This window comes from Enterococcus sp. RIT-PI-f, from assembly GCF_001297065.1.
GTDB lineage: Bacteria > Bacillota > Bacilli > Lactobacillales > Enterococcaceae > Enterococcus_D.
Map to the genome: position 1 here is coordinate 173014 of NZ_LHOX01000012.1, position 57671 is coordinate 230684.

Below are 57671 nucleotides of genomic sequence, written 5' to 3' on the forward strand. Positions count from 1 at the left end.
ATAATTCGTGTTTGTTTACACCTTCAAATACATTAATTTCCAAACTGGACACGTCCTTTCACAGTCTACTCCTAATCATACAAAATTGTTGATCAAATTGCAATTTTTTCTTTTAGAATTTATGATCCTTTATGCTGTAAATTCAAGAGCCAGTTTATAGGCACCAATTTTATCCGTTGCCATGAACAAATCATACTCAATATCGACTTTGCCAGAATAAGGACGATCTTTCAGACTGACATGCATATGATTGGTAAAGGTATGAAACATCATGCTGCCGTATGGGGTTTGATAACTTGTTTCCAACCGCTCCTTATAGGCAAATTTCAAACGCATCCGCATTTCACCCGAGCGGATCAACTGGATCACGCCATCTGGCATGATTTTCATGGTAACAGGAATCTCTTCCCCGTCTGGTTGGATTTCTTTGTATCTTATGTATAAGGTATCGCCAATCTTCACCGCTTGTCCTTGTAAATCAAAGAGAAAATCTTCTGTCTGATCGCCTTGACGAACATTCGTGGTCAAATGGATCGAAATCGGTACACCTTGTGACAATTCTTGCATTCTTTATTGCCTCCTTCACAGATTTCACTCTCATTCTTGCTTTTTTTCACACATTTGTCAATCATTTCAACTAGTCCATTTTTGATCGACAGCATGAAAATAAGTTGAATCATTTCATTCTTTTACTTAATTGTCGCATAATCGTATATAATAAAGACATAGACTGATAGATAAAGGAGTTTGAACGCGTCTTGACGATTTATTCAATTGACCAAATACTACCCAATGCCCCTTCCGCTTTCTTGCCTTTTGCCTTGACTGATGTCCTGACGGCCTATGCCGGCAGTGAGCGTCAAGCCTTTTGTCATTTTTGGCAATTGCCTGATACCTTGATCCTTGGCATGAAAGATACGCGAATCCCCCATTTAAAAGCGGCATTATCTGAAGTGGAAAAAGCCGCTTTTCGTCCTGTGATCAGAAATTCAGGGGGACTTGGCGTGATCAATGATCGTGGCATATTGAACGTATCGCTCATCTTTCCGAAAGATTTGGCAGCGACAACGGATGCTGCCTATGAAGAAATGCAGGCACTCTTGCAGCTTGCTTTTCCTGAACAGCAGATCGCGGCCTACGAAATCACGCATTCTTATTGCCCCGGCACCTTTGATCTGAGTATCGGCGGCAAAAAAATTGCCGGTACCGCCCAACGCAGAATCAAAGAAGGGGTTGCTGTCATGATGTACTTGAGTGTCAATGGCGATCAGCACGCACGTGGCGAGCTGGTTCGCCGGTTTTATCAAGCCGGCTTAAGATCGGCATTCGGTACAAATGGCTATCCCGCGGTCGATCCTGAAACGATGACGACATTGTCAGAAGTCTTTGGACGCGACTTTACGATTGAAGAAGTCTGTGAACGTTTGAAGCATGCGTTACACGTGTTGAACAACGAACCTGTATTGCCCCTTGATTTAGACGAATGGCTCACTGCAAAAGAACAATCAGAAGCACTCGCTGTCCGTCTGACAAGTATGGCACAGAGAAACGAATCTTTAAAGGAGGTCACCGATGCCAATCCCTTATAAATACCAAACCTTAGCTATCGAAAAAGTCTTTCGCGATCCTGTGCATAATTATGTGCACGTCCAACACCAAGTGATCCTTGATTTGATCAATTCCAAAGAAGTACAGCGCTTGAGACGGATCAAGCAGTTAGGGACTGCTTCTTTTACCTTTCATGGTGCAGAGCACAGCCGTTTTTCCCACTCTTTAGGCGTCTATGAAATTAGTCGGCGGATTTGCGATATTTTCCAGCGAAATTATTCAGTCGATAAAGTTGGCCCGACTGGCTGGGACGACAAGGAACGGTTGGTGACTTTGTGTGCAGCACTGTTGCATGATGTCGGTCATGGTCCTTATTCTCATACGTTTGAGCATATTTTCCATACCGATCATGAAGCCATCACCGTAGCCATCATCACATCGCCAGAAACCGAAGTCCATCAGATCTTGAATCGCGTAGCGGAAGGATTTCCTGAAAAAGTCGCCAGTGTCATCACCAAAACCTATCCCAATCCGCAAGTAGTCCAAATGATTTCCAGCCAAATCGATGCCGATCGGATGGATTACCTATTGCGAGATGCGTATTTCACAGGGACAGAGTATGGCACATTTGATTTAACGAGAATCTTACGCGTCATTCGCCCTTACGAAGGCGGAATCGCCTTTTCAATGAGTGGCATGCACGCAGTAGAAGACTATATCGTCAGCCGCTATCAAATGTATGTACAAGTATATTTTCATGCCAGCTCAAGAGGGATGGAAGTGGTTTTGGCCCACCTCTTGAACCGGGCAGCTGAATGTTACGCTGACAATGAGGAAACTTTTCAACAGCATTCACAGTTGCTGCTGCCCTTTCTTAGACAAGATTTTTCTCTAGAAGCGTACTTGAAACTAGATGACGGTGTGTTAAATACCTACTTTACCCAATGGACGTCAGAATCAGATTTGATCCTGAGTGATCTGGCGAAACGTTTCTTAAACCGCAAACCCCTCAAATCGGTTCGCTTTAAAGACGATTCGCAACTGCCATTGATCGAAGACTTAAAGAAATTGGTTGAGAAAGTCGGCTTTAACCCAACATATTATACGGCAATCAATTCAAGTTTTGATCTGCCTTATGATTTTTATCGTCCGACATCTGGGATGCACCGCACCCAAATCGAATTACAAGAAAAAGATGGCACATTGACCGAGTTATCCAAAGCCAGTCAGCTTGTAGCAGCATTGGCTGGTCAGACCCAAGGGGATCGGCGCTTTTATTTTCCAAAAGAAATGATTGACCCCAACTTGCAAAATCACTATGATTTATTTGAGGAAACCTATCAAGCGTTCGCGGCTTATATTCGCAATGGCGCTTTGATCAAACCCAGCAACCTTTAGGAGGAAATTATGAGTATCAAACTAATCGCTATCGATATCGATGGCACATTGCTAAATGACGACCGGAAAATCACACCAGCAGTGTATCAAGCATTGAAAGCAGCAGAAGCACAAGGTGTACGGATCGTCTTATGTACCGGTCGCCCATTAACAGGTGTCCAAGATTTATTGACTGAGTTGGACTTATTTACCGACAACGACTTTGTGATCACCTATAATGGTTCATTGGTACAAAAAACCAAAGACCAAGCAATCATTTCTGAATTTGGTTTATCCCATGAAGATTATGCCTTTGTTGAAATGACTGCCCGTCAATTAGGTGTCCACTTGCATGTTGAAACGCAAGATACCATGTTCACAGCCAATCGCGACATTAGTCCCTATACGGTCTATGAAGCTTTCTTAGTCAACATGCCGTTGAAATATCGCACACCAGAAGAAATGACGCCTGATTTGAATATTATCAAGATGATGATGATCGATGAACCAGCATTATTAGATAGTGTCATTCCTCAGTTGCCTGCAGCTTTGACAGAACAATACAATGTTGTCAAAAGTGCCCCTTTCTTCTTAGAAGTCTTAAATAAAAAAGCCCATAAAGGCGCTGCAGTCAAAAAATTAGCTGAACATCTAGGCATCGACCAATCAGAAGTAATGGCAATTGGTGACAATGAAAATGATTTGACAATGGTTGAATACGCTGGAATCGGCGTCGCAATGGCAAACGCAACCGAAAATGTCCGTAACATGGCAGATGTCATCACAGCTTCCAACGAAGAAGACGGTGTGGCAAAAGTGATCAACGAATACGTTTTGCAAACAAAAGAGGGCTAATTTCAGCCCAGCAAAAAAAGCAAGCCAGGTTTTTATTCCTGCTTGCTTTTTTGCTGTAACCATTGTTTGACAGCCCATTGATGGCTGCCGCGTTTCAACAGTTGGATCGCTTTTTCTGGTGTTTGCCAGGACAGTTGATTGTTGTCTTCCGTCGGGGCACATACTTTCTGCCAATTGGTCATCAAAAAAAAGTATCCCGGATGATAATAGTACGTATCTCGGTGACGAGAATAAAAATATTCCACCGCTTCACCAAAATAGGTCTCGATTTCGCCTTTAAAGCCTAATTCTTCGATCAATTCCCGTGCGATCGCCGTTTCTTTCGTTTCCCCTGCTTCTATTTCGCCCCCCGGCAAAAAATAAGCGCCGTTTGGTGCTTGCACCAAGATAATCTTGCCTTCTTTATTAGGGATGACGACATAGGCACCAAACCTAGGCTGATATACTTGCTGTTCATCTTTGACCCCAAACACAATGTCATTTTCCGACATAATACCCTCCAACAAGTTTTCTTTTCATTTTACCCTATGATATTGCGGTGGACAAGCGAGAAATGTCTTTCGAAACATTTTCTTCCCGTGAAAAAACGGATTATGTTATCATGAAGGTAATATAAAGGAAAGGATGAATGAATTTTATGAAAATGGCACACACTTGTGTAAGGGTCAAAGATTTAACGGCCTCATTAGATTTTTATCAAACAGCGTTTGGTTTTGAAGAATCTCGCCGCCGTGATTTCCCAGAAAACAAATTTACTTTGGTCTACTTAACTTTACCTGGAGATGCGTATGAATTGGAATTGACCTACAATTATGACCATCCAGGGTATGATTTAGGCGATGGCTACGGCCACATTGCCATCAGCAGCGCGGACTTAGAAGCCTTACATGACAAACACAAAGCGGCTGGTTTTGATGTCACTGATCTGAAAGGATTGCCTGGCACACAACCTTCTTACTACTTTGTCAAAGATCCCGACGGTTACAAAATCGAAGTGATTCGTGAGAAATAGGTCTATTGAAAAGGACATTGCGTCCTTTTTTATTTTTTCTCATCCTGTGATATGAAAGGAAAGAAGCTATGAAACCAATCATCGGTATTGCAGCCAATGAACGATCCATGATCGAAGAAAGTGAACATTGGCTAACCTACACCCCCAAAAATTTCGTCACCCATATCCAAGAAGCTGGCGGTCTTCCTCTTTTGCTGCCGATGGGTGCCTTAGAAGACGCGAAAGCTTATGTCCAACAGATCGATAAACTATTACTGGCAGGAGGTCACGATGTTTCTCCTAGTTACTATGGAGAAACCCTTCATCCATTGATTCAAAGCACACATCCAGAACGTGATGCTTTTGAATTGGCTTTGATCAAAGAAGCAGTTGCCCAAAAGAAACCCATTTTCGGTGTTTGTCGCGGGATGCAGCTGATCAACGTCGCTTTTGGCGGTAGCTTGTATCAAGATCTCTCACTGATGGAGAAGCCAACTTTGAAACATGTCCAGTTGCCTACTCCATTTCGTTTTGCGACCCATGATGTGACCATCAATTCTGACAGTCAGTTAGGTCAACTTTTGGGCAGCCGCTATCAGGTCAATTCATTTCATCATCAAGCAGTGAAGGATGTCGCAAAAGACTTTCAAATTATCGCAACTGCGACCGATGGTGTTGTAGAGGCAATTGAATCGCAGGCTTTTGCTGCCCCAGTTTTAGGCATCCAATGGCATCCAGAACTTGCAGCGCAATCACGTCCTTCTGAACAAGCAATTTTTGAATTTTTTGTCCACACGCTATGAGCGCTCAAAATACAAAAAAGCCAGCTGTACAAGCTGGCTTTTTTGTGTTTATTTTTCGTTTTTCATCAGGACAAAGGACTGTTTCAATGAAGCAATCAGTCCATTGTCGTTGTAGATCAACACGTTCGATTTATACATTTTAGCAGACACCAGCATCAAGGCAATCGTCGATATCAAAAGGATCCCACTTGAAATCAATGCGCCTACGACACCCACTGTATCATTTGCCAATCGAACCGGCATAATGAAAGAAGACAAGAATGGGATGTAAGATGTGACCCGCATAATGATATTGTTCGGATCCGCTGCACCTAATACCAATCCTAACATATAACCTGCCAACGAGAGATAGGTCACTGGAATGATGGCTTTTGCCGTGTCTTCCGCTTTATTGACGAGAGACCCACATAAGGCTGAAAGAACTGCATAAATCAAGATGCCTAAAAAGACAAAGATGAGGGAGAAAACAAGGAAGGAACCAAAAATTCCATCTAACGAGAAGTTGGCGATAAAGCCGCTGATCATCGGGATATCTTTGATCCAGAAGTAACTGCCGCCAAAAATAGCAGCGTACGCCAACAATTGTGTGGCTGCTACCATGATCACACCTGCCAACTTGGCATAATAATGGGTTTGCGCCCGTGTACTAGATAAAATCACTTCCATGATTCTCGTACCTTTTTCTGATGCGATTTCTTGGGCAATGATTTGCGCATAAGTCAAAATAAAGAAGAACAAGATGATCGTTGCCACGTAACTGACGATATATTGCATGTCACTATGGTCTTCTCCGAATGACATGGTGCCGTCCTCATCAAAAGAGACCTTTTGTTTGCTGAATGTTGCTGGCTCAGCCAGTTGCCCCACTTCTTCACTTGTCAGACCAAATGTATCTGCTCTTAATGAAGATTGGATTCCACTCAATAGCTGTTGGATCGTTAATTCAGCAGTTTGTCCCAGTGTAGACTCACTAAGAAGTTCCCCACTCAATTGGTCACCGGAAGCATCGATAACGAGTAGGCCATCTACCTCTTCATCCGCTAATTTCTTCTCCCCATCCGCTTGACTCTCAACGATTTCAAATGCGTAATCATCCGTACTTTGTGCTTTGAAGGTTTCGGCAATGGCCGAGTCATTGGCGTAAACAGCAATGGTATCTGCACTGTTCATCCCATCGGCAAACAAACCAATCACATAAAAGATGCCGACAGCAATAAATGGCACCAAAATCATGATCAAAAAAGAAATGGATTTGATATTTTTCTTATAAACATCCGATGCAATTACCCAAAATTTATTCATGTTCGTGCCCCGCTTTCCATTTGAAAATCTCTTCTAAGGTAGGCGGTTGTTGATTGAACATTGGAATATAGCCATCCGCCGTTGCTAAATCAAAAATACGTCGGCCAACTTGCGGCTCACTGATGGTGATATCAAAACTGCCATCCTCTCTGACATGCAATTCTTTCACACCATCAATTGCGCTGACCACTTCTTTCGTCAAATGAGATTCAAGAAAGACTTTGGTGCGTCCAAATGATTCTCTGATTTCATGGACACGCCCATTCAAGACAGTGGAACCGTCCCGCAACATGATCAAATGGTCACAAATTTTCTCCACATTGTCCATATTATGACTAGAAAAAATAACGCAGGAACCTTTTTCTTTCAATTCGATAATACCGTTTTTCAACAGTTCAGCATTCACTGGATCTAATCCACTGAAGGGTTCATCCAAAATCACAAGTTTTGGCTCATGGATCAATGTTGCGATCAATTGAACTTTTTGCTGATTTCCTTTCGATAAAGACTTCACTTTATCGGTTTTTTTGCCTTTGACTTGAAATTTCTCCATCCAATAATCGATTTGCGGCACGATTTCTGCCTTCGATTTCCCTCTTAAGCGGGCAAAATAAATCAATTGATCTTCAATGGTTACTTTAGGGTATAAGCCTCGTTCTTCTGGCAAGTAGCCGATGATATTATATTCTTTCTCACTGATTTGATGTCCGTTCCACAAGACCTCCCCTTGATCTGCTTTTAGGAAATCTAAAATCAACCGAAAAGTTGTTGTTTTTCCGGCACCATTTTGTCCGATCAATCCCATGATTTGTCCATCATTGATCGTAAATGAGAGATGATCCACAGCGGTATATTCTCCAAATGTTTTCACTAATTGTTTTGCTTCTAACACATTTTCACCTTCCTCTTTTTGCTTTTATCAAAATATATAGCCGATAATGCCACCTACAATAGCGCCTGCCAACGCCATGAGCAAGAGATCTCGCACCACCTTTTGGCGGTTGGCGATTTTCTCAGGTTCTTTGTAATAGGTGGCACGATCTTTGTATAATTTTCCCATCAGATAAGACACGATTGCGACCGCAACGGGTACAAACAACAAGCCGGTACACATACCAAAAACGAAAGACCAAACAGCATTGTCTTGCCAAGCCCAGATCGTTTTGATACTGTATAACACCGCCAGCAATAGTGCGCCAATTGCTGTAACAAGAAAAGCGCGCTTCATCAGGTATCGTTGCTCTGCATTGATCCGTTCTTGGTAACTGTCTTGGTCACTAAAGATCGGTGGCGCATCTAAATTCCCTTCAAAATAATAATAGCGTTTTTGATAATGACTGATATAGTGCCAACCGCTTGCTTCGTATAACGCAATATAGTCAGATTCTTCTGATAGTTCACCTTCAAAAAAATCGACTGCAAATTTCTTTGCCATCGGCGGTTGTTTCTCAAATGTCAAAAATCCCCATCGGTTCATGCCCACAAACTGCCAGCCTAACATGGCTTGCTTTTGCAAGCGGAGCATTTCTTTTTCTGGGTAATAGGCAACCCCCAGAGAATACAAATATTTCCTACGCTTTTTCATGTTCACTCCCTCCTATTTGCTGAACAAAACCAGCCCCGATCTCATAAAAAAGTTTCCGTCGTTGAATGTCCTTTTCTAAAACTGAGCGTCCGAGATCGGTCATGCGATAAATCTTTTTGCGCTCTGCGGTTTCATCTAAGATGATCCATTCTCTTTTGGTCAATTTTTTCAAAATCGTATACATGGTCGCTGGACCAATCTCAAAGGAACCTTGACTGATTTCATGTACTTGCTTCATGATCGCATAGCCGTGCTGCGGCTTGAGCAATGCCAATAAAATCAAATAGGTTGCGTCGGTCAACCCTTCCTCCATTTGTTTCCTCCATCCCGCAAACTATATCACTTAATGATATAGTAGCGAATCTGCCCCACGATGTCAAACCCTTTCAAAAAAAATCCGCTGCTTCCAGAAGAAAAGCAGCGGCTATCTTTAATTCACGATTTTGACTGGTGTATTGTAAGGCATGTTGTAATAGAACCATTTGGCATCAGGAACCGCCAAACGGATACAGCCATGAGAGGCCCGTGTGCCTAATTTACGTCCCTCCACAGCACTGAAAGTATTGGTTGACCAGGCGATGCTGGTTGGGATCGTGTGGAACAAATAGATCCCGTGGTCTTTAAACGAGCGATAATACGCTGCCCCTGAGAAGGCCAATCCTTTTTCTGCTTGTATGCGGAAGCTGCCTAATGGGGTTGGTGTGCCCACTGCTCCAGTGGAACAAAGCATGGTATAAATCACTTTATCGCCAGATTTGATGTAGACTCTTTGCTTGCTGATAGACACTTGGATATTCAAGTTTTTCACATCTAATGATGGATATTTGCCACCTGTGGTATACATCCAAAAATTACTGTTGACACTATAGGTCTGACTTTCTTTGATCCAACCAATCTTGCCGGCTGGTGATACCAGATACAAATAATTCCCGTCACTGGTTTTCGCTAATTTAGTCGCTTGTGCCATATAACCTTTGTAGGTACTTTTGGCACCTAGTTTGGTACTGTTTGGGTCTGCTTTATCAAAGAAATTCCCACTATTATTGTTGACGATCACGTAACGGCTAATGGTACTTTGTGAATAGATCGTATGGGCTGATTTCACACCTGTTGCGTTGATATACCCGAGCCATTTGTTATTTTTATCGTATAAGGAGTAATAGGTCGCGCCATTGTAATGCTGGTATTTACCCGTTACTTTGATCGTTTGATTCAAATAACTGCCACTACTAGCCTTTTGCTTAAAAAAGTTAAGGTCTTGCCATAGTGTATAGTTGCTGTTTTTGACTTGAACACTCAATTTTTCGCTTTGCCAAATGCCGCCTTGATTAGTGGCAACTGTGGCTGCACCTGCATTCACATAACCGATCCATTTGCCGCTCTTGTCATACAATGATAAGTATAGCGCGCCATTGGCATGACTATATTTCCCTTTGGCAAGATAGGTTTTACCTGCTAAGGCAGTCGTATTGTTTTTCTTGCTTGTCCAGCTAAAATTGCCCCAGATCGTATAGTTTTTCTTCGTCAATGTGACATATTTGCCGTAATTTTGATAAGCACCTTGGGCGTTGCTGGACAATTTGACACCTGTCGCATTGATATAGCCGAGCCATTTGTTGTTTTTGTCATATAGGGAATAATACGTGGAGCCATTAAAATGACTGTATTTTCCTGTCACTTTGACCGTCTGTCCATTGATATCTGCAGTCGTGCCTTTTTTGGCTGTCCAATTGAAATTCTGCCATAACGTATAATTGCTGCTGGTGATGGTCGCATAGCTGTTTTCTTTTTGCCAAACACCGCCTGCGTTGGCTGCGGTTTTGGTACCAGCTCCGTTGACCCAACCAATGAAAGTTTGTGTGTTGTCATATAGTGCGTAATACGTAGCTTTGTTGCTGTTTTTATAAAAACTTTCTTTCACTAAATAGGTTTTTTGATTGTAATTTGCTGTGGTGGTCAATTGTTTGTCTAAAAAGACAGATTGCCACAGTGGATAGTTATTTTTTTGGATCGTGACGTACTTGTTCTCTGTTTTTAGCGTACCAGAAGCAATCGATACGGCACCAGACTCAACGATGCCTCCTTGACCTTGGTCATTTTGCAAGAGGAGATACGCTTGGTTGGTCGTGGAATCTTTGTATTGCTTAACAGCCTTCAATACTTGCCCAGCAAATCCTTGGTTTGAGCCATTTTCAGATAAAGTTCCCTCTGTCAGTTGGTAGAAGAGACTGCTTGTTGGCACATTTTCTGTATCGCTGATAGCAATGGTTTTCAGCTTCACATATTGGGTTGCATAGCCCTGTACTTCTTGTACTGCGATCTTCGCTGCTGTGTCTTCTGATGGTGAAGTATCAGTCTCCGATTCCTCGCTAGTTGAGCTGGACGGTCCCGTTTCAGTTTTCACTTCTTTTCCTGTTGCTTCCGACGACCCATCATCTATGCTTTCCTCTGATGAAGAAGTTTCTGGTGTATCGGAGTCCGAGCTGCTTGGTGAAGTGGACGTGTCCCCAGTTGTATTGTTGTCTTCATTGTTGCTGGTGCTATTTTCTTGACTGGTGCTTTGATCGGAATCATTTGTGGTACTTTCTGTTGTGGCAGCAGTATTTGTTGCTGCAGCAAAAACCTCAATCCCTGTGCCTAAAACCGGTGTTGCGAGTAATAGAAAAGCAAAAGCCCCATTTAACACCCGTCGTTTCACTTTTTTCATCCTAACTCCCCCTCGTTGTTATGCTACTTTTTCATTGTGCTCATTTATGAATAAACCCTACATATTTAGTATACCACTGACCGTAAAAAAACATAAAAAAAAGAGAGCGACGACCTTAGTCGATGCTCTCTCATATAAAAATAGGTTTAGCTATGTTCAGCGATCAATGCTTTCAATTGATCTTTTGTGTGAACGCCGATCGCTTTGTCTACCACTTGACCGTCTTTTTTCAACAGCAGTGTAGGAATCGACATAATGCCGAACGAAGCCGGTGTTTCAGGATTTTCATCCACATCCATTTTCACGATTTTTAATTCATCTTCATCATATTCACTTGCTAATTGTTCTAAGATTGGCGCTTGCATGCGGCAAGGACCACACCATGTTGCCCAAAAATCAATCAGGACTAAACCTTTATCGGTTTCTTCTGCAAAAGTTTTATCGGTAATTTCTAATGCCATTGTACTTCCCCTCCATTTGTGTGACTAAAAAAAGTATAACATGGATCAATCAATTTTTAAAACCGTCTGCTTACAAAAGGTAAGAATAATGAAGAATTACTTAAATTTTACGATGGTTGCCCCATTTCCCCCTTGATTGCTCGGCGCAAACTCATAACTTTTGACAGATCGATGATTTTTTAAATACTCAGTGATGCCTTGACGCAAGGCACCTGTTCCTTTACCGTGGACGATCGTGACTTGCGGATACCCAGCTAAGATAGCGGCATCTAAATACTGATCGACTTCTGCTAAAGCCTCTTCATACCGTTTTCCCCTTAGATCCAATTGATTGATGACAGGGCTGTTGTCTGCGGAACGGATAGTGTTGACGATACGCTGCACAGGTTCTTTGACCGGTGCGGCCGGTTGCAAATCAGCTTCAGGCAACGTCATTTTTAAAATACCGATTTGTACTTGCCATTGATTTTTGCCGACATTTTTCAGCAGTACGCCACGCTGACCATAGGACGTCACCAGCACTTCATCGCCGACTTTCAACGTTTTGGCCGCTTTGGCTTTTTGCAACACTTTGTTTTTCTGTAATTTTTCTTCTTGCTGTAACCCGGATAATTTCGTTCTTGCGTCGATCAACTCATGTTCTTTGACTTTTGTTTGACCGCCAGCTAATTGCATTTTGCGAATATCAGCAATGATTTTTTCTGATGATTCTTTGGCTTCTTCGACGATTTGATTGGCCTGTTTGCGGGCTTTAGCCAATTCTTTTTCTCGTTCTTCAAAGAAGTAACCATAGGCGTTTTGCAGCTCTTTATGCAGATCTTGGGCTTCTTTGACATAATGACGAATCTCAAGGTATTCTGTTTCCGTCATTTTGCGGCGGTTCTCAAGATCAGCGATCATTTCATTCAAATCTTGGCTTTCACCATCCATGATTTGCTTGGCCTGATCAATGATACCTGTTGACAAGCCTAATCGCTTAGATATTTCAAACGCATTGCTTCGTCCTGGTACGCCAATCAATAAACGATAGGTTGGACTTAACGTATCCACATCAAATTCCATCGAGGCATTGATGGTATTGGCACGGTTATAGCCATACACTTTCAGTTCGGGATAATGGGTCGTCGCCATGACATACGCTGATTTGGCACCTAAATCATCTAAAATCGCAATCGCCAAAGCGGCACCCTCTTGGGGATCCGTTCCGGCGCCTAATTCATCAAATAGGACCAAACTTTGGTCATTGACTTTATCCAGAACATCCACGATTGTCGTCATATGAGAAGAAAATGTGGAGAGGCTTTGCTCAATAGATTGCTCATCGCCAATATCCGCGAAAATCTCCGTAAAGATCCCCATTTGACTCTCTTCTTCGGCCAAAATAGGCAAACCTGCTTGCCCCATGATCTGCAATAGGCCCAAGGTCTTCAACGTGATCGTCTTCCCACCGGTATTAGGTCCCGTGATGACTATCGCTTGATAATCTTGACCGATTTGAATATCATTCGGTACGACTTTTTCTTGATCGATCAGAGGATGACGCGCTTGTTTGAACACGACATGGTTCTCGCGGTTGATTTGCGGTACGATGGCGTTCATTTCTTTACCGAAACGTGCTTTGGCATTCATGAAATCGAACTGGCCGATCACATAGGCATTGTGCAAAATTTCTTTCTGGTACGGTACCAACTCTGCAGACAGTTCTGCTAAAATCCGTGTGATTTCATCTCGTTCTGCAATTTGATGTTGCCGCAAACGATTGTTTTGCTCGACCACTTGTTTCGGCTCGATAAACAACGTTTGTCCAGAAGAACTTTGATCATGGACGACCCCGCCAAAGACACCGCGATATTCCTGTTTGACAGGAATCACGTAGCGATCGTTACGCATGGTGACGATCGTATCGCTTAAATACTTCGCGTTGCCGCCTCGAACGATATTATCTAACGTTTCACGAATCGTTTGCTCTGCACGGCGAATCGATTGGCGAATCCCTCTCAATGCCGGCGAAGCCTCATCCGTGACGCGGCCATCTTCATCAATGGCTTCTTTTAAGCGGCGGTTGAGTGTCGGCAATGAAACCAGCTGTTCTTCCCAATGATACAAACGGCCAAATTCGATCTCGCTATCCGTTAAATCATCGAAAAAGCGTTTGAGTTCTTGTGTAGTAGACAGGACTCTAGCGACTTGTGCCAATTCAATGCCATTTAGATCCGCACCAATTTCGATTCGTTTCATTTGCGGACGGATGTTTTCGATTTTCGGCACAGGAATCCCACCCCGCAACCGTTGCACCTTCAACGCATCTTGTGTTTCAGAAAGCCATGCAATGATCACTTGTTCCTCGCTTGAAGGCGCTAGTTTTTCAAGTGCTTCTTTCCCTTGCGCTGTGACGATATACTGAGCAATTTTTTGTTTGACCTGATCAAATGCCAATACGCCTAATATTTTTTTATTCATCTATTTTCACCTGCTTTGCTATTGTTTGCTGTAAAAAAGGCAGTCTGGCTTTCCAACCATCTGCCTAGAGATCTTAACCAATCACATCTGTGATCCAAATTCGATAGAAATAATCTGAAATGATCGGTGAATGATTGACGATAAAATCGATCGTACTGCTTTTATCAAATAGATTTTGTACCGTTGCAAAAGGGATCATAGACAAAATCATGAAGAAGATATACAAATTGATATACATGAGTACCACATTCAAGACACCGGCCAAGACCCAATCGTAGCCGTACAAAAAACGCAGCCGTTTATACCGCAGACTATCTGCGAAAATCGCTATCAATTTGGTAATCAGCCACCCAGCGAACAACACCATGACAAAGGCGACAGCTGCATAATAAGCCTTATCTAAATCTAGTGCCATTTCCAAATCATAATATTTGAGTGTAGAATCTGCTGTGACTGACATATAAGGAACATATAATTCAATTTTTTTAGCAATCTCCTGATATTTCGCTACAGCGACCATGAAAGAGATGATATACCCTAAAACGGAAACCAATTGTAAACTGGTTCCCCGACGCGCCCCGCTATAAAAGGCAGCTAAAAGCAGCATCGCAACCACTAATCCAATCATTTAGGTATCCTTTCTACGCCACACTAGCCATGGGCTGTTTTTTCTTGAATATTGCGTTTTCTTTGTTCATTTAAAATTTGTTGTGCTTCCACATGATTATGGATTTCCACATCGCTGCGTCCAGTTTCATCAAGTACCTGACGTGCTTCCGACTCGATAGCTTCGATGCGCTTGATCCGGTTTTCCAACTCAGTAGCCTTGATGGCTTGACTGCGCAATTCATCGACTTTCTTTTGTAGCCCCAATACCTGTTCTTGTTTTTTTAATTGATCAGAAATAGCATTGATCGCTAGCAAGATCGACGCTTGCTCTTTGTCCGTTTGTGGGGACAATTGCATGATCTCTACCAATTGTTCATTGACCAGTTTGGTCACCATGTCCATATGTTCTTTGCTCTCGCGGCCAATGATTGTGTAATTTTGATTCGCAATCACTGCTTTGTAGCGTTTTTTTTGCTCCGTCATAGGAAAACTTCCTCCCACTGCTTACATTCTGTATTATTGTATCACTTCAAGCACCGTTGCCGCAAACTCCTCACTATTATACGTGATTTTCATCTGAATTTCCATGCCCCTAGCCTCTAATCCACTTGCAAGCCAAAAAAACTTCAGAAAATATGGTAAAATCTTAACGTATCCTTTGTTTTTGTCTGCAAAAACAATGATTGAGGAGGAAAAACATGTCTGCGTCTGTCATCAAAGTTTCCGCAAGCGAAATGAAAAAAATACAACTATATTATCAATCTGACCGTTTAGCAAAAACGGCCCCCTACACGTTATTCACTGCTAAGAAAAATCAAACCACCATCACAGCCTATCAATCTGGAAAGGTGATGTTCCAAGGAGCCAATGCAGAGAAAGAAGCGGCACTTTGGGCCAGTTCAGGGACAACCCCGACGGCAAAAAAGGCCGCTTCTGGTGGCGACCCATTGCCAGCCGGTTTTAGTGAAAGAAATGCTATCGGCAGCGATGAGGTTGGGAATGGCAGTTACTTCGGCCCGTTGGTCGTTTGTGCGGTCTATGCTGAGAGGACGCATTTGCCTCGCCTAAAAGAAATCGGCGTCAAAGATTCCAAAATGTTGACTGATCCGCAAATTCGCGCAATGGCGCCAAAAATCAAAGCCTTAGTTCCTTTTCAATTACTGACAGTCACACCAGAAAAATACAATCAGATCCAACCAGCCTATAATACAGTTCGAATGAAAGTTGCCTTGCACAATCAAGCCATCCGCTTATTATTGGAAAAAATCGCTCCACAAAAACCGGAAGCGATTTTGATTGATCAATTTACCTCAGAAAAAAATTACCGCACCTATCTACAATCAGAAAAAAATGCCGTTACCTCACCTTTATATTTTGCGACAAAGGGAGAACAATATCACCTGTCCGTCGCTGCGGCATCGATTCTCTGCCGAACCGTATTCCTTGAGGAATTAGACAAAGCCTCAAAAGAACTTGGTTTTCGTGTACCTTCTGGTGCCGGCAACCCTTCAGATCTTGTTGCTGCCAAAATACTGCAACTCGGCGGTGAAGATTTACTGGGCAAGTATGCAAAGCTGCATTTTGCCAATACCGAGAAGGCAAAAAAAATCGCGTCGCGTAACTAAACATCTACGGACTGTCAGTTCATGCAACTGACAGTTTTTTTGTCAGATTTATTTGTCCGTCTGACGCTGTCCCATTTGACCATGATGCATCACATGACCGTCTGAGGTGCATCACGGCCAATCTGGATCAGTCCTGTCAAACAAGCTTGACTAAAATCAGTTTTAACCGTGATCTCAGGTACAATGAACGCACCTGACGCAGCAGCTAGATAAGATGTGATGGTTCGCGGCGATATCAGTTCTGACCATGTCCTTGGGATAAATACGACAATCTTGTGGGGATCATACATCGCAATCATGGCTTGCACCGATGCAGCGACATGTTTTGACACATCTGACAGTGTCAAAGGAAAGGACACTGTGTCAAAATGTGGCAAGTATTTGATTTCCCCGCTCATTTGATTGGCTCCGGTAAATAAATGGTCACCAATGACAAGTGCTGCCCCCGGTGGAAACAATTCTGGGAAATAAATTGCTGCAACAATTGCTGCGTCTTGCCGATAGGTCATCACAGCCGCATTCACATCATTTTCAATGATGATCTCGTCACTGATTTCTGCCGCAATGATCGACCTGAGTGCAACACCTTTAAACGCGGCCGCATCCATCAGCTCAAGCTTGCCCTTCACTTCCACGCCAGGGATGCCAACAACCGTCTTATAGATAGATGGGTAGGTTTGTTTGATGTTTTTTAAGGATTGTTGAAAGGCTTTGCTATCAGTAACAGCCTCTTTAATCGTTGAAATCACTGCGCCGTTTAAATCTGTGATGAAAAAACTGACACGAATCTTCTGATGCGCTTCAACAAATTGAATCACCAGCACCAGCGCTCTCATGGCATTGAATTGATAGGCTAACGCGCGTCTGCCACCGGTCTTTTGCGGGATATCTAACGGTATGATCCATTGATTGTCGACCATTTCCGGCAACAATTTATTGACAGTCACAACACTTAAATCCGCCGCTTCTGCCAATTGACGCTTTGTCATCCCTCGATGTTCTTCTTTCAAAAGAGAAAGCAGCAAGGCTTGATTGTGGGCTTTGATGTTTTTGGGTTGGTATGCTTTCATCTGGCTCCCTCCTTATCATTTGTATCATAGCAGATGATTCTTAGAATTTATACCTTTATTAATTTTGTTCATAAAGGTATAATGATCGTAACTTAATAAATAAAGTTAATAAAGTTTGATGACAGTCTATGATGAAGAGGAGAATTACTATGAGAATCGAACACGTGGCTATCTTTACAAAAGATTTAGAAAAAATGAGAACCTTTTACGAAACCTATTTTGACGCAACAAGCGGCGAAAAATACCACAATCAGAAAACGGGCTTCCAATCCTACTTTCTCACTTTCGCTTCGGGCAGTCGCTTAGAATTAACGACAAAGGCACATTTGAGCCCACGCATTGCCGAAAGTTTTGGCTATACCCATCTTGCCATGGCAGTCGGAAACAAGGTAGCAGTTGATCAACTCGCCACGCAATTCGTGGCAGATGGCTTCCCGCTTTTGAATGGTCCTCGAACGACGGGAGATGGCTATTACGAAGCAGTCATCCAGGATCCTGAAGGCAATTTGATTGAATTGACGACGGACACCCACAGCGATTCAGGGGGTGACATTCATGGCTGAAGATTTTGATTATCAATCTATGTTAGCCGGTGAACTTTATCTTGCTTCAGATATCAGTGCCCACCATCAATCAACGAAAGGAAAAATGCTGCAACAAAAAATCAATCAAACGCCATTCGATCAACCAGAAACGATCGTCGCATTAGAAGCAGAGCTGTTCGGTCAATTTGGCAAACATGGGTTTGTCCAGCCCCCTTTGTATGTCGATTACGGACGGCATGTGGAAATTGGCGAACATTTCTATGCGAATATGGACTGTCTATTTTTGGATGTGAACCGCATCATCATTGGTGATCATGTGATGGTGGGACCTCGGGTTAGTTTTTATACTGCAGGACATCCAATCGATGCCGCTATTCGCAGCCAAGAATTAGAGTTTGGCTTGCCTATCATTGTCAAAGATCATGTATGGATTGGTGGCAATAGTACGATTCTTCCCGGCATAACGATTGGTGCAAGATCAATCGTTGCGGCTGGATCCGTTGTGACTAAAGATGTACCAGAAGATTGTATCGTTGGCGGAAACCCCGCCCGCGTCATTCGCAAGATCAACGATAAGGATCACCACGATTGGCAAGAAGCTGCACAGCAGTATCGCGAGAAAAAAAGCCGCGCCCTTGGTGCTGCGCATTCCATTATAAAGGAGTAGTGCCCTATGCAATTTATGGATTACCACGTACACAGCGATTATAGTGATGATTCTTGGTATTTAATGGAGGATGTCGTACAGGATGCGATCAAGATGGGCTTATCTGAAATATGTTTTACGGAACATGTCGATTATGGGGTTAAAGAAGATTGGCTCCCGGATGACAATTATTTAGTGGGTAAAAATAAAGTCGTAAAAAATGTCCATTATCCTCGATATTTCAAAGAATTAACAGAATTAAAGCAGCGGTATCAAGATCAAATCACCATCAAAACCGGCATGGAATTTGGGATGCAACAGCACACGATCGCCCCCTTTCAGACACTCTTTGATGCCCATCCATTCGACTTTATTCTGCTCTCTGTGCATCAGATCGACAATTTAGAATTTTGGACGGGAGAATTTCAAAAAGGACGCACGCAACAAGAAAGCTATCAGCGTTATTATGAGGAAATGTATGAATTGGTCACTTTGTACAAAGACTATTCTGTCCTTGCCCATTTGGATTTGATTCGCCGATATCTGGATAAAGAAACAGATGCTTTCGATACGACCAAAGAGCAAATTGCAGAAATCTTGAAAGTCGTGATCCAAGATGGCAAAGGGATCGAATTGAATACTTCTTCTCACCGCTATGGTATCCACGGTTATACGCCGTCACTTGACATTTTGACGCTGTATCGCGACCTGGGCGGTCAAATCATCACGATTGGTAGTGATAGCCACGAACCTGCCCATCTTGGATTTCAAATCAAAGAAGGACAAGCGTTGCTGCAATCTCTTGGCTTCGCCGGTCTGTATACCTTCGATCAAATGACCCCGACACTTCATTCATTTGCTTAAGAAGATAGACAAAAACCAGCCCTAAAAAAGGACTGGTTTTTTGTCTTATTGATTGGTCCAAGCAGCGACTTCTTCTGCGTGATTGTCGACCCAATCTTTGGCTGCATCTTCTGCAGATGCGCCATCGTTGATTGCCAACATCACTTCTTCCATATCTTCTTGGGTCCAACTGAACTTGTCTAACACATCATAGACTTCTGGCATATCTTCCGACAAGCCTTGACGAACCATCGTATTGATGCTCTCAGCATCGCCCATGGTTCCTTCAGGATCATCAAGATATTTCAAGTCATATTTGGCGAACATCCAGTGGGGTGACCAGCCAGTAATCACGATATCTTCTTGATTTTTGATGGCTTGTCCTAACGCAACAGTCATTGCTCCTGAAGAAGACGTTGCGACTTCCCAATCAGACAAGTTATCATATGTTGCCACAGTATTCTCAGCTGCAGAAACCACACCGGCTCCTGGTTCGATTCCAGTGATCGTTTTGCCTGCTTCATCTGATAAATCGGCAATCGAATCGACATCCATATAACTTGGCACGACGATCCCTAACTTAGCCCCTTCTAAATTGGGACCCAAGTTTTCTACTTGGTCTTTGTATTGTTCATATTGTGCTTCATGGGTTGAAGGCAGCCAAGCTGCGACCATACCATCCACTTCACCTTTTGCGACCGATTCCCACATGATTGCATTGTCCAAAGGTGTCGTCTTGACTTCATAGCCCATCTCAGTCAAAACTGCCGCAACGACATGAGTTGAAGCAACTTCAGTATCCCACTCCACATAGGCCAAATTGACTGTTCCTTTGTTGTCTGACACATTGCCAAATGCGACAGAAGCACCGATCAATGCAACGACTGCCACGGCAGCAATGCCGCCAAATAATCGCTTTTGTTTGCGGTTTTTCACTGTTGCTGCTTGTTTTTTGTGTGCCGGTTTATTTAGGTTTTGGGTAAACCGATCCATAATGATCGCTAAGATGACCAATGACACACCACTGACGAAGCCATTTCCGACTTGTGCCCGCTGCAATGCGGATAACACACCGCGACCTAATCCGGGTGCCCCGATCATGGAAGCAATAACCACCATCGACAAGGCCAACATCGTTGTTTGGTTCACACCGGCCAAAATCGTACTTTTGGCTAATGGCAATTCGAGCTTGATCAGTTTTTGCCAGCCAGTACCACCAAATGAATCTGATGCTTCAACCAATTCTCTTGAAATCTGACGAATCCCTAAATTAGTCATGCGCACGGTTGGCGGCAATGCAAAAATCACTGAGGCAAATACCCCTGGTACCATACCGATACCAAAGAAAGCAACCGCTGGAATCAAGTAAACAAAACCTGGCATGGTTTGCATAAAGTCCAAAATTGGTGTAACTATACTTTGGGCTTTCTCACTTTTGGCCATCAAGATGCCTAACGGAATACCGATAATGATCGACACTAAGCTGGAAAGCAAGACCAAAGTCACTGTATTCATCAAGTCGGTCCATAATCCTTGATTATAAATAAATAGTAATCCAACAAAAGTAAAGGCGGTCAACCCCCATTTTTTACCTGAAACCATAAATGCCGCAATCGTCAACAAGACGATCAAAACCAATGGTGGTACGAACAATAGTACATTGGTGATTGTATCCATGATCAATTGACCAAAAGATTGCAATGCGGAGAATAAACCGCTGAATGTTCCTGTTAGCCATTCAGTGAAAGACTCGACCCAATCTGCTACTGGAATTGTTTGTTGTAAGAAATTACCCATTGATGACCACTCCTTCCTCATTGTTTGACGCGCTATCCGTTTCTGCCAATGCCTCGATCACACTGCCTCGGATCACTACGCCAATCAATCGGTCATTTTCTACGACCGCTAATGGTGTTGGAGAGTCATAAATCAAATTGAAAATATCTGTGACCAGCATATCTTTGTCGATTTTTTTTACATTTTTATCGATGACATCTTTTAAGGTCAAGTTGTTTTTACGGGCTTCCCGCGCCGACTCTGCTGTTAGACTTCCTTTTAAGTGACGCCGTTTGTCGACAGCCAGCAACATACTGACTTCTTCTTTACGCATGCGGTTCAATGCAACACTTGGTCCGTCGATTTCAATATTGGTAGTTAAAGCCGGCACCATGATATTTTGTGCAGTCAAAACTTTTGAGCGATCAACATCTTCTACAAAGTCCCGCACATATTGATTGGCAGGGTTGGTCAATATTTCTTCACCCGTACCGATCTGCATGATTTGGCCATCTTTCATCAAAGCGATGCGATCACCGATGCGCAATGCTTCATTCAAATCATGCGTGATAAAGATGATCGTCTTTTGCACGTTGGCTTGCAATTCCAGCAACTCATCTTGCATCTCACGGCGAATCAATGGATCTAGCGCTGAAAAGGCCTCGTCCATCAACAAGATCTCTGGATCATTGGCCAATGCCCGTGCCAAACCGACCCGCTGTTGCATCCCACCGGATAGTTGATCGGGGTATTGATCTTTAAAAGACAATAACCCTGAATTGTCTAAAGCTTTCTCTGCTTTTTGCGTTCTTTCTTCTTTTGATACACCACGCACTTCTAAACCATATTCGGTATTTTCTAAAATCGTACGATGAGGAAACAGACCGAAACTTTGGAAAACCATATTGATCTTATGACGGCGCACCTCTCGTAATTCTTCTTTGCTCATTTTGGCAATATCGACACCATCAATATAGATATCCCCGCCAGAAGGCTCAATCAAGCGATTCAACAGACGGATCAAGGTCGACTTCCCACTGCCAGATAACCCCATGATCACAAAGATTTCTCCTTCGTTGACCTCAAAATTGACATCATAGACACCAACCGTAGCACCGGTCTTTTCTAAAATCTCATTTTTGCTGCGTTGTTCTTGGATCATGGCGAAAGCTTGCTGTTTCTTTTTGCCAAAGATCTTGGTTAAATGTTCCACTTTAACTTTACTCAAATGTATAATACTCCTTTTTCTGAAAAATTTCACGAAAGTGACCATACCATACTAACAATATGTGGTCACTTTGTCAAAAAAAAAATTCGTCTGCTTTATACAAAGATAAAAACAGACGCGTTACACGATCAATCATTTGGGTAAAAAAAGTTTGTCATCCGTTGCAACGATAGCTCATTGCCCACAAAGTAAATCTTATTTCCTGCACTGAACTTCGCATATGGTCCAGGAGACAATAGAAGTTCTTGTGCGGTTTGGATGGCAATGATCGTTGCCCCAGTTACTTGCCAAATGTTCAACTCGTTGACACTTTTTTCAAGATGCTGGGCTTCTGCTGTCAAGGCCAATTCAAAAGGCACAAAAGGACTCATTTGATGGGCTTTTTTTGTCTGCTGAACCAATACATTCAAGAGTTCTGAAAAATTATTCAATTCTTGCTGCTGACGATCAACACTTTCTAAAATATCTCCTCGAATTTCTTGGATTGTTTGGACATCCTGGTATTGTTCAACAAAGGCTTGGGCTTTTTCTTTTGAGGCAATATAGGCCCCACTGCCATGACGAACATCCATGATTTCAAGATCCACCAATACATTGATGGCTTTTCGCGCTGTTTCAGGTGATACATTAAAATTACTAGCTAGTGTGGAGCGAGCATGGATTTTTTGCCCAACCTGATAGCGATTCTCAACGATTCGTTCTGCGATTTCGACAGCGATCTGCTGATATCTGGGCAATGCGACTTTCCTTTTGTTTGGCACCTGATTGGTCATGTGAAACTTCCTTTGCATTTTTTTTCATGATAACAAGAATTGACCTATCTGACAACTAAACATCGAGATGCGGATTGTGTAAAAGACGGACGCGATGAACTTGCGGCACCTCTTGCAGCATGGCCGCTGCTTGTTGTACTTCTTCCACTTTTTGCTCAGCCACATCAATGATCGTATAGGCCATACCCGCTTTTCGTTCACTTGCCAGATGCGCGATATCGATCGCTGCATCTGATAACAGTTTTAATAAGGGGGCTAACGCACCTGGTGCATCTTTATGAAAAATCGTTAACCGATATGGTGCCAAAAATGGCAATGTCACTTCTGGAAAATTGACTGATTCCTTGATGGTGCCATACCGCAAAAAACGATCCATACGTGCAAACACAATACGATCACCCGCAGTTAATGCATCGACAGTCGTGCCGCCAATATGTGGATAGGTCACTACTTTCGGATGCTGCACAACAGATGCGGTTGGGAAATCGGTGATATACTGTTTGATCCTCCCAGAATCTAAAGCCTTTAATACTGCTGTTTCGTCAACAATCTCTCCTCGACCAAAATTAAGTAAAGTCGCTTCTGGTTTCATAGATGCGAACGCTTCTTCATTGATCAAGCCTTGTGTCTGATCATTTAAAGGCAAAAGGACCACCACAAAATCAGCTTCCTTCAGCAACTCAGAAAGTGCTGCTGTTTGTTCAAAGTACATACTGTCTTTTTGGGTTCGGGCATAGCCAATCACATCCATGCCTAGATGATAACAGGCTTCTGCTAAACGCTCGCCGATTTCCCCCAGTCCCAAAATCCCAATCGTTTTACCTGTCAATTCTTCACCGATCAGGGTGGATCTTCTCTCTTCAGCGGTAGCTAAGACCGCATCGCCTGCAATATTGCCTTTCGCTATCTCTACTTCGATCTGACTCATCACCTCATGGGCTTTGTCTAACGGACGGACACTCAAGAATAAATTCGTCAACACCAATTCTTTCACCGCGTTGGCGTTGACACCTGGACTATTAAATACCACAGTGCCATTTTCTGTGCATTTGTCTATATTGATTGTATTTGTCCCGCTTCCAGACCGGGCAATCACAGCCAGTTCAGCAGTAATCAGGGCATCCGGTACTTGTTTGCTTCTGACAAAAATCGCTTCTGGGGTTTGGGTATCGGCAAATCGATAGCCTTTTGCTCGGGCTTTTTCTTTGGTTGCTTCGGTGATTTCATCAAGTAAATAGATTGTTTTCATCCAGATCCCTCCTTTTTTGAAATGCTTATGAATCAAATATTACCCAAAAGTGAGGTAGAATGATAGCAATACGCAAGAAAGGGTGATAGTGATGCACTTATCGATTACAGAATTTCCAGATGAACAACCTATTATCGGCAAAGATTCACACGTTCAAGACAGTAAATTAGAGGATTATGTAGAGATTGGCGAGGCCAACCATATCGATCATTCTACGTTAGATGCCTATACATATACTGGACAATATTGTTTTATTCAAAATAGTCATATTGGCCGCTTTGTCAGTATTGCAGCAGCCGTCCGGATCGGCCCCACCAATCATCCCTACGAAAGACCGAGTCAGCACTTGTTTGCGTATAACGGAGAAGGATACGGCTTCAAACCGAAAGACAGCGACTTTCTAGCAAAACGAAAAGAAAAGACCACCACCATTGGCAATGATGTCTGGATTGGACATGGTGCGGTTGTTCAAGCGGGTGTTACAGTTGGCAATGGTGCAGTGATCGCTTCGAATGCTGTTGTCACCAAAGATGTTCCACCTTATGCAATCGTTGGTGGTGTACCTGCCAAAATCATCAAATATCGTTTTGATCCTGCCACGATCGAAGCTTTACAAGCGATTGCTTGGTGGAATTGGTCTCGGGAAGAACTTGAGACACGTTATTTAGATTTTCGCTTACCTATTGCAGATTTCATTGCTGCATACAATAAAAAATAAGCTCGTTTTTTAAACCTAGTCTATTTTTGGACTAGGTTTTTGTTTTAAAAAAACAAGAAAGAAACCTTGTAAGCGCGCTTAACTATGCTAAAATAAACACTAAATGAAATTATTCACGAAGTCAAAGGAGCAGAACACATGGATCTATTAAGCTATCAACCATTAAACCTCTATAACAATTATCGAGATGCGGCAACAACGTATCCTGACGTCAACATCATCCACGATGAAATTTTAGGCGCGTTTCCTGAGCTAGGCTATCAAAGTACCTACCAATCAAGCCACGAAGCGATTTTAACGCGTGCCTATCAATTGTCTGCCCTAGGTGTCAAAGCAGGAGATAAAATCATCTTATACAAATCATCGACATTTGACACCTATTTGTTGGCTACTGCTGCCTCATACTTAGGTGCGGTACCAGCGATGATTTCGTACCATTTTCCAGCATCTACCATCGAAGTTTTTGTCGATCGATTGGAAGATCCTTATATCCTATTTGATGATGAAACAGAAGGCCGGGTGGCACTGGTCAAAAACAGTAGTCCTGAAAAGCAAATCGCGGTGCGTAACTTATTGATGGCACCAGCAGAACCTGTCGAACAAGTTGAATTGCCCATTGATCAGATTTCTTATATGACCCATACATCTGGTACGACTGGTATCCCCAAATTGATTTGTCACTCTGCCCAATCGATGGGCTGGCGTACCAAATGGCAAAAAACGATTTTCACCAAGATTGATCGGCAGCAAGCAGATTCTGATTTGGTCGCATTCCACATCTCGCCGGTGCATTCACGCTTCAATATTGGGATCTCCTCATTGATGGCGATGGGTTTTCCAATGATGCCCTTGGCAGGATCGAATGGCCCGCATATTGTCCGTATGCTGTCAGAGTATCCCCCGATTGCGCTGGAAACTCATCCAAACAACTTTGTGCAATGGCGCTTTGTGGCTGAAGAATATCCTGAAGCCTTTGCTGGTATTCGATATTACCATTCCACATTTGATGCCATCAACAATCAAACAATGGCATCATTTTTAGCCACTGCAACTGATCATCAAGCGATCTTTTTACAAGTCTATGGCCAAAGTGAATGTGGACCAATGATTCTGAAGGCCCATACCTTGGAAAGTTTGAAAGAAAACAATGCCCGTGATATGGGTGTTGGTCTTACCGATTTGACCCGAGCGCGGATTGCCGATGCCCAAGGGAATGAACTACCAAACAATACGGATGGCCATATTCATTTCCTTTCTAAAGGTCGGGCATTGACCTACTACAAAGAAGATCAGCGTTTTGCCGATAACGTCTATGATGCCTGGTGGGACAGTGGGGATTATGGCATGATCGATGAATCCGGTCACTTGTATCTCAAAGACCGTCAAGTCGATTTGATCAAATCGATCGAAAGCAATTTAGCCCTCGAAGACCTATTGCTGGATCAACTTGATTTTCTAGCAGAAGTTGTGATCGTTCGCGATAAAGAAAATGCACCACAACCAATCATTGCTTTGGCACCAAACCGCGAAATGGACTGGGCTGCTTGGTGGCAAGCTGTCGCAGATCTACCCCGATTAAATGAACCGATGCTCAGAGCGTATGAAGAGATCCCAAGAACCGCGACGATGAAAGTCCAACGATTACAGATCGAAAAAGAATTTAAAGCCTAATACTCGATGCTAAACGATTCATACCTGAATCCTGCAACAGCCTATTTAACAACTAAAGCGACGTCAAAACAATGTTTTGACGTCGCTTTTTTGGAATCAGAAGGAAGTAAGATTACCTTCCTACAATCAATTCAGTAATAGATCAATAAATGATGCGAACAATGCGTCTTGATCATCAAGACCTTTTTTTGATTCTAAGTGATCTGCATAATGGATCTCGATAAGGCCGACCGTAAATGCCGAAGCCATCGCAGTTAGTTCTTTTGATGATTTGACTCCGGCATGGGTCAGACGATATTTTTCGATGCACGATTGAAGATGTTCATATAATTCAAAAGCAAGGGCATGAAACGTTTGATACGCATCACCTTCCCATTTCTTGTTAAAAATCAGTGCGTAGCGATCATGGTGATGAATACCAAAACGATACAATTCATATAACATGCCATGAAAGGCTTGCTTTGGTTCATCTACTTCATCGGTGACCGTCGTGAAACGCGCATGCAGCATTTTTATGTCTTCTAAAGCAATTGCACCCAAAAGGGCATCTTTACTATCAAAATATCTATAGACAGCACTTCTTGATAATGCCAACTGTTTGCCTAACTCTCTTAAGCTTACAGAATCAAGCCCCTGCTGATCAATCATCTCTCTCGTTTGATCAATTAAATTTTGTCTTGTATCCTTTGCCAATCATATCCCCTCCATCTACATCATGTATCAAACAGTTGACAGTGTCAACAATAAGATTTATACTCTCTAAGTTGACACTGTCAACTTTTATTCCAAAAGGAGGATTTATTATGGCAACGATCGTGATTACAGGCGGCCACGGTGGCATTGGGTATGAATGTTCTAAGACTTTGGCAAAAGAGTATCATATGAATTTAGTTCTAGTTGGTCGGAGTAGGGAACGAATGGAACCCGTTGCGCAAGAATTACGGGAAAAATACGCGGTAAAAGTAACTGTCGTATGTATGGACACTTCTTCACTGGAATCTGTCCGATCGGGTACTGCAGAAATTGAAAGAATGATCGACAGTAAAGAAATCGATTCGTTGCAAGGCATCATCTGTAATGCCGGGGTAAGGCTGTCTGGACCACTTGCCTACAGCGTAGATGGATATGAATTGACTTTTGCAACAAATTACTTAGGTCATTTTCTATTTGTTGAAGGATTGAAACACGACGTCGCGCCAAACGGACGGATCGTGTTTACCTCAAGCGGCACTCATGATCCAGATACAACCGATGGTAAAATGATGGGTATTGCTGCCGATTATGATACATTTGCATTGGCGAATGCTGGAAAAAATAACGTCAAACCTATTTCAAATGGCAAAAGTTACACGACATCAAAATTATGTATCATGTTGTATACTTATGAGTTAGACCGGCAACTCAGAGCCGCTGGAAGCACCGTGTCATCCATTGCATTTGATCCAGGCTCCACCTTTGGTACTGGATTTCTGAGAGAAATGCCTCGTCCGTTACAATGGATCGCCAATAGCACAGGTGCAAATTGGCTTATGAAACTTGCTGGTATCACGATTGGTGATGTCATTTTTTCTGGCCAATCACTTGCTAAATTAGCCGCAGATCCGGCATATGTCGATGCTTCTGGCAAGTATTTTCAATCTCATGATGGACATTTGAACGAAAGAAACTCTTCTGTATTATCTTATGATGAAAAAAGAGCCAAGCAATTAATGGATGACTCCAGAAAACTTGTTCACATCTAAAACGAAAAGCGCGCATCGCACAATCGAAGGGATTGTGCGATGCGCTTCTTTGGGAATATGGCTTATCTGACTTTAGTGTGTCTTTTCAAATAAAACGAAGGGTCTTTCTCCATACTTTATCAACTTTTCCTCGGCTAAAGATACGCCAAAGCCCTTCCCTCTCGGTACTGCCAAGCAGCCATTTTCGATCACAGCTGGCTGCTCCACAATATCATCAAAATAATAACGATCAGCCGCAGACAAATCGCCTGGAAAATCAAAACCCGCTTGGCTAGCAAATTGAAGATTCATCCCTCGGCCAACACCTGATTCAAACATGCCGCCTAACCATACGGTGAGCCCATGTTCTTTACATGCCTTAACGATTTTCTGCGCTTCAGTGATACCACCTACTCTTGGAATTTTCAGGTTGATTGCCTGACAGCTGCCTAAAGCTGCCACTGTATCAATGTCTTCAACACAGCGAATATCTTCATCTAAACAAAGAGGTGTACGCATCCTTTTTTGCAGCGCCGCATGGCCTGTCAAATTTCGCACCTGCAAAGGTTGCTCGATCATTGCTAATCCGAGGGTGTCTAAAGCCATCAATACGTCTTCTTGTCCCACATAGGCGCCATTGGCATCTGCCATAAGCAGTAATTCAGGAAATCTTTCACGAATCGCAAGCAAGGGCGCTCGATCACTGCCAGGCTTGATTTTTAATTTGATTCGTTGATACCCTTGTGCGACATATTCCTCGACTTGAGCCAACAAATGGCCAATCGTTGGCTGGATACCAACACTGACCCCTACTGGAATTTGATTGTGGATAGATGGATATACTTCCGCCATACTGTAACCAGATTGTTTGGCATGCAGATCCCAAAAAGCCGTTTCAATGGCGGCCTTCGCCATGGCGTTTCCTTGAACAACTGATACGCATGTAGACACTTGGTCAGGATGGATAATGTTTGCGGCGGTCACCAACGGAATCAATTGTTTCCGAATCACTTGCCGAGCTGAAAAAAGCGTTTCTTCAATGTAATCCGGTTGTTCAAAAGCGACCAGTTCCCCAAAACCCACGGTCCCATCTGTGGCTGTTATGCGAATGATATCGAAAGCTTTTTCGGTCAATTGGCCATAGCTTGTCACAAAAGGTTGTTTCAGCGGCAAACGGCAAGCAATCGATTCAATTTTTTTGATGTGCATAGGCGTCGCCCCCTTCTTTTCTATGTTGTGCTCTCAATCTGCGAAACCCACTGATTGATGTGTTGCAAAAGCATGACCGGCTGTTCTAAATGAATACAATGCCCCGCTTCTGGAATCAGTTGATAGCTGATATGTGGTTGCTTATCCTTCATTTTTAGACCAATTTCTTGAAACTTCTTGTCCTTTTCACCAGCTAAGTAAAGGATTGGACAATGAATCGTTGCGAGGGCATCCCAATAACTCGGTTGCTTTCCTGTGCCTCCATATGCCAGACTCATCGCTAACCCAAAAGACGATTGCTGCAATCGTCCTTGCCGCACCACTTTTTGCTGGTCATCAGATAATGCTTTTTGACTGGCAAATAGCGGCAGTGCTTGCCAATAATCCACAAATGCTGTCAATGGTTCTTGCATCAGTTTGATCGCGAGTCGGCGATCTTGCTTGAAGCGCAGCGTTCTTTCAGCAGTTGTGGCCAAGCCTGGCGAGCCGCTTTCCATGATCAATCCTGCAACCGCATCTGGATAAAGCACCGTCCAAGCCAAAGCCACTCTAGCGCCCATTGAATAGCCATAGAGAATATACGTTGGCACAGCTAACGCTGTCAGCAGCGCGGCCAAATCAGCGACCAGTTGCGGGACTTCATAGCGCAATGGATGTGCATACACAGTACTTTGCCCATGCCCGATTAAATCAACCATCAAGATATTGTAGTTTTGCGCCTGCCCAAACATAGGGATGAAGGTTTCGCTGGAACCGGTAAAACCATGCAGCGCAACCACTGTTGGCAGCTGATCATTGTACGGATGCTGCCAACGATACGCGTAATAGATACCGCGGATTTGCTGCTTCATTTTGACCACTCCTCAGCAAACAACTGTTGGCATTTTTCCCAAAGAAAGACGGGATCTTTTTGCATACCGCGGACTTCAATGATTTGAAATTTTGGCTGATCAATTGAAGCTGTGATTTGCTCTTGGAACATTGCTGCGCTTTCCGCTAACATCCAGTCAGCTTCAAAAAGCGCTGCTGCTTTTTGAAAATCCAGATGCAAAGGAGTGCCAAATAACGGTTCAAAATCTTCTGGTGCCAAACTATTCTGTGACAAGAAAGAAAAAATACCCCCACCATTGTTGTTCAACAAGATGATCGTCACCGGCAAGTGATATTGCCGCAACAATTGCAAGCCATTCATGTCGTGATAGAAGGCCAAATCACCTATCAATAGATAGGTCGGTTTCTTGCTCGTCATGGCAATCCCCGCAACCGTCGAGATCAAACCATCGATGCCATTGACGCCCCGGTTGCCATACACCTGATATGAGGTGGTCGTTTCACTACCAAATCGATCGAAGAACCGTATGGCGTTGCTATTGGCCAATAAAATCTGGGCATCCGTTGGCAAAGTCTGTTGCAACATGCGCACGGATTGACTTTCATCAAAAGGATGATGGGCAAATTGACTTGCGATGATCTGATCCGCAATCGTTTGTACCTTTTGCCATTGGTTGATCCAATCATGATCGATCTTAAATTGCTGGTCTTGCCAGTGTGCTGTGAAAGCAACGATGTCTGCTTCAATCAAATAATTCGCCCGTTGTAATTGATCTTGCCATTGACCAGAGGCATCAACAAAGAGCCAAGTGGTGGATTCAGGCAGACGATTCAACCACAAAAGGACATTTTTGGTCACGGGCATGCGGCCAAAACGCAATACAACTTCTGGCTGAAATGCTTCATCTAGATGTGGCAACAGGAGATCGGCTTGACTCATAAACGTTCCGGCTTTTACACCGCACGTCGCTAAATTTGTCAACGGATCGCCAATGATCGGCCAACCAACTTTTGCTGCGAAATGGCGCAAATGCTTGGCTTGGTCTATCGTCACGCTCTCCCCTACAATGATGACACCTTTCTTTTGCAACTGAGGCAACATGTACTGGCTCATTTCTTTTGTGAGCTGTTTAATTGGCTCAATATATACGAAAGGCTGATTTGACTGGCTTTTTCGCCCAAAATCTGGCAGCAAAGGTTCTCTTAATGGAAAATTGAGATGGACTGGGCCTTTAGGGTGTTTCGTGGCTTCTGTCACACTTGTGGCAGCTTGCCAAAAACTATAGCGCAACATGTTCGGCTGGTTTTCAGGCACCGTCATTTCAATCATTTTTTTGACATGGGAACTATATAACTGTTGTTGATCCATGGCTTGCGGTGCACCGACATTTCTTAATTCAGGCGGCCGATCCGCAGTTAATACGATCAGCGGCAGATTGACTGCTTCTGCTTCACATATCGCCGGATAGTAATTGGCAGCTGCCGTGCCAGATGTACACAATAAAATTGTTGGGGCATCGTCAACTTTGGTCATCCCCAGCGCAAAAAAAGCCGCAGACCGTTCATCGACATCGACAAAACAAGCCATATCTGGATCGCGGTGCAATAACAAAGCCAAGGGTGTTGATCGAGATCCAGGGCTGATGACAACCCTTTTTGCGCCCGCCGCTTTTAGCCCCTCAATAGCTGCCAACAAATAATCAGTCATCACTTCTTGATTAGACATCTCCGATGATCCCCCTTCGCATTGGTTGAAATTTCAAGCGCGTTTCTTGCTGTTCAGCAAAAGCTTGCGAATCTGCAACGATACCACAGCCCGCGTACAAAGTCGCTCTGTTTTGGGTCACAACACCTGACCGGATCGCCACCGCAAACTCGCCGATATCTTCTTGGATGCCGAGCCAACCAAAGGGACCACCATACATGCCCCGACTACTCGGTTCATGGTCTTTGATCCACTGAACAGCAGCTGTTTTCGGCTCTCCGCCTAAAGCTGGTGTTGGATGCAGTTTTTGAACAGCCGTTAAAAAAGAAACAGCTGCTTGACGTTTTCCTTTTAATGGAAGGAACAAATGCTGGATATCACGGTTCTTGATCACAGCGCGTTCTTCAGAATGGAAGCCGCCGTCAATCAAGGTGGCCAACGCATGTTCCAATCGATCGACCACTACTTGATGCTCATGGGTGTTTTTAGGGTCTTGCAAGAGCGCCTCAGCAAGAACTTGGTCCTCAGCTTTCGTCTGCCCTCTAGGGGCTGAACCCGCAATACTCACCGTTTCGAAATGATCAACTGTGGCTTTTAACAAGCGTTCTGGTGTGGCACCGATAAAAAAGGTATCGCCTTGTTCCAAAGCAAATACATACGTATTTGGTTGTTGTTGGCTTAGGTGCGCCAATACCGCTTCGCTGCGAATGGTCTCCGTTGTCGTTAAACGCATTTGTCGTGCCAAAACGACTTTTGTCAAATCTATTGTTGGGTCTTTGATTGCTTGGACACTCTCTTCAACGGCTTGCAGCCATTCTGGTACTGCAACTTCTACTTGTCCAGTCACTGCATATGGTGCGGCTGCTTCACCAAAGCGGCTACTGTCGATCCACTGCATGACTTGTTCTTGTAAGGCCGCAACTTTGGCTGCCCGTTGTTCTTCATTGGTTGCTTTGACAGTATACACGGCCCAGGTTTGGGTGCCTTCTTGTTTGATCATGATTTCTGGCAAAACAAATAAGCCATTGCCCAACTGTGCCCATTCATCTTGCGGAGCACGGGTTTCATCAAAGGCAAAGCCGCCTAACAATAGCGCTTGGCAGGCATCCATTTGAGACTGATAATGGCTATCTCTCAAGTCTTTTTGCATGCCATCAAATGTCGCCAGCATTGGTTTTTGATAGTCAACCAACCAGTGAAAAGCCGCAATCGTCATGGTTTGATCGGGGTTGCGCCAAAAATAGCGGGCACCTCTTGCCGATTCAGCCGCAGTATAAATGGCTAAAACATCTTCACAGACAATCTGTTCACAGGTACTAAAGTAGCTTTTCCCAGCATCAAATGCTTGTTGGTATTCTTTTGTAACATTACTATTCAATCTCGTTCACTCTTTCTTCACTTAGCAACCGCCGTTTGATGATTTTGCCGCTTGCTGTACGTGGCAATGCGTCAATCTGATAAATGTGGCGAGGAAATTTATAGTGGGCAAGCCTATTTTCTAAAGAATCAAGCAACGCTTGCTTGGAGACAGCTTGTTTCAACACCACAAATGCAACGGCTTCTTGCCCCCATTGGATATTGTCTTGGCCGACTACAGCTGCTTCCGCAACAGCCGGATGTTGCTGCAACGCTTGTTCCACTTCAGCCGGATAAATATTCTCACCGCCGGAAATGATCAATTCACTCGAGCGGCTCACCACATAGAGATAGCCTTCTTCATCGAGATATCCCAGATCCCCAGTGGCAAACCACCCCTCTTGATTCCATTGTTCGCAGCCGCGGGCATTGAGATAGCTTGACACAATAGCCGCCCCTTTTAAGTAGATTTCTCCGACGCGATTTGCTTCATTGATCGCTGTGGCTGGGTGACGTTTCGCATCTTCAATCTGCAGCTGGACACCCTTCAAAGGAATGCCCGATGCACCTAGTTTAGCAGTTGCCTTAGCCGGTGGCAATGCGACCACTTGCGAACAGGTTTCAGTCATCCCATAGGATTGAATGACTGACAGCTGTTTATGCTGACATTGTTCAAGCAAGCTGCGGTCGATTGGGCCGCCACCTAACAAAATATAGCGCAATCCAAGAAAGCCTTCTTGTGGTACATAAGGCAGCATATCTCTTAACATTTTGCTCACCAATGAAACGACAGTTCCTTTGCTGTTAGCTAGATCCGCCGCCATGGCTTTCGGGTCAAAGCGGTCGTATAAACGCATACTGATACCTAATTGTACCATCCGCAACACGATCGACAATCCACTGATGTGATATAAGGGCACAGCACATAACCAGCAATCTTCTTCTGAAATCCTTAGGTTTTGCTGCGTGGCTTTGGCACTCGCTTGATGGTTGCCAAAGGTTTGTGGTACCCCTTTTGGTTTGCCAGTAGTCCCAGAGGTATACATGATCGATGCAATTTGATTGGATTGATACACCAGACGATCCTCAATGTCAAAAGCAACAGCGTTTTTTTTGCCAAAAGGCAGCAACTGCACATCTGCTAGATCAAGGCGGCTGTCGGTGATCACCAGCTGACAGTCTGCATCTTGCAATTGAAAAGCCAGCTCTTTATTCGTCAAACGTGTATTCAAACACTGCACCTCGATGCCTAACGCCCAAAGTGCCAAAATCGTAAAGACCATTTCCGGTTTGTTCTCACTATAGATCGCTACGCGTTGTGCGGCGATCAAATGGGCTTCATAATACGCCGCATATTGCTGAACTTCTGCTTGCAAGGCAGCAAACGACCAGCCTTTATTCTGCCAATAAAAAGCTGGTCGTTCTGGATGAAGTTGCGCTTGCCTTTGCAGCCAACTCCCTGCCATTATGGGAATTTAGGGAATTGATCGAAGTCAGGTTGTCGTTTTTCTTTGAAGGCATCGCGGCCTTCTTTTGCCTCATCCATAGTGTAATACAAGAGTGTTGCATCTCCGGCTAATTGTTGAATTCCGGCTAATCCGTCCGTATCGGCATTCATTGAAGCTTTGATCATGCGTAGTGCCAAAGGACTCTTTTGCAACATCGTTTCTGCCCATTCCATCGTCACGTCTTCGACTTCTTCCAAAGGCACAACCGTATTGATCCAGTTCATTGCTAAAGCTTCTTCAGCTGTGTATTGTTTGGTCATGAACCAAACTTCTTTGGCTTTCTTATGGCCAATCGTCCGCGCCAAATAACCAGAACCATAGCCGCCATCGAAACTACCAACATTTGGTCCTGTTTGGCCAAACTTCGCATTTTCAGCCGCAATCGTCAAGTCACAAACCAGTTGCAAGACATTCCCGCCACCGATCGACCAGCCTTTGACCATCGCAATGACAGGTTTAGGCAACGTCCGAATCAAGCGTTGCAGATCCAACACATTCAAGCGGGGGACTTGGTCTTCTCCAACATAGCCGCCGTGTCCGCGAACTTTTTGGTCACCGCCAGAACAAAAAGCTTTGTCGCCAGCGCCTGTCAAAATAATCACTCCAATACCAGGTTCATCACGACTGATTGAAAACGCATCGATCATTTCAAAGACCGTTTTCGGTGTAAAGGCATTGTGTACATGGGGACGATTGATCGTGATTTTCGCCACTTTGCCGTGTTGTTCAAATAAAATTTCATCGTATTCTTTAAGGGATTTCCATTCTCTCATTCTAATTTCCTCCTCAACTCACATAGTTCCATTATACACATAACTCCGTGCTTTTCGTTGGAAATTGCTTTACTTTCAAGAATTATTTTGACCCAAATTGTTACGGGTTTATTAGATCGCTGTGGGCGAGTCTGTTGTAAAACATGCTATAATCAAACAAAATAGGAGGCCATAAATATGAACTTACTTGAACTATTAGGGATTGAGATCGAAGAAGCCACAGCGGCGCATGTCCGTTTGCGTATGGAAATCGGCGCAGCGCATAAACAACCTTTTGGGATCGTTCATGGTGGTATCAATGGTGTCTTGATCGAAACAGCCTGCAGCATCGGCGCCAATCAAACTTTGGCCGCAGACGATGCTTTTGCTGCTGGTGTTGATCTGCAAGTCAACCATTTAGCCGCTGTGCAAGAAGGGGTACTGATCGTTGAAGCAGTACCTGACAAAATCGGTGCCCGCATCCAAACTTGGCAAGCAACCATTTGGCAAAAAGAAGGGCCGAAAACAGCAGTTGGTCGCTGCACGTTGACCACTTTGAAAAAAAGAAAGGCAAGCAGCTGATTCCAGTTGCTTGCCTCTCTTCATCTTTCAACCTATGGTTATCCCCTTTTCGTATCATAAAAGAAAACAGCGAAAAGGACTTTGCCTTTTCGCTGTTTTTTCATGATTCTGTTTAAAACAATTTGGTTTCAATCGTTTCTACGATCTTTGCCCCTGACACTTCTGTGTAATACTGAATGTCATTGCTTTCAAAAATCCCCACCGCTGCGATAGATGCCATTCCTTGTCGCACTTGTTCTGCCGAAATCACTTCATCAAATACTTTGGGTTGCAAGGTATGCTTCTTGCCTTCACTGTTCAAAAAAATCGTGTGTAATTTCTTCATTGGCTGCTCCTTTCTGTGCTTGTTCAGCAACGATTATTTGACATATTCATTTTGGATCGTTTCGACGACGGAGGACAATGCTGCCGTCGCTGAGAATTGTGTCAGTGCCTCTCCAACGGCAACGATTTGTGCTTCACTGGCACCGTTCTTCACACGATTCAATGTTTGATTGACAGGTTTTTCTGAATCAGGTGTGTCGATCCGCACCGCCAACTTCGTTGTAGTACCGATTTTCATTCGTTCCACTTCCTTTCAATTGATCTTTGGTTCTTTCTCTGGCTTTTTTCTCTGTAAGTGGCGCCCTTACATCAATAGAAACGAGGGGAAGAAGCCAAAGTAAAAATATTTTTGCTAAGACTCGCTCTTTTTTTACATCATGAACGAGATTCGCTATAATGAAGCATAGAAAGTGAGGCAAATCATGAAAAAAAATCGTTTGATTCAATTTTTAGGCGGCAAAACCAGCTATTATGTATTGGGTTTGATTATTCTATGTACCATCGCTATCTTTTTACTTAATCAAATATCTTTTTTGTTTACCCCCTTTACAGCAATCATTACAGCAATTATTCCACCGTTTCTTTTTGGTCTGATTTTGTATTATCTATTTAATCCAGTCGTGGATAGATTGGCACCAAAAATACCGCGTACGGTCACGATCGCAGGGATCTATCTGATCATTATTTTGTTGATCGTCTTTGCAGGTTTTCAACTGTATCCTGTTTTGGCACAACAAACCACAGATTTGATCAACAACTTGCCGGATCTAGTCAATGACTTCCAACGCAATGCCGACTCGTTTTTGGCAAACACGCCATTTAACGATGAAATGAGTCAAATCACGGATACGTTCCAAGATATTGCCAACAACATCATGTCCTTTATTGGCGACTATTGGCAAACTGGTGCTGCAGGATTGAGTAGTCTTTTCTCTACGATTTCTACCCTATTTATTGCCTTATTCACAGGACCAATCATTGCGTTTTTCTTGCTGCGCAATCCCAACAAATTCTATTTTTCGGCGCTATCTTTGATTCCACCTCGTTTTAGAAAAGATTTCAACGAACTTGTAAAAATCTCTAATTTGCAAGTCGGCGCATTCCTTAAGGGACAGGTCATTTCTTCTTTGATTCTAGGGGCGATCTATTGGGTTGTTTTCTTATTGATCGGCTTGGAATATGCAAGTATCATCGCAATTGCCGCTGGTATTTTATGTATTATTCCTTATATCGGGCCATTTATCGTCTTTTTCCCAGGGCTATTCATTGCTGCTCAAGATTCAACGGGTATGCTGATCAAGTTTTTGATTGCCTGGTTTGCAGTCCAATTGCTGCACGGCGATTTGGTCGTACCTCGTGTCATGGGGGATCGCTTGAAAATCCATCCCATCACAATTTTGGTCGTCTTATTGGTCATGGGCGATTTGATGGGATTAGTGGGTGTGATCTTCGGTATTCCGATTTATTGCCTAATCAAAGTATTGGTGGTTTATCTGTTCCGCAAATTCAAGCAACGCTATAATCGTTATTATGGTCAAGAAGGCAAATACTTCCATAGTGCCTTTACGAGTAAAGATTATTTAGGGGATGAAGATGAGGCCGCTAAAAAATAAACACATCGGCTCACTTCGAGCATTGCGTTCATCCTAATTACAAAAAGAGAGGACAGCCAGTCGCTGCCCTCTCTTTTTGTATGGTCACTTAGTACTGTGGATCATTCAATTCATGCCCATTCGTTTGAATGACCTGTTGATACCAATAAAAACTATCTTTTTTCCGTCTTTCTAAAGTGCCATTGCCCTCATTGTCCAAATCGACATGAATGACGCCATATCGCTTTGCCATTTCAGCTGAAGAACAACTGACGATATCAATAGGCGCCCATAAACAATACCCTATCAAATCTACACCGTCGTAGATCGCTTCTTTCATTTGCTCAAAATGCTTTTTCAAATAATCGATTCTGTATGGATCATGGATCGCGCCGTCAGCTGAGATTTGATCTGTTGCCCCGATACCATTCTCCGTTAAAAATAAGGGACATTGATAGCGATCATAATATTGGTTGAGTGCCGTTCGTAACCCTAGCGGATCAATCTCCCAGCCCCATTCACTCGACTTCAAATATGGATTTTTGGATTTATCCATCGGCGAAAAACTATTTTTTTCTGCATCATTGATTTTGGTATAGTAATAACTAAAGGACAAATAGTCCATCGTGTTCTCTTGCAGCAAGACAGCATCTTCTTCTGTCATAGAGATGTCTAATTGGTTCTCTTCAAAAAATCGAAAAGCATAACCTGGATAGTAGCCTCGCATGGCGACATCACCAAACAAATATTCCATTTGATTCTTTCGATAACTAAACAATACATCTTCAGGTTTACAGGTGGCTGGATGGGCGATTTTGTCACTAAGCATGGTTCCTAGCAAGATGTCTTCACCATATGCTTTTGCTAACTTTTTGGCTTTTGCTTGCGCAATAAACTGGTGGTGGACAGATTGATACGTTGCTTCCAAAATATTACTTGTTTGGCTCTCTTTGAAGCCCAAAGAATTGAAAGAGAGCAGATTGATTTGATTGAATGTGATCCAATACTTTACTTTCTTATGGTATCGCTCAAACAATACCTGACAAAATGTTTCATACGCATCAATGGTTTTTCTCGATAACCATCCACCATAAGCTTCAACTAAATAGGTAGGCATTTCATAATGAGAGATTGTCATGACTGGCTCAATGCCATTTTCTAACAAGGTATCGATCAGTGCATCATAAAACATCAATCCTTCTTCGTTGGGTACATCTTCTATTCCTTTAGGGAAGATTCGTGTCCAGTTAAATGACGTCCGAAAACATTGCAGCCCCAATTCTTTGAATAATTGAATGTCCTCTTTGAAACGATGATAAAAGTCGATACCATATCTTTTGGGATAATAGGCATTCGGATTTGTTTCGAACATCTTGTCAGATACACTCAAAGTAGCATGTTCCAATCGATCATCTTTACTTAAACTTTTCTGGTAGGCATGAAAATCAGCAATAGATAATCCTTTGCCAGCTGCATCATAGGCACCTTCTGCTTGATTTGCCGCAATGCCGCCACCCCATAGAAAAGTATCAGGAAACTCTTTTTTTGTTTTTTTCATTCTTTATTCCCCGCTCTCTACGTTCGTTTCAAGCGCCAATGCACGGTTATCAGAAAGTTTGAAGAATGGGTACCAAATAGCGGTCGTTCCTAGCGTAGTGACAACTTGCAACAACGCACCTTTCCATCCGCAAAGCAGAAATCCAGAAATAATTGGCGGAATCGTCCATGGCAGATTTGCACCATTTGTTGGTGGCACCAAACCTGTAGCCATCGCAAAGTAAGTAACCAGTAAAGCTGCTAATGTCGCCAACACGAAAGGAATCAGCATCAATGGATTCAAAATAATTGGTGTACCAAAAATAACCGGTTCATTGATATTGAAAAAGCTAGGAACAATTGCTAATTTACCTAATGTTTTGTATTGTTGCGATCGTGCAACTAGCACCATACAAACGACCAAACCTAGCGTACACCCTGCTCCACCAAGCTGCACGAAATTCGATTGAAATTCCGTATTGATGATGTTTGGGATCGTATCCCCTTTTGCGTATGCCGCGGCGTTCTCAGCAGTCAATGATAACCAAATTGGGTCCATGATCGCTCCGATGATCACTGTACCGTGAATACCAAAAGCCCATAAGACACAGGCAAATAAATTAATCAAAATCATTGCTGGCAATGAGCTGCCTACGTGGGTCAATGGCGCCTGCAGGATTTGATAAATAAAATTCTGCGCCGTGCCAAAACCAGTTGCTTCAAAGGCTAACCGTACGATCGTAAAGACCATAATGACAAAAAATGAGGGAATCAACGAGGTAAATGAACTAGAAATATTTCCTGGTACACTACTAGGCATTTTGATGGTAATATTTTTACTTTCAACAAAATGTAAAATTTCCACCGTAATGATTGATGTGATAATACCTAGGAATAGTCCTGAAGCCCCGAATGCTTCGGTCGGAATCCCTGTAGCCTCATTGGCTGAGATGAATGGCGTCAAGATAATAAAGGAAACCACCCCAGCGATCGATCCATTCAATTCATTGACACCATAGAATTTGGCTAATGATTTCGCAGAGCCCATAATGACATACAAGGTCATGATACTCATAGTGGCTTCATACGGGATAGTAAACACTCTGTCCCATGATGCACCAAATATCCCAGACATAAAATCGCTGTAGCCATTGATTGGCAAATTACTGAATATCAAAAGAAATGAACCTAAGATCAAGAATGGCATGACCCCGTAAAACCCATTTTTTATTGCATCTAGATATCTATTTGTATCAAATGCTTTGGCAATTGGTGCTAATTTTTTATTCATTGTTTGCATTAAGGCATCCATGTGCTTACTCCTTTCTTATAAGGCTTCTGCCAATATTTTTTTACCATTCATCATGCCATAATCAATAGAGTTAATGACCCGAATAGGAATTTGCATCTCTTTGTATGCTTCTTTGAAATCATCTTCCAAATAGCCGATTTGCGGACCTAATAGGACAACATTCGCACCTTCGATGTTTTCAGCAAGTTTTTCTTTCGCTACTGCTTTGATTTCTACATCAATTCCTTGCTGACTCGCTTCAGCTTTCATTTTGTTGACCAATAGACTTGTAGACATTCCAGCTGCACACACCAACAATATTTTTTTCATTATTTCGCTTCCTCTCTTTCATACACATAGATAAATTCTTCAGCTAAATCCAGTACGGTCATTGCATTCATTAAGTGATCTTGCGCGTGAATCATTAAAAGCGTGATCTCTTGTTTTTCTCCACTTGCTTCTTTTTGAATTAGTTCTGTTTGTATGTGATGGGCTTTCGTCACTGCATCCCGTCCCGTTTTGATGGCTGCTTTTGCTTCAGTTATATTTGATTTGCGTGCCAATGCGATACCCTTCATAGCATAGCTGCGGGCATCCCCGCCTTGTGCGATCAATTGCATGATTTTCATTTCGTTATTCATTATTATCTCCTCCTACGCTTTTACATATGCAAAGACCATGCCAACTTTTCAAAAGCTAGATTGATCAGTTATTTTGTTTTGTGTGTCAAAAAAAAAGATGTGTGTCACTCGTAAGAGGACACACATACTTACCTTAGGTGCAGGTAATATTCGAGAATAGGGAACAGCTCACCATCCGTCAGTTTTACACTGACTTTCTTTTCAAGTGGATAAAAGCAAGTGTGCAGGTCGATCAATTCCTTGCGGTAGCTTTCAGTACGCCGTTGATTCGTACTTGGATATCTGATGCCTTGTTTCAGATGATCAATCAAAATTGCTGTATGCATGATCACACCAATCAACTCATTTTTGGTTAATTGAACCGCTAATATGCGTTCAATTGCTTGATTGATCGACAAAAGATCTTCAAAAAGCATGGCACCATCAACATGCTTCAATTCATTCCCTAACGATTGTTTGATCTGATTACCTATCAACGCTTCATTGATTTGCTCTCTCATTTGCTCAATTCCCTGTCCATTCACAATATCTGAAACTGAATATTGTTTTAAAGAACTATCCACTTTAAATGTCGACACGATGGCTAAAAGTTCATATTGTTCTGATAATCGTTTCAACTCATTTTGATTTAATTGATCCCGATCCATCTGCAAAGGAATAACTGTAAGTTCAGGAAAATCTGACAACAGTGATTTTTCAATGATTTGTTTCAAATATTTGGCTGTCCCATGACCCGTCAAGCAACAAGTCAGCAATGCGATTGGTTTGTTGATATTAACCAACCTGGTGTTTTTGCTAGGTACGCGTCCATCGTCATATTCATGACAACCGAAAAATTCAAAGTTGACGGACAACAAACTATTGTAGATACTCAGCACATCTTCTCCTATAATTGATTTTCGGGTGGCTTCTAATACGTGAAGCGTACTAGCTAAAGGCAAGGCCAGCACTTTAACTTGCAGTAGTTTTTCCAAATCAGGACAAATATGCATGAAAGAACCCATATCCACTAAACATAGGATATCTTCACCTGCATTTTTACTCTGTAGATATCTCTTTACCTCTTCAATCACCAAAGATGGATTCTTGTTTAAAGGGGCATCAAAAGCCATCACCGCTTGCGTATTCAACAACTGATTGACTGTATTTGCCATGGAGGTCGCTGTACTTTCACCATGAGCAATCACCAAAATTTGCACCAGCTTTTTCTTCTCAGCTTTTTGTTCAAAGGCATTGATAAAAAAAGAAACAAGATTATTTGACTCTTCATAAGGCAACTGCACTTTTTCCTCAAAACTGATCAATTGGATACAGCGAACTGCCAACAGAAACTCTTTTCGATGGTGTAGTTGATAATCAATATTGATTTCCTCATTAAAATGCCCACTGTACTGACTGTTTTTTGCCCCCTCAATCAAATGATGCAGATGCAGTATAAATCCCATTTCAATATTTTTATCCCATTTCACTTGTAATTCTTCATGAACCAATTCAACAACTTTTTTGATCGTGTTGAATCGATTTTCGTCAATGATCGATTCCAGAGGTGCTATATTGATCCCCGATGTTGTGTGCGTAATGACAGAAAAATAATTATCGATTTCTTGCTCCACTATTTTTTTCATTTTTTCTGTACCTAGGTATTCTTCTTTTAAACCTGACACTTTATTCTCCAATAAAGAATAGATGGAGTGATCCTGCTCGTTCTCTGAGTCTGTAGGTTTGAAACATAGTTTCTGCATGGAAAAATAGTCAGATTTCACACGTAATGTACGATGCTCCGTAGTATCCAACAAGCCATCTGCAATGGCCGGTGGAAGATCCGTTGCTTCAATTTGAATGGTTTTTTTTCTGTGTAAAAGATAATCTGAATACGCTTTGGCACACAACAATTGAATATCAGATTTTAGTTGTCCAATATTGTTGGGACAATGGTAAAAAAGCAGCGATATGAATACATCTTTGGATATATATATATCTTGATCCAATATTTTTGCTTCTTGATTGAAGAATAATTGGATCAATTCAGCCCGTTCTGATTCTAAGCGATGCGCCAAATTAGGCATCTCAATCAACATAGGCATTCTTCTGCGAAACGGTTGGACCAATGTGGAGATGATCGATTCACTCGTCGCACCGATGATTCGCACAGCAGCTTTTCTGTGCCCAGTACTTTCACCTAGACGGCGATAAACCCCTTGATCAATAAACGTAAATAGAATCTCTTGGCCTTGCTGTGGCAAATTATGGATTTCATCCAAAAATAAGATACCTTTATCCGCTTGTTCAATCAAACCAGGTTTATCCTGATCGGCACCTGTATAGGCACCTTTCTTGACCCCAAAAAGGATCCCCATCAATAACTCGGGATTTTTTGCATAATCCGCGCAATTAAACAAAATAAATGGCGCATCTTTTTTTAGAATGGCCATATCTTGTGCAAAGTGATACATCATCTGCGCAAAATGCGATTTACCGACGCCTGTTTCCCCCACGATAAGTGCATTGATTCCATTCGGTGGATAAAGAATACTAGATTTGGCTTGATCGATTTGCCCTTTCAGAGAAGGGTTTGATTCTTCAAATAGTTCAATGTCTTTTTTCTTCGGCTGATCAGACTGATACCTGTAAAGAACAGGCTTTCCCGCAATTTTGCGAATCGTTCCTTGTTCAACCAACTGATTTAAGATTCTCGATACATTCGAACGATCCAAATCAAGTGCCTGCGCCACTGTATGCGTATCCATATCTTTGGAAGAATGTCTGATAAAATCAAGAATTCGTTGTTCTCTCGTCATAGATATTGTCCTCCTATAGACTTTTGAAGACAAGCCTTCATGAAGTGTCATTATAATTGCAACCGCTTAAAAAAACAATCAGAATTTAAGCTATTTTTCCTGTTTTATCGTGTAAAATAACAAATAAAACGACAAATAAACCACCCATCAGATGATGTATTTGTCGTTGTTTTATAGTTGTTACTTTCATAGATCGTACCCTTTATCAAGCGTTTACGACTCTAACAACAAAAAGAATTGGTATAATGCCCCCAAAATATTGGCGTCGTTTTGGAATTTACAGGCGCGAATCGCCGGTGTCGTGAGGGTTTGTTTGAGCAATGGCAGACTTTCTTGGATCTGCGAATACTGACGGCGAATCTCTTCAATGACAATGTCTTGTGCACTGATCCCGCCGCCGATCACATAACATGATAAGTCGATCACCGATTGCACATTCAGAATCACACACGCAATCTCTCGGCAGTAGGCTGTAAACAGCGGCCAAACGCGTGCATCCCGTTGATTGATGGCGTCAAATACCGTTTCTCCGTCAGATAAATCAGCTAAAGCCAGCTGCTCGGCCGCTTGGCGAATCATCGCCACAGCCGAACCGCTAAAGCCATATAATTGCTGTACAGTTAGACCGTCGACCTTTTCCGAATCTGCATTTCGGCTGGCATTCAACATAAAACTTAATTCTCCAGCTTGGAAATGCGCCCCTTCGATCAATCGGCCATCGAGAATGATCCCACCGCCCAATCCAGTCCCTAACGTGATCGCCGCGCCATGATCGACGCCTTGCAGATTGCCTAACCATAACTCAGCTAAAGCTGCTGCTTTGCCATCATTGATGATCGAAACAGGTAAATCGAAAGCTTCCGCCAACTCATCTTTTAAAGATACCCCATTCAGGAAAGGCAGTGCCCCGCCAAAAGAGATTTTCCCCGTATGTGTATCCACTTTCCCTGGTGTGCTGAATGCAATGCCGCGAATGTCGTGCTGGTGCTCAGCCACGATTTCATGAATTGCCGCCAAAAAACTAGACAATTCTTTTGGCGTTTTGGTCCGTGTTTTTGACAAAATATTGCCGGAACGATCGATCAAAGCCGATTTCATGTTCGTCCCGCCGATGTCGATGCTTAGATAGTGTCTGCTCATATATTCACCCTTCCCTTTGACCGTATTTTAATCGATATTGATTTGGCGTGACCCTATATTTCTGTTTAAACAAGTGACCAAAGTGACTTTGGCTTGCAAATGCTAAATAATTGGCGATTTCATCTATCGTATACTGAGAGTAACACAGCAAATCTGCAGCTACAAACAATTTTTCTTGTACAATAAATTGCCGCACAGTTAGACTTGTTTCTTTTTTGAAAATTGTTGATAAGTATGATGGCGTCGTATTTAATTCATTTGCTATCATGGACAACGAAATTTTCTCATGCATCTTTTTATATATTATATTTTTTGCTCGCATCACAATTGGATTTTCCGTTTTACTTGTTTTATTTTCAGCAACTAGCTGGGTAAAGTTGATTTCAGCACCACGGACAATGTGATATATTTCTTCTTCAGTCTTCGCTTCATCAACATTTAGAATATAGCTATCACTAAGCAGAAATGCCTGTTCCGGATGCAGACCGCCTTCAATCGCAGCTCTAGTTGAAATTGCCAAAACAACAATGCCCAAATTTTTGACTGAGCGCAAATGATTCTTAGATAATACTGCCAACTTACCAGAATAACTTTCTTGAAAGCTCATTTTTAATCTCTCTATGTTGCCTTCTCTAATACTCCCTTGTTCCCTTAATTCTTGTGCGTATGGATTATGCAGCACTTGATTTTCATGATAGTGAAAAAAAGTTTCTGACACTTGCTTTTCGTGTTCCAGTATATTTTGAGGATCAATCTGAGCATGCATCAACAATTCATGCTTCGTTAGCGCCCTCCCGGATATTTCTTCATAAACGAAAATACTCGAATCAAGCAGCAAATCCCAATCTTTCACATCGATTTTATCTTCACTATTGTCTGTCATACCTAGAATTGATCCAAAAATATACACTTGTTTTTCATTCATATCTTCAAGAACAACATTCGAATACTTTTGATTCTTATAAAGCTTTACGTTAATGAGTAAAGATTTCCTGTCTTTTTCATATTGCTCTAGCAAAAGCAAATCTTGGCTGTATGAGAAAGGGAACGTATTAAAATTGCCATACACTTGCAGTAAATCTCCGAAGTTATTGTATACGCGAATTGGCAATCCAATAACTTTCGATACATATTCGAGCAGCTTTTTTGAATCCATGCACGTCCCCCCTAAAGTTAATCAGCCAAAACAGTTTTTCTTTTCGTATTCATATTGAATAAGACAAAAATAACTGCCATAAATAAATATATGATGCCACCTATCGTATAAGAAGCAGTAGTCTGTTCATTTCCAACTAACATACCCAAACCTCGTAAAATATATGGAGAAAAGAAGGAGCCAAGATTACAGGCAACCATGGCCAAAGACACAGCTAAATTTGCTGAATTTTCGGGTGCACCTGGTAATAATATATCATACATATAGGGTACAAATAGTCCTACCACCAAAAATGTGAACACCAATATCACTGTTAAAACGATCATATTTTTCGCATAAGGGATCAAAAAATATGCCAATGAAACAAATACTAATGCCACAACTGGCGTGAATTCTTTCAAAAAATGACGGATTTTACCATATACAAAACCAGTCAATGCACCAAGCAGACTTGCAATAGTCAATCCCGTACCTAAGAATCCTTGATTTGCATAGTTTTGCTCAACGATCAATGTACTCGTTTTCGTATAAATCGTCATAATCAAAGCAAAGAAAACAAACATCATTAGACAACAATAAATGACCATTCCGTTCACTCGTTGTTTTGATGGTCTACTACTTTCTTCTCTATGTGCAGGACGATCAGACTGTCTGTCCTGAGGCAGAAATAGAAGAACCATCACAATAATTGGCAGGGTAAAAAAGTAGACGATATATGCATAATTCCAAGAAATATTGACTAAAATACCCGCAAGAAAAGTAACAAAACTTGATCCCAACGTTGAAAAGGCTGTTTGATAGCCTAACATTTTCTGCTGCTCTTCTTCTACATAATATTCACCGATCAAACTGATTGCTAAAGAGTTATAAATACCTGTACCTGCACCAAGAATAAATCTTGATAGATAGATAATTGTAAAATTAGTCACAAAAATTGGAATTACACCGCCTATTAGTGCCAGTGATAATCCTAAAATCACAGTGTTCTTTTTACCAATCCTTTTAATAATAAATGTACTAAGCAAGATGAATACCATCATCGTAAATGAAGGGATAGTTACCAAGGACTCCACCGTTGCTGGATCAATTTCTGGAAACTGATTCTTGATCATCGGTAACGTAACCGCTATTGCACTGGCAGCACTAATCATCAAAGAAATGCTCAAAATCGTTAATTTTAAAAATCGTCGTTCTCCCTTTTCCATGTTTTAGGCCTCCTCATGTATCACTTTGAATTGATAAACAGCAATAGAAGCTTGTTTGCTTGTAATCGTAAAGGTTTGTTTCTCTTTGTTATCAATAGGCGTATCTTTGATTGTCACTTGTTCATTCTCGCCAAATTCATTATAGGAATGAATAGAATCACTAACTAGCTCTTCACCTTTGAGCATTGCGACTGGTCTATCAAAAGTAAAGGTTATTGATTCTTTCTTATCGACAGAAGTATTCACAATATTCATTGTAATCACATCATCCTTAATTGAGCCAAAGCTATATACATGTTTCAAATCCGGTTCATTTACACGTTCAAGCGTTGGTGAATCATCAGAAATCTCAATAATTTCAGCACCTTGATGTTTTTTATACAATTGAAAAACATAATAATTTGGTGTTAGAACAGTTTTATCTTCTTTAGTCAAAAATAGGGAATTGAGCACGTTAACTGATTGTGCAACACAGGCCATTTTTACTTTATCCGCATTTCTGTGAAAAATATCCAATGTCAATGCTGTAGTAATGGCATCTCTCATCGTACATTGCTGCCATAAGATAGACGGTGCAGTAAAATCGATATTATGCCAATTGCCCCATTCTCCCACGATTAAATCAACATTGATCTCTGTAGCAAAGGTACCTTCTTCCTTAGGAATTTGTGCAACACCTGATTGAATAAGTGCATATTGTTCATGAATCACATCTTCGAGTTCAAAAGCGCCATTGATTACCTTATACCATGCATCTGTACTAAATGATGTAACTGTGTCCGTTTCATCTCCCAGATTCCAATTATAAAAATGCAGATCATATCCATTAATTCTGGGTTTGCGATATTTTCCTAACTCTGCAAAGAAATCTTTAGTCCATGCAACTCTTTCTTTGGGTTTATTTCCATCTGGACCGACAGCTATCATTTGCATTTCTTTATTTGTATCAACCCAAGGTAATCCAGCCCCAAAACTTGGAATTGCACTCGTATGTTTGCGGTATTCATTTGCATAGGCTTCCGCTGTATAGGTGCCTCCGCCAGCCCAACTTTCGTTTCCAATCCCCCAAAGTTCGATTCCATATGGATCTTCATGCCCATTGACAGCTCTCTCTTTACCTAATGATGTTGATGTTTCTCTATTTACATATTCAACCCATTCACGTGTTTCAGCAGTTGTTCCAGTCATCATATTGATGTTGAACCACGGTTTTGCACCAACCATTTCACATAGCATCATGAATTCATGTGTCCCAAAAGAATTATTTTCCACTTCCATCGTGCCAAAGTTTTCATTAAAATAAGTTGGTCTTTGATTTCGCGGCCCAACACCATCTCTCCAATGATACACATCAGCAAAGCATCCGCCTGGCCATCTCAAAACTGGTGGCTTTAATTCTTTCATTGCATCAACCACATCTTTTCGTAATCCATTGTAATTTGGAATGTCAGCCTCCTCTCCAACCCAAATACCATCGTAGATACCGCTTCCAAGAAATTCGATAAATTGACCATGTAGTTCAGGTCTTATCTCAGCTCCTGTCTTTTTTGAATCAATATTGATATGAATCATAAAAAAAACTCCTTTCTGAATATCTAAAGCATAATGCGAATGATAGCGCTTTTATATCATGGTTTTTCCTGTTCTATCATATTATTGCAAAAAAAAGAAACTTGGCTAAAAGCCAACGTTTCTCCTATCTAACTGACAGCCCATCGCAAGACCGTTTTTGCTTTCTCAGGCGCAGTCTTTCTAGGATCGGTCAAATAAATTTCTCGATGCTGAAAACTGTCCATAGTTGGCCGCATCGCCAATTGCTCTTGCTGCAGCACTTCAGCCATCTGAGCAAAAGTAGCTGCTTCTGTATCAAAAGAACCAACATGAAGAGCCTGCAAGACCAAACCTTCCTCATAACGCTCAAAAATCAGCTGATCGAGAAAAGGATTGTCTTTCTTTTTCTTCACCTGCATCAGTTGTTCCTGAAACATGTCTTCTGTCACTTGGTCAGGTTGTCGCAGCATGATCTTATAGATCAGCTCGTCTTTTCGGACAGGGCCATCGGGTTTGTTTTCGGTTGTCCAGACCCCTTCTAAAGGATAGACAGTATATTCAAAAGGTGTCGTGCCAATCGTGCCTTTTTTTAATCCCATGCGTATGCTGTAAGCAACACTGTACAATGCTTCGATTTGTTGTGAAAATGCTGGACGATTGGGATCTCCTTGACTGCTGATACTGATAAAATTGTAAGCAGGCAGCACCAAGACCCCTGGTTTCTTCGGTAGATAGACATCTTTTTCTTGCTTGCGCCATTCGTATTTCATCATATCCTCCTTGCCTCTTGTGCTTTTCTCTATTCTACCATGAATAGCTAGTTAGCGAAAAAACAGTTATTTCTTTCGCAAAAAAGAAACAACTGTTTTGGCTCAGCAGGGATATTCTGTCATGATCCCGCTTATTCTGATTTATCTATACTGTTTCTTGTTCTTCTTCAAGTAATTTCTTGTCATAAAACTTCGCAAAGGGAAAATAAATCAAGAATGAAACCACTGCACACACGATTGCTACGCCTCCTGCACGCCAGTCACCGCCAGTTCCTATAAATCCGCCAAGTCCGACTGGCGTTGGGAATGGGATATTCGCAATCATTGGCTGAATCAATTCCATTCTAGTTGCAAAATAAGCAATTGATGCTGAAGCCATCGGAGCCAGCAAGAATGGGACTGCTAAATAAGGATTATAGATGATTGGCACACCAAAAATGATTGGTTCATTGATATTAAAAATCGACGGCACGATCGCAGCTCTGCCTAAAACGTTCATTTGTTTTGATTTAGCGATATATATCATAAACAATGTAAAACCCAACGTCGCGCCAGATCCCCCTAAAGTGACATAACCGTTGGTAAACTGACCTGCGAGTGGAAAACTTGCCCCCTCAACGTTTGCTGCTAAATTTGCAAGCATGATAGGTGTGATCAATGGACTGATGATATTGAATCCGTGGATTCCCACCAACCATAGCGCATGCGCTAAAAAGTATATCACCATGATCCCCAGCCAACTATCCGTTAAATGAGTCACAAAGCCAAATGGAATCGCCACTAGTTGAAAGATATCCGTCCCCAATACCACCAATATACCATTGATCGTCAATACGACCACCGCTACAATAAAGGCTGGGATCAACGCGGTAAAACTGCGCGCTACACCTTCAGGAACTTCCTCCGGCATTTTGATGACTAAATTGTTCTTCACGCAGAAACGATACAATTGAACAGCGATGATCGCCATGATGATCCCAGTAAAAATTCCCACCGTACCTAACCGGGCAACACCATCTGCCCCAATCAACCAGCCGTTGATCAACCCTTCCTCTGTGTCATTGATCCGTTCCATTTTTCCGTTTGAAAAAACCAATTGCGGAATCGACATCAACGTGGCAAAAACGCCTAGTAATGCTCCATTGATTGGCGTAAGTGCCAAGTTTTCTTCTACTTGAATGATTTTGGCATACTCATAACCCAGAACGATACAAAAATATAAGGCCAATAAACCCATTGTCGTACTATTTGCCAACATATACAAATCACTAAAATTTAAAAATGTTGCTTCAAAAAAATCGGCTAAAAACGGAAAAGTGATGGGTAAAATATTAAATACTAAAAACATTGATCCCACGATGGTAAAAGGAATCGAAGCCATACCAGCCGCCATAATGCTTCGGACAACTTTGTATTGTGATACCTTCCCCATAGGACCCATGACTGCTTTTTCCAAAAGTTGAAACAGTTTATTGTTTGATTCTGTCATATCATTCACCCTTTCTATCTATCTCTTCAAATATGGATATCCATTGCCAATGTTTGTCTTTGTTGCGTAAAATCTTATTCAATTTAGTTATACCCAAACAGGAAAAAAACCCAATCAAGAATAATCCCCCACGGATATAGAGCATACGCTCTACCGTGATATAGGGGAAAATAGCTTCTGTCAAACCAAAAAATGTGCATAAAAAAAGTACGACCAATACCACCAACTGTAGTCGGAAAAACCAAGCAGTAAAAAAGAGCTGCTTACGGCCAATCCCAGCTACATGACCAAATAAACGAATGAATTCACAGGCAGATCCGATAGAAAAAAGCAGCATCGATGCCGGAATGAGCAGAATGACCTGTTTTATCAAAGATGCTGCCAACAGCCAATAAAGGTTAAAAAAGAAAAAGAAGGCCATCAAATACCGCAAAAACAGCAATCGCTGGAAATAGAGATTCTTTTTGGTCATCTTCTTTGCAGCCTCTCTTCGAGGAATGATGCTTTCCTTACCCATCATCTTCAACCTGAAATTGAATCGCTTCTTCAAACCCACTCATCTTCTGATACATGACCAACATTTCTAATGCCACTTCTCTGAGGGTCATTGTTGTCATCAAATGGTCTTGTGCATGGATCAGCAAAATATCACAAGTAAAGGACGTGCCTGAAGCATAGGCCTGAAGCATCTTTGACTGAATACGGTGTCCCTTGATCAAGGATACATTTGCTTCTTGCAGTAACGACTCTGCCCCTTTGATATTGCTTAGCCGCATCTGTTCAAACCCTTGATGCACCAACGTGCGAGCATCCCCACTTGCTATTATCAGCTCAAATGATATTTCCTGAATCTTTTCACTATCCATCCTTCGTCTCCCTTCGCTAAATGTTTACTTCTAAGGTAATGCTGTCTTTGATCAATTTTGCAAGTTTCTCAATGCCAATAGGGATTGGAATATAGGCTTGCGGTGGGATATTCACGATCGGTTTCCGATATTTATCCGCGCTTTTTTTTAGATTATCAAAATGCATCTTTGTTTGCGGGCTCACGAGGTATAAGTCGTACTCGTCCTTTACGATTGTTGCGATTCCCTCTGAAGCAGAGATGGCATCGATCTGAACGGAGAACCCTTCTGTGATTAAATAATTTGTTCCTTTTTTCGCAATCAAGGATGACGACATGCCTGCCGCACAAATGATCAATACTTTTTTCAATAAAAACCCTCCTTATAAAATCGCTTTCATTTTATGTCCAAGCTTATTGTCTATCCTCCTTCTACACGCAAGGACCTTCAGAAGGATTCACCACATCAAGATATAAATGCGTATAAACCCTTCTTCAATTAAATAGTATTACAAATAGTGTACTTTGTAAATACAATAAGACTCTATTAGTGGTATAAACTGTTAATTTCTTTCTGCTTTTATCGTGTCATAGTAGAATAATTTTGTGGAGGGGATTTCATGCTCAAAGATCGATTAAGACAATTGCGAAAAACGCAATCTGGTCTAACACAAGCAAAAATGGCGAAGTATCTCGGAATCGCCAAAACAACTTATGCTTCATATGAACAAGGGAACCGGATGCCTGATATTGAGATCCAAAAAGAAATCGCTGATTACTTCAACGTCAGCCTCGACTATTTGCATGGCCGCCCAACTGATTTAGACACGCTCTCTAAGAAGCAGGTCAGCGTGGCTTCGAGAGTCACCGAGGATCTTACTGATTATCAACTAACTGAAATCATCACCTTTATTGAATTTATCAAAAATCGTCCAGAATAAATGAAACAACTGAATGTCAAAAAAAACTGCAATCAACGTCCCATACAGGCACGTTGATTGCAGTATAAGAGCTACGGCTCTTTTTTTTATGATTTGACTGCCCTATTTGCAGTCAACCGATCGGAAAAATATCTTTCTAATCGTTTCTGCCCCACTTCGATCAACAGACACAGTCCCCAATAAATGACCGCTACAAGGACATACATCGACATATAATCAAATGTTCGCCCCCCTACGATTTTGGCTTTTTGAAAGATATCAGGAATCGTGATCATCGCAGCCAAGGAGGTGCCTTTCAGCAGATCCATCGCCACATTACTCAATGCAGGAACTGAGATGCGAAACGCTTGCGGCAAAATGATCAAACGCATCGTTTTGGTAAATGACAGTCCCAAAGCATATGCAGCGTCAAACTGCCCACGATCCACGCCAGCAATGGATCCACGATAAATTTCACCGATAAAGGCACTACTTGTCAAAGTAAAACAAATGATTGCCGCACTAAGCGCGGACAGCTGATACGGCAAGCCAAAATAGAGCAGAAACAACAAGACCAATGCTGGTACGCCTCGAAGAAATGACAAATAGCCCCGAACAAGCCCACTAAGAATCGGGTTTTGCAGCATACCTAGAAACGTCAGCAGCAACCCCAACAGATTGCCCCAAAGAAAGGAAACAACGGCAATCCCCACAGTATAGGACAACCCCGACAGCAAATAAGGCAGCGACTCCCACATCAAAGGAAAATCAAGCGTCGGTATATACATTACTCTGTGTCCACCGTTTGGATCTCTTGATCAGATTCCACAGAGATATCTGTCTGGAAGTACGTCTCAGCAAGTGCCTTTAAGCTGCCGTCTTCTTTCATTTCCGCCAAAACTTCATTCACTTTTTCCCGCAATGCCTTGTGGTCTTTAACAAATAAAAAGCCTGTTTCATTGGGATCAAAGTACACATTGTCTAAAATTTTGACTGGGATGTCTGGCATAGCCGCAACCGCCATCTTTTGTAAATAGTAATCATTGATGATCACATCTGTTCGTCCATTGGCAACATCCGTCAAATATTGATCGTTCGTCGCATTGTCATAGGTCACCAACTCTGCACCATAAGATTCAGCCAAACGCATATAGCTGGTATTTGGTTCGCCAGCTGCTTTTTTGCCAGCCAAATCATCTAAAGAAGCAATCCCAGAGTCATCACTTTCACGGACGATCATACTATTGAAGGAATATTTGAATGGTGTTGACAAACTAAATTTTTCTGCCCGTTCATCTGTCAAACCAAAATCATTGGCAGCAAGATCCGCCTCTCCTTTAGTCAAAGAAGAAACTTGACCATCGACGTTATATTCTTTAAAAACAACTTCAACACCCAAACGCTCAGCGACTTCTTTCGCCACATCGACATCATAGCCGACCAATTCATTGTTGTCGTTATAATAAGAAGACGGATACAGCGTGCCTGACGTTGCAACCACCAACTCTTTGGCTTCTTCCACTTTGCTTAAACTTTGATCTTCCTGAGACGTAGCGGACGGATTGCCGCACGCACCTAAGATCAAACCTGCCAAACCAATGACTACCCAACTTTTCTTTCTATTCAAAAACTTCATAATATCCTCCTAAACACTATTTTGCTACTTGTGGCGGCAATTGGAATTGCCCCTTCGCTTCAAAAAGAAGGCCAATTTGAAAAAGTAGATCCTCCCGGCCTTTTGATGCCATAAACTGGATCCCCAGTGGTAGCCCATGTTCACCAACCATCGTAGGCAAACTAATGGCCGGTTGACCGGTTAAATTCGCCAGTTGTGTATACGGTGTCAACTGATAGCTTTGATCAAACATCTCATAAATCAAATCAGCTGCTTGCCCTTCAGACAAGTCTACGATTTTTCGCAGACCATGACGGATACCATCACTCTGCAGATCCATTTCGATCATGGGTGCTGTATAGGCTGTCGTCGGCGTCAAAAACAAATCAAAGCCCGCGAAAAATCGCTCCATTTTTTCTGCAATCTGATCCCAATATTGTAATGACTCGATATAGGTAGCTGCTGATAATTTACGGCCATATTGATACAAGCCCCATGTCATCAATTCCATCTCATCCATACCTGCAGCTTTCCCTCCAGCCGCTTCAATCGCCGCAAACATAGCGGCTGTTTCACCGCCATTCATGGCATAATAACTCTGCATCATGCGCTGTCCATCGATTGGATAATCGATTTCTTCTACTTGATGGCCTTGTTCTGCCAAAAAATGAGCCGCTTTTCTCACTGCTTGAATCGCCGTTTCTGATACGCGTCCACCCACAGGAGATTGGGTAGAAAATGCGACTTTCAGTGGGTTCTTATCGCTGGCTTTCTGATGGGTCCATTCCACTTGCGGTGCTTGATAGGGCGCTGCCGGTTGTGATGTCCGCAGTGCATAAAATAAGTGTTCTGTGTCTCGCATCGAAATCGTCAGGGCAAAATTGATCGAGGCACCTTGCCAACTGCGCCATTCACCTGGCCCCACCGGCATCGTGCCACGTGTCGGTTTCAACCCAATCAATCCTGTGAAGGAAGCAGGAATACGAATCGACCCACCCCCATCACTCGCACCAGCAATTGGAAACATACCACTTGCAACCGCAGCTGCAGCACCGCCGCTTGAACCGCCAGCAGAGAATTGCGCATTCCAGGGATTGCGGGTAACACCGTATAACACAGGATCCGTCACATTCTTGAAACCAAATTCTGGCGCATTCGTTTGACCAAAAGGCACGAAACCCGCTTGCTCCAATCCGCTGACGAAATGACTCGTCTGACTAGCTGTTGTCTTCGCGAACAACTTTGCCCCTGCTGTCGCTGGCCATCCGGCTTTCCCTTGCCCGAGAATTTTCAACGGGATTGGTTGGCCGCCAAAAAGGCGATTTTGATAATCTGTTGCCTGAAATTGGTTCAAAGCCGCCTCTCGATTGCTATGAACTAGGGCATTCAATTTAGGATTTTGCCGTGCGACTGTTTGTTCAATCATCTCTAGGCGCTCAGAAAAACTGATTTTGCCAGTTTTCAGCAACTCTGACCAATACATTGCATCTTGCATGATATGCCTCCTAACATTTAGGTACTATTCGGTAAACTATATATAATATTCGTTATTCAATCTAACAACTCTACAAACTGTATTACAATTATAAAATCACTTATTCATATTGTTTAATATACCAAAATCTTCTCTCTACAGCAACAAAATTAAAACAGTTATTGAGCCTGTTATATACTCATGAGCCAGTTTAAACATCGACTTATACACAAAAAAAAGAGTGGGTTTATCCACTCAATCATTGCCTATTTATACTTATCTTCCAACTTGCTCATCCATAGACCCAACCATAATCCTAAGCCAAACAAGATGAGACCGATCACTGCTGTCAACCAAGTAAACCCTGCATAATCGGCAACCGGCGGGATCACGATCAATACAGTTGACGCCACTACGATCCCTAATATAAAATGATACACTTTTGAATGAAAGTGCGCCAATAGCCATTCCATCAATTTAGAAAAAAGCAACATAACGGCCAAACCGCCAATCGCGATTGGCAAAAAGACACCAATCATGTCGAAGCTCTTGAACCCTTTCAGCATTGGGTCATACAACCCTAATACCAAAAGTAAATTGGAAGGACTTAATCCCGGCACCAAAACCCCCAATGCAATCAAGCCGCCGGCTAATACAAAACCGAGGAAATTGGCGGGAATCGTCCCTAAAATATCGCCCATGAAATACAAGAATAAAAAACCGATGATCATGGTGCCAAAAAACCAGCAGACATCGCCTTTGGTCCGCTTACTCTTGACAGTTGATTCCTTGGCTAACGCTGGCAGCGTGCCGACGATG

The 57671-nt window shown here is 42.4% G+C and carries 59 protein-coding genes (2 of these 59 only partly in view); 15 read left to right on the forward strand and 44 right to left on the reverse strand.

The window, feature by feature from the left end:
* Together rpoE and AEQ18_RS06115 are read right to left on the reverse strand one after the other, a co-directional pair.
* Nucleotides 1-43, reverse strand: partial view of a DNA-directed RNA polymerase subunit delta gene (gene rpoE, locus AEQ18_RS06110; protein WP_054115553.1) — the start only. It extends 563 nt beyond the left edge of the window; the window shows 43 of its 606 coding nt (coding positions 1-43); the start codon lies at nt 41-43; its stop codon lies off the left edge, out of view.
* 86 nt (nt 44-129) lie between these two features.
* Nucleotides 130-567 carry a DUF1934 domain-containing protein gene (locus AEQ18_RS06115; RefSeq protein ID WP_054115485.1) on the reverse strand — a complete coding sequence of 146 codons (438 nt, stop codon included), beginning with the start codon at nt 565-567 and terminating at the stop codon, nt 130-132.
* A 191-nt stretch (nt 568-758) separates the two neighbouring features.
* Here AEQ18_RS06115 and AEQ18_RS06120 point away from each other — a divergent pair, with 191 nt between their 5' ends.
* The 3 genes from AEQ18_RS06120 to yidA are packed head-to-tail and all read left to right on the forward strand — an operon-like array spanning nt 759 to nt 3780.
* Nucleotides 759-1589 carry a lipoate--protein ligase family protein gene (locus AEQ18_RS06120; protein ID WP_054115486.1) on the forward strand — a complete coding sequence of 277 codons (831 nt, stop codon included), beginning with the start codon at nt 759-761 and terminating at the stop codon, nt 1587-1589.
* The gene (locus AEQ18_RS06125) at nt 1573-2946 is read left to right on the forward strand and encodes an HD domain-containing protein (protein WP_054115487.1); all 1374 of its coding nucleotides are present in this window, start codon (nt 1573-1575) and stop codon (nt 2944-2946) included. Before AEQ18_RS06120 ends, AEQ18_RS06125 begins: the two co-directional genes overlap by 17 nt.
* 9 nt (nt 2947-2955) lie before the next feature.
* Complete coding sequence (gene yidA, locus AEQ18_RS06130; protein WP_054115488.1) at nt 2956-3780, forward strand: sugar-phosphatase; 825 nt, start codon at nt 2956-2958, stop codon at nt 3778-3780.
* Nucleotides 3781-3812: 32 nt separating this feature from the next.
* On the opposite strand, the gene AEQ18_RS06135 is transcribed toward yidA, so the two are convergent.
* Nucleotides 3813-4271 (reverse strand): NUDIX hydrolase, encoded by a 459-nt coding sequence (locus tag AEQ18_RS06135; protein ID WP_054115489.1) that lies wholly within the window; start codon nt 4269-4271, stop codon nt 3813-3815.
* A gap of 146 nt (nt 4272-4417) precedes the next feature.
* On the opposite strand from AEQ18_RS06135, the gene gloA reads away from it, so the two are divergent.
* Both gloA and AEQ18_RS06145 read left to right on the forward strand, forming a co-directional pair.
* The gene (gloA, locus tag AEQ18_RS06140; RefSeq protein ID WP_054115554.1) at nt 4418-4792 is read left to right on the forward strand and encodes a lactoylglutathione lyase; all 375 of its coding nucleotides are present in this window, start codon (nt 4418-4420) and stop codon (nt 4790-4792) included.
* A 68-nt stretch (nt 4793-4860) separates the two neighbouring features.
* Nucleotides 4861-5574 (forward strand): gamma-glutamyl-gamma-aminobutyrate hydrolase family protein, encoded by a 714-nt coding sequence (locus AEQ18_RS06145; protein WP_054115490.1) that lies wholly within the window; start codon nt 4861-4863, stop codon nt 5572-5574.
* Between the two features lie 48 nt (nt 5575-5622).
* On the opposite strand, the gene AEQ18_RS06150 is transcribed toward AEQ18_RS06145, so the two are convergent.
* The 9 genes from AEQ18_RS06150 to zapA form a co-directional block, all read right to left on the reverse strand.
* Complete coding sequence (locus tag AEQ18_RS06150; RefSeq protein ID WP_054115491.1) at nt 5623-6876, reverse strand: ABC transporter permease; 1254 nt, start codon at nt 6874-6876, stop codon at nt 5623-5625.
* Nucleotides 6869-7768 carry an ABC transporter ATP-binding protein gene (locus AEQ18_RS06155; RefSeq protein WP_054115492.1) on the reverse strand — a complete coding sequence of 300 codons (900 nt, stop codon included), beginning with the start codon at nt 7766-7768 and terminating at the stop codon, nt 6869-6871. The genes AEQ18_RS06150 and AEQ18_RS06155 overlap by 8 nt, the downstream gene beginning before the upstream one ends.
* Before the next feature lie 27 nt (nt 7769-7795).
* Complete coding sequence (locus AEQ18_RS06160) at nt 7796-8461, reverse strand: DUF2812 domain-containing protein (protein ID WP_054115493.1); 666 nt, start codon at nt 8459-8461, stop codon at nt 7796-7798.
* Nucleotides 8448-8774, reverse strand: coding sequence for a PadR family transcriptional regulator (locus tag AEQ18_RS06165; RefSeq protein ID WP_054115494.1), 327 nt, complete (start codon nt 8772-8774; stop codon nt 8448-8450). Before AEQ18_RS06165 ends, AEQ18_RS06160 begins: the two co-directional genes overlap by 14 nt.
* A gap of 117 nt (nt 8775-8891) precedes the next feature.
* Nucleotides 8892-11168: a L,D-transpeptidase family protein gene (locus AEQ18_RS06170; RefSeq protein WP_054115495.1), complete on the reverse strand. Its 2277-nt coding sequence runs from the start codon at nt 11166-11168 to the stop codon at nt 8892-8894.
* A 146-nt stretch (nt 11169-11314) separates the two neighbouring features.
* Nucleotides 11315-11629, reverse strand: a complete 315-nt coding sequence (gene trxA, locus AEQ18_RS06175) for a thioredoxin (RefSeq protein WP_054115496.1) — start codon at nt 11627-11629, stop codon at nt 11315-11317.
* Between the two features lie 96 nt (nt 11630-11725).
* Nucleotides 11726-14089 (reverse strand): endonuclease MutS2, encoded by a 2364-nt coding sequence (locus AEQ18_RS06180; RefSeq protein ID WP_054115497.1) that lies wholly within the window; start codon nt 14087-14089, stop codon nt 11726-11728.
* Between the two features lie 73 nt (nt 14090-14162).
* Nucleotides 14163-14717 (reverse strand): CvpA family protein, encoded by a 555-nt coding sequence (locus AEQ18_RS06185; protein WP_054115498.1) that lies wholly within the window; start codon nt 14715-14717, stop codon nt 14163-14165.
* Nucleotides 14718-14740: 23 nt separating this feature from the next.
* Nucleotides 14741-15181, reverse strand: coding sequence for a cell division protein ZapA (gene zapA / locus AEQ18_RS06190; protein ID WP_054115499.1), 441 nt, complete (start codon nt 15179-15181; stop codon nt 14741-14743).
* A 215-nt stretch (nt 15182-15396) separates the two neighbouring features.
* Here zapA and rnhC point away from each other — a divergent pair, with 215 nt between their 5' ends.
* A complete protein-coding gene (gene rnhC / locus AEQ18_RS06195) occupies nt 15397-16323 on the forward strand; it encodes a ribonuclease HIII (protein ID WP_054115500.1) in 927 nt (308 codons plus the stop codon).
* An 89-nt stretch (nt 16324-16412) separates the two neighbouring features.
* Here the strand turns inward: rnhC and AEQ18_RS06200 are convergent, their stop codons facing one another.
* Nucleotides 16413-17393: an ROK family protein gene (locus tag AEQ18_RS06200; protein WP_054115501.1), complete on the reverse strand. Its 981-nt coding sequence runs from the start codon at nt 17391-17393 to the stop codon at nt 16413-16415.
* Between the two features lie 149 nt (nt 17394-17542).
* Here AEQ18_RS06200 and AEQ18_RS06205 point away from each other — a divergent pair, with 149 nt between their 5' ends.
* Genes AEQ18_RS06205 through AEQ18_RS06215 form a run of 3 tightly spaced genes read left to right on the forward strand, consistent with a single transcriptional unit; the run spans nt 17543 to nt 19448 of the window.
* The gene (locus AEQ18_RS06205; RefSeq protein ID WP_054115502.1) at nt 17543-17956 is read left to right on the forward strand and encodes a VOC family protein; all 414 of its coding nucleotides are present in this window, start codon (nt 17543-17545) and stop codon (nt 17954-17956) included.
* Nucleotides 17949-18605, forward strand: a complete 657-nt coding sequence (locus AEQ18_RS06210) for a sugar O-acetyltransferase (RefSeq protein WP_054115503.1) — start codon at nt 17949-17951, stop codon at nt 18603-18605. The genes AEQ18_RS06205 and AEQ18_RS06210 overlap by 8 nt, the downstream gene beginning before the upstream one ends.
* 6 nt (nt 18606-18611) lie before the next feature.
* Nucleotides 18612-19448, forward strand: a complete 837-nt coding sequence (locus AEQ18_RS06215; protein ID WP_054115504.1) for a histidinol-phosphatase HisJ family protein — start codon at nt 18612-18614, stop codon at nt 19446-19448.
* Nucleotides 19449-19493: 45 nt separating this feature from the next.
* On the opposite strand, the gene AEQ18_RS06220 is transcribed toward AEQ18_RS06215, so the two are convergent.
* The 4 genes from AEQ18_RS06220 to AEQ18_RS06235 form a co-directional block, all read right to left on the reverse strand.
* Entirely contained in the window at nt 19494-21224 is a 1731-nt protein-coding gene (locus AEQ18_RS06220; protein ID WP_054115505.1) for an ABC transporter permease/substrate binding protein, read from the reverse strand.
* A complete protein-coding gene (locus AEQ18_RS06225) occupies nt 21217-22431 on the reverse strand; it encodes a quaternary amine ABC transporter ATP-binding protein (RefSeq protein WP_054115506.1) in 1215 nt (404 codons plus the stop codon). The genes AEQ18_RS06220 and AEQ18_RS06225 overlap by 8 nt, the downstream gene beginning before the upstream one ends.
* A 128-nt stretch (nt 22432-22559) precedes the next feature.
* Nucleotides 22560-23204 carry a GntR family transcriptional regulator gene (locus tag AEQ18_RS06230; protein ID WP_054115507.1) on the reverse strand — a complete coding sequence of 215 codons (645 nt, stop codon included), beginning with the start codon at nt 23202-23204 and terminating at the stop codon, nt 22560-22562.
* A gap of 55 nt (nt 23205-23259) precedes the next feature.
* On the reverse strand, nt 23260-24453 hold the full coding sequence (locus AEQ18_RS06235) for a phosphoglycerate dehydrogenase (RefSeq protein WP_054115508.1): 1194 nt from the start codon (nt 24451-24453) through the stop codon (nt 23260-23262).
* A 91-nt stretch (nt 24454-24544) separates the two neighbouring features.
* Between AEQ18_RS06235 and AEQ18_RS06240 the strand changes: the two genes are divergently transcribed.
* Together AEQ18_RS06240 and AEQ18_RS06245 are read left to right on the forward strand one after the other, a co-directional pair.
* Nucleotides 24545-25171, forward strand: coding sequence for a DapH/DapD/GlmU-related protein (locus tag AEQ18_RS06240; protein ID WP_054115509.1), 627 nt, complete (start codon nt 24545-24547; stop codon nt 25169-25171).
* A gap of 138 nt (nt 25172-25309) precedes the next feature.
* Nucleotides 25310-26842 carry an AMP-binding protein gene (locus AEQ18_RS06245; protein ID WP_054115510.1) on the forward strand — a complete coding sequence of 511 codons (1533 nt, stop codon included), beginning with the start codon at nt 25310-25312 and terminating at the stop codon, nt 26840-26842.
* Between the two features lie 126 nt (nt 26843-26968).
* Here the strand turns inward: AEQ18_RS06245 and AEQ18_RS06250 are convergent, their stop codons facing one another.
* Complete coding sequence (locus AEQ18_RS06250) at nt 26969-27535, reverse strand: TetR/AcrR family transcriptional regulator (RefSeq protein WP_054115511.1); 567 nt, start codon at nt 27533-27535, stop codon at nt 26969-26971.
* Between the two features lie 110 nt (nt 27536-27645).
* On the opposite strand from AEQ18_RS06250, the gene AEQ18_RS06255 reads away from it, so the two are divergent.
* Nucleotides 27646-28584 carry an SDR family NAD(P)-dependent oxidoreductase gene (locus AEQ18_RS06255; RefSeq protein WP_054115512.1) on the forward strand — a complete coding sequence of 313 codons (939 nt, stop codon included), beginning with the start codon at nt 27646-27648 and terminating at the stop codon, nt 28582-28584.
* A gap of 72 nt (nt 28585-28656) precedes the next feature.
* Here the strand turns inward: AEQ18_RS06255 and menC are convergent, their stop codons facing one another.
* Genes menC through menB form a run of 6 tightly spaced genes read right to left on the reverse strand, consistent with a single transcriptional unit; the run spans nt 28657 to nt 35945 of the window.
* Nucleotides 28657-29772 (reverse strand): o-succinylbenzoate synthase, encoded by a 1116-nt coding sequence (menC, locus tag AEQ18_RS06260; protein WP_054115513.1) that lies wholly within the window; start codon nt 29770-29772, stop codon nt 28657-28659.
* Between the two features lie 20 nt (nt 29773-29792).
* Nucleotides 29793-30623: a 2-succinyl-6-hydroxy-2,4-cyclohexadiene-1-carboxylate synthase gene (gene menH, locus AEQ18_RS06265; RefSeq protein ID WP_054115514.1), complete on the reverse strand. Its 831-nt coding sequence runs from the start codon at nt 30621-30623 to the stop codon at nt 29793-29795.
* Nucleotides 30620-32329 carry a 2-succinyl-5-enolpyruvyl-6-hydroxy-3-cyclohexene-1-carboxylic-acid synthase gene (menD, locus tag AEQ18_RS06270; RefSeq protein ID WP_054115515.1) on the reverse strand — a complete coding sequence of 570 codons (1710 nt, stop codon included), beginning with the start codon at nt 32327-32329 and terminating at the stop codon, nt 30620-30622. The genes menH and menD overlap by 4 nt, the downstream gene beginning before the upstream one ends.
* On the reverse strand, nt 32322-33686 hold the full coding sequence (locus AEQ18_RS06275) for an isochorismate synthase (protein ID WP_054115516.1): 1365 nt from the start codon (nt 33684-33686) through the stop codon (nt 32322-32324). Before AEQ18_RS06275 ends, menD begins: the two co-directional genes overlap by 8 nt.
* Entirely contained in the window at nt 33679-35130 is a 1452-nt protein-coding gene (gene menE, locus AEQ18_RS06280; protein ID WP_054115517.1) for an o-succinylbenzoate--CoA ligase, read from the reverse strand. Before menE ends, AEQ18_RS06275 begins: the two co-directional genes overlap by 8 nt.
* On the reverse strand, nt 35130-35945 hold the full coding sequence (menB, locus tag AEQ18_RS06285) for a 1,4-dihydroxy-2-naphthoyl-CoA synthase (RefSeq protein ID WP_054115518.1): 816 nt from the start codon (nt 35943-35945) through the stop codon (nt 35130-35132). The genes menE and menB overlap by 1 nt, the downstream gene beginning before the upstream one ends.
* A gap of 177 nt (nt 35946-36122) precedes the next feature.
* Between menB and AEQ18_RS06290 the strand changes: the two genes are divergently transcribed.
* The gene (locus AEQ18_RS06290) at nt 36123-36506 is read left to right on the forward strand and encodes a PaaI family thioesterase (protein ID WP_054115519.1); all 384 of its coding nucleotides are present in this window, start codon (nt 36123-36125) and stop codon (nt 36504-36506) included.
* Nucleotides 36507-36618: 112 nt separating this feature from the next.
* Here the strand turns inward: AEQ18_RS06290 and AEQ18_RS06295 are convergent, their stop codons facing one another.
* Together AEQ18_RS06295 and AEQ18_RS06300 are read right to left on the reverse strand one after the other, a co-directional pair.
* Nucleotides 36619-36831, reverse strand: coding sequence for a DUF2922 domain-containing protein (locus AEQ18_RS06295; RefSeq protein ID WP_054115520.1), 213 nt, complete (start codon nt 36829-36831; stop codon nt 36619-36621).
* A gap of 33 nt (nt 36832-36864) precedes the next feature.
* The gene (locus AEQ18_RS06300; protein ID WP_054115521.1) at nt 36865-37068 is read right to left on the reverse strand and encodes a DUF1659 domain-containing protein; all 204 of its coding nucleotides are present in this window, start codon (nt 37066-37068) and stop codon (nt 36865-36867) included.
* 184 nt (nt 37069-37252) lie between these two features.
* On the opposite strand from AEQ18_RS06300, the gene AEQ18_RS06305 reads away from it, so the two are divergent.
* Nucleotides 37253-38443: an AI-2E family transporter gene (locus AEQ18_RS06305; protein ID WP_054115522.1), complete on the forward strand. Its 1191-nt coding sequence runs from the start codon at nt 37253-37255 to the stop codon at nt 38441-38443.
* Nucleotides 38444-38531: 88 nt separating this feature from the next.
* Here AEQ18_RS06305 and AEQ18_RS06310 read toward each other — a convergent pair whose 3' ends face one another.
* The 14 genes from AEQ18_RS06310 to AEQ18_RS06375 all read right to left on the reverse strand — a co-directional run bounded on the left by AEQ18_RS06310 (nt 38532) and on the right by AEQ18_RS06375 (nt 53214).
* A complete protein-coding gene (locus tag AEQ18_RS06310; RefSeq protein WP_054115523.1) occupies nt 38532-39980 on the reverse strand; it encodes a glycoside hydrolase family 1 protein in 1449 nt (482 codons plus the stop codon).
* A gap of 3 nt (nt 39981-39983) precedes the next feature.
* The gene (locus AEQ18_RS06315) at nt 39984-41249 is read right to left on the reverse strand and encodes a PTS sugar transporter subunit IIC (protein WP_235505496.1); all 1266 of its coding nucleotides are present in this window, start codon (nt 41247-41249) and stop codon (nt 39984-39986) included.
* Between the two features lie 36 nt (nt 41250-41285).
* The gene (locus AEQ18_RS06320; RefSeq protein WP_054115525.1) at nt 41286-41579 is read right to left on the reverse strand and encodes a PTS sugar transporter subunit IIB; all 294 of its coding nucleotides are present in this window, start codon (nt 41577-41579) and stop codon (nt 41286-41288) included.
* The gene (locus AEQ18_RS06325; RefSeq protein WP_054115526.1) at nt 41579-41890 is read right to left on the reverse strand and encodes a PTS lactose/cellobiose transporter subunit IIA; all 312 of its coding nucleotides are present in this window, start codon (nt 41888-41890) and stop codon (nt 41579-41581) included. The genes AEQ18_RS06320 and AEQ18_RS06325 overlap by 1 nt, the downstream gene beginning before the upstream one ends.
* A 128-nt stretch (nt 41891-42018) precedes the next feature.
* Nucleotides 42019-44688: a sigma-54-dependent transcriptional regulator gene (locus tag AEQ18_RS06330; RefSeq protein WP_054115527.1), complete on the reverse strand. Its 2670-nt coding sequence runs from the start codon at nt 44686-44688 to the stop codon at nt 42019-42021.
* Between the two features lie 213 nt (nt 44689-44901).
* A complete protein-coding gene (locus tag AEQ18_RS06335) occupies nt 44902-45828 on the reverse strand; it encodes an ROK family protein (protein WP_054115528.1) in 927 nt (308 codons plus the stop codon).
* A 4-nt stretch (nt 45829-45832) separates the two neighbouring features.
* Nucleotides 45833-46984, reverse strand: coding sequence for a helix-turn-helix domain-containing protein (locus tag AEQ18_RS06340; RefSeq protein WP_054115529.1), 1152 nt, complete (start codon nt 46982-46984; stop codon nt 45833-45835).
* Nucleotides 46985-47001: 17 nt separating this feature from the next.
* On the reverse strand, nt 47002-48189 hold the full coding sequence (locus AEQ18_RS06345; protein ID WP_054115530.1) for an MFS transporter: 1188 nt from the start codon (nt 48187-48189) through the stop codon (nt 47002-47004).
* A 3-nt stretch (nt 48190-48192) separates the two neighbouring features.
* Entirely contained in the window at nt 48193-49761 is a 1569-nt protein-coding gene (locus AEQ18_RS06350) for an alpha-N-arabinofuranosidase (RefSeq protein WP_054115531.1), read from the reverse strand.
* A 128-nt stretch (nt 49762-49889) separates the two neighbouring features.
* A complete protein-coding gene (locus tag AEQ18_RS06355) occupies nt 49890-50510 on the reverse strand; it encodes a GyrI-like domain-containing protein (protein ID WP_054115532.1) in 621 nt (206 codons plus the stop codon).
* 145 nt (nt 50511-50655) lie between these two features.
* Nucleotides 50656-51999 carry a PTS cellobiose transporter subunit IIC gene (gene celB, locus AEQ18_RS06360; protein WP_054115533.1) on the reverse strand — a complete coding sequence of 448 codons (1344 nt, stop codon included), beginning with the start codon at nt 51997-51999 and terminating at the stop codon, nt 50656-50658.
* A gap of 1 nt (nt 52000) precedes the next feature.
* On the reverse strand, nt 52001-52519 hold the full coding sequence (locus AEQ18_RS06365) for a hypothetical protein (RefSeq protein WP_054115534.1): 519 nt from the start codon (nt 52517-52519) through the stop codon (nt 52001-52003).
* On the reverse strand, nt 52509-52865 hold the full coding sequence (locus AEQ18_RS06370) for a PTS lactose/cellobiose transporter subunit IIA (protein ID WP_054115535.1): 357 nt from the start codon (nt 52863-52865) through the stop codon (nt 52509-52511). The genes AEQ18_RS06365 and AEQ18_RS06370 overlap by 11 nt, the downstream gene beginning before the upstream one ends.
* A 16-nt stretch (nt 52866-52881) precedes the next feature.
* Nucleotides 52882-53214: a PTS cellobiose transporter subunit IIB gene (locus tag AEQ18_RS06375; protein WP_054115536.1), complete on the reverse strand. Its 333-nt coding sequence runs from the start codon at nt 53212-53214 to the stop codon at nt 52882-52884.
* 249 nt (nt 53215-53463) lie between these two features.
* On the opposite strand from AEQ18_RS06375, the gene AEQ18_RS06380 reads away from it, so the two are divergent.
* Complete coding sequence (locus tag AEQ18_RS06380; protein ID WP_054115537.1) at nt 53464-53784, forward strand: helix-turn-helix domain-containing protein; 321 nt, start codon at nt 53464-53466, stop codon at nt 53782-53784.
* An 86-nt stretch (nt 53785-53870) separates the two neighbouring features.
* On the opposite strand, the gene AEQ18_RS06385 is transcribed toward AEQ18_RS06380, so the two are convergent.
* From AEQ18_RS06385 to AEQ18_RS06400, 4 genes are all read right to left on the reverse strand, one after another.
* Complete coding sequence (locus AEQ18_RS06385) at nt 53871-54551, reverse strand: amino acid ABC transporter permease (protein ID WP_054115538.1); 681 nt, start codon at nt 54549-54551, stop codon at nt 53871-53873.
* The gene (locus AEQ18_RS06390; protein ID WP_054115539.1) at nt 54551-55399 is read right to left on the reverse strand and encodes a transporter substrate-binding domain-containing protein; all 849 of its coding nucleotides are present in this window, start codon (nt 55397-55399) and stop codon (nt 54551-54553) included. The genes AEQ18_RS06385 and AEQ18_RS06390 overlap by 1 nt, the downstream gene beginning before the upstream one ends.
* A gap of 16 nt (nt 55400-55415) precedes the next feature.
* Complete coding sequence (locus AEQ18_RS06395; RefSeq protein ID WP_054115540.1) at nt 55416-56873, reverse strand: amidase; 1458 nt, start codon at nt 56871-56873, stop codon at nt 55416-55418.
* A 245-nt stretch (nt 56874-57118) separates the two neighbouring features.
* On the reverse strand, nt 57119-57671 hold the 3' portion of the coding sequence (locus AEQ18_RS06400; RefSeq protein WP_054115541.1) for a DUF368 domain-containing protein. The gene runs 290 nt beyond the window's last position; the window shows 553 of its 843 coding nt (coding positions 291-843); its start codon lies off the right edge, out of view; the stop codon is at nt 57119-57121.

What these genes read in the sequence shown, in the direction of transcription:
- AEQ18_RS06345 (WP_054115530.1), bottom strand. Translation starts at nt 48,189, where the DNA reads ATGGAAAAGGGAGAACGACGATTTTTAAAATTAACGATTTTGAGCATT.
- yidA (WP_054115488.1), top strand. Translation starts at nt 2,956, where the DNA reads ATGAGTATCAAACTAATCGCTATCGATATCGATGGCACATTGCTAAAT.
- AEQ18_RS06235 (WP_054115508.1), bottom strand. Translation starts at nt 24,453, where the DNA reads ATGAAAACAATCTATTTACTTGATGAAATCACCGAAGCAACCAAAGAA.
- AEQ18_RS06355 (WP_054115532.1), bottom strand. Translation starts at nt 50,510, where the DNA reads ATGAAATACGAATGGCGCAAGCAAGAAAAAGATGTCTATCTACCGAAG.
- AEQ18_RS06125 (WP_054115487.1), top strand. Translation starts at nt 1,573, where the DNA reads ATGCCAATCCCTTATAAATACCAAACCTTAGCTATCGAAAAAGTCTTT.
- AEQ18_RS06170 (WP_054115495.1), bottom strand. Translation starts at nt 11,168, where the DNA reads ATGAAAAAAGTGAAACGACGGGTGTTAAATGGGGCTTTTGCTTTTCTA.
- menE (WP_054115517.1), bottom strand. Translation starts at nt 35,130, where the DNA reads ATGGCAGGGAGTTGGCTGCAAAGGCAAGCGCAACTTCATCCAGAACGA.
- AEQ18_RS06310 (WP_054115523.1), bottom strand. Translation starts at nt 39,980, where the DNA reads ATGAAAAAAACAAAAAAAGAGTTTCCTGATACTTTTCTATGGGGTGGC.
- AEQ18_RS06180 (WP_054115497.1), bottom strand. Translation starts at nt 14,089, where the DNA reads ATGAATAAAAAAATATTAGGCGTATTGGCATTTGATCAGGTCAAACAA.
- AEQ18_RS06220 (WP_054115505.1), bottom strand. Translation starts at nt 21,224, where the DNA reads ATGGGTAATTTCTTACAACAAACAATTCCAGTAGCAGATTGGGTCGAG.
- AEQ18_RS06395 (WP_054115540.1), bottom strand. Translation starts at nt 56,873, where the DNA reads ATGCAAGATGCAATGTATTGGTCAGAGTTGCTGAAAACTGGCAAAATC.
- menB (WP_054115518.1), bottom strand. Translation starts at nt 35,945, where the DNA reads ATGAGAGAATGGAAATCCCTTAAAGAATACGATGAAATTTTATTTGAA.
- AEQ18_RS06240 (WP_054115509.1), top strand. Translation starts at nt 24,545, where the DNA reads ATGCACTTATCGATTACAGAATTTCCAGATGAACAACCTATTATCGGC.
- AEQ18_RS06210 (WP_054115503.1), top strand. Translation starts at nt 17,949, where the DNA reads ATGGCTGAAGATTTTGATTATCAATCTATGTTAGCCGGTGAACTTTAT.
- AEQ18_RS06300 (WP_054115521.1), bottom strand. Translation starts at nt 37,068, where the DNA reads ATGAAAATCGGTACTACAACGAAGTTGGCGGTGCGGATCGACACACCT.
- AEQ18_RS06160 (WP_054115493.1), bottom strand. Translation starts at nt 8,461, where the DNA reads ATGAAAAAGCGTAGGAAATATTTGTATTCTCTGGGGGTTGCCTATTAC.
- AEQ18_RS06325 (WP_054115526.1), bottom strand. Translation starts at nt 41,890, where the DNA reads ATGAATAACGAAATGAAAATCATGCAATTGATCGCACAAGGCGGGGAT.
- AEQ18_RS06230 (WP_054115507.1), bottom strand. Translation starts at nt 23,204, where the DNA reads ATGACCAATCAGGTGCCAAACAAAAGGAAAGTCGCATTGCCCAGATAT.
- AEQ18_RS06200 (WP_054115501.1), bottom strand. Translation starts at nt 17,393, where the DNA reads ATGAAAGCATACCAACCCAAAAACATCAAAGCCCACAATCAAGCCTTG.
- AEQ18_RS06205 (WP_054115502.1), top strand. Translation starts at nt 17,543, where the DNA reads ATGAGAATCGAACACGTGGCTATCTTTACAAAAGATTTAGAAAAAATG.
- menD (WP_054115515.1), bottom strand. Translation starts at nt 32,329, where the DNA reads ATGTCTAATCAAGAAGTGATGACTGATTATTTGTTGGCAGCTATTGAG.
- AEQ18_RS06295 (WP_054115520.1), bottom strand. Translation starts at nt 36,831, where the DNA reads ATGAAGAAATTACACACGATTTTTTTGAACAGTGAAGGCAAGAAGCAT.
- AEQ18_RS06315 (WP_235505496.1), bottom strand. Translation starts at nt 41,249, where the DNA reads ATGAATAAAAAATTAGCACCAATTGCCAAAGCATTTGATACAAATAGA.
- AEQ18_RS06330 (WP_054115527.1), bottom strand. Translation starts at nt 44,688, where the DNA reads ATGACGAGAGAACAACGAATTCTTGATTTTATCAGACATTCTTCCAAA.
- AEQ18_RS06390 (WP_054115539.1), bottom strand. Translation starts at nt 55,399, where the DNA reads ATGAAGTTTTTGAATAGAAAGAAAAGTTGGGTAGTCATTGGTTTGGCA.
- AEQ18_RS06185 (WP_054115498.1), bottom strand. Translation starts at nt 14,717, where the DNA reads ATGATTGGATTAGTGGTTGCGATGCTGCTTTTAGCTGCCTTTTATAGC.
- AEQ18_RS06135 (WP_054115489.1), bottom strand. Translation starts at nt 4,271, where the DNA reads ATGTCGGAAAATGACATTGTGTTTGGGGTCAAAGATGAACAGCAAGTA.
- AEQ18_RS06380 (WP_054115537.1), top strand. Translation starts at nt 53,464, where the DNA reads ATGCTCAAAGATCGATTAAGACAATTGCGAAAAACGCAATCTGGTCTA.
- trxA (WP_054115496.1), bottom strand. Translation starts at nt 11,629, where the DNA reads ATGGCATTAGAAATTACCGATAAAACTTTTGCAGAAGAAACCGATAAA.
- AEQ18_RS06115 (WP_054115485.1), bottom strand. Translation starts at nt 567, where the DNA reads ATGCAAGAATTGTCACAAGGTGTACCGATTTCGATCCATTTGACCACG.
- rnhC (WP_054115500.1), top strand. Translation starts at nt 15,397, where the DNA reads ATGTCTGCGTCTGTCATCAAAGTTTCCGCAAGCGAAATGAAAAAAATA.
- AEQ18_RS06350 (WP_054115531.1), bottom strand. Translation starts at nt 49,761, where the DNA reads ATGATTCATATCAATATTGATTCAAAAAAGACAGGAGCTGAGATAAGA.
- AEQ18_RS06245 (WP_054115510.1), top strand. Translation starts at nt 25,310, where the DNA reads ATGGATCTATTAAGCTATCAACCATTAAACCTCTATAACAATTATCGA.
- menH (WP_054115514.1), bottom strand. Translation starts at nt 30,623, where the DNA reads ATGAAGCAGCAAATCCGCGGTATCTATTACGCGTATCGTTGGCAGCAT.
- AEQ18_RS06255 (WP_054115512.1), top strand. Translation starts at nt 27,646, where the DNA reads ATGGCAACGATCGTGATTACAGGCGGCCACGGTGGCATTGGGTATGAA.
- AEQ18_RS06305 (WP_054115522.1), top strand. Translation starts at nt 37,253, where the DNA reads ATGAAAAAAAATCGTTTGATTCAATTTTTAGGCGGCAAAACCAGCTAT.
- AEQ18_RS06150 (WP_054115491.1), bottom strand. Translation starts at nt 6,876, where the DNA reads ATGAATAAATTTTGGGTAATTGCATCGGATGTTTATAAGAAAAATATC.
- AEQ18_RS06320 (WP_054115525.1), bottom strand. Translation starts at nt 41,579, where the DNA reads ATGAAAAAAATATTGTTGGTGTGTGCAGCTGGAATGTCTACAAGTCTA.
- AEQ18_RS06340 (WP_054115529.1), bottom strand. Translation starts at nt 46,984, where the DNA reads ATGGATTCAAAAAAGCTGCTCGAATATGTATCGAAAGTTATTGGATTG.
- AEQ18_RS06215 (WP_054115504.1), top strand. Translation starts at nt 18,612, where the DNA reads ATGCAATTTATGGATTACCACGTACACAGCGATTATAGTGATGATTCT.
- AEQ18_RS06165 (WP_054115494.1), bottom strand. Translation starts at nt 8,774, where the DNA reads ATGGAGGAAGGGTTGACCGACGCAACCTATTTGATTTTATTGGCATTG.
- AEQ18_RS06385 (WP_054115538.1), bottom strand. Translation starts at nt 54,551, where the DNA reads ATGTATATACCGACGCTTGATTTTCCTTTGATGTGGGAGTCGCTGCCT.
- gloA (WP_054115554.1), top strand. Translation starts at nt 4,418, where the DNA reads ATGAAAATGGCACACACTTGTGTAAGGGTCAAAGATTTAACGGCCTCA.
- menC (WP_054115513.1), bottom strand. Translation starts at nt 29,772, where the DNA reads ATGCACATCAAAAAAATTGAATCGATTGCTTGCCGTTTGCCGCTGAAA.
- AEQ18_RS06365 (WP_054115534.1), bottom strand. Translation starts at nt 52,519, where the DNA reads ATGATGGGTAAGGAAAGCATCATTCCTCGAAGAGAGGCTGCAAAGAAG.
- AEQ18_RS06145 (WP_054115490.1), top strand. Translation starts at nt 4,861, where the DNA reads ATGAAACCAATCATCGGTATTGCAGCCAATGAACGATCCATGATCGAA.
- celB (WP_054115533.1), bottom strand. Translation starts at nt 51,999, where the DNA reads ATGACAGAATCAAACAATAAACTGTTTCAACTTTTGGAAAAAGCAGTC.
- AEQ18_RS06290 (WP_054115519.1), top strand. Translation starts at nt 36,123, where the DNA reads ATGAACTTACTTGAACTATTAGGGATTGAGATCGAAGAAGCCACAGCG.
- AEQ18_RS06335 (WP_054115528.1), bottom strand. Translation starts at nt 45,828, where the DNA reads ATGAGCAGACACTATCTAAGCATCGACATCGGCGGGACGAACATGAAA.
- AEQ18_RS06370 (WP_054115535.1), bottom strand. Translation starts at nt 52,865, where the DNA reads ATGGATAGTGAAAAGATTCAGGAAATATCATTTGAGCTGATAATAGCA.
- zapA (WP_054115499.1), bottom strand. Translation starts at nt 15,181, where the DNA reads ATGACGGAGCAAAAAAAACGCTACAAAGCAGTGATTGCGAATCAAAAT.